Here is a 57,671-nt window from a genome sequence, read left to right on the forward strand (position 1 = left end):
ACTATCTCTTTTAATTGTTTTTTCGCTCACATTAAACTGTTTCCCAAGTTTTTGAGCGGTAGTTTGCAATGGGGTTACTGTCTCTTTACTGTCCAGATCCTGCTTGTCTTCAGTGCTATTATCTTCAAAAGGGACATTCTGACCTTTTTGCTCTTCTCGGCTATATTTCCCCTTCTCTTGCTTTTCGCGTAAATAGCGTAATCCCCGTAAATAAGCCACTTGCTCAGGGGATAAATTACGTCTACCTAGCTGATTATCAATCATAAAGAACTTCACTTGCTCAAGAGAAGGGAAATTCATTAGATGGACTTTAAAATCTATTTGGTGTTTCTGACAGATAGCGTATCTATTATGACCATCAATGAGAATATAAGCCGTAGTTGTCGTTCCTAAATCCGGCACATGCTCCCCTGTTGTCTCCCAGACAAGAAGTGCTTCTCGACAACCATTCTGTAATATGTTTTCCTCTAACTGCTTATACTCATCTGGTAACAGTGGGGGTATATAGGCCGCAAGCTCAGGTAAAACGACAATATGTTGTTTAATGTCCTCATGACGCAGCAAACTTTGATCTTTTATCATTGTTTTTGCATCCAAGCCTAACTGATATTTCTTTGCCATGAATAGGTCAATATAAAGGGAACGGTTTTGATTATACTACGCAACACGTTGCCCGGTTAATTCTAAAGCCAAATTTCGGTAATCGACTGCGCCATGAGAATCTTTTGCATAAGTAAAAATGTCCTGCTGTGCTATTTGAGATTCTTTTAGAGCTACATTTAACCGTATCTCCGAATTAAAAATCGTGAAATTAGTCAATACTCCTCCTCGAATGTAGTTGAGCATATCTCTATGTACATTCAATCGCCTATCGACTAAGGTCAAGACTATACCTTCTACCGTTAATTCATGATTGATACGATCTCGCACCTGCATAATGCGCTCAAACAAGTTATTAATCCCCTTCATAGCCGATGCCTCTGGCTGAAGTGTAATTAAGCACGAATTAGAAGCAACTAAAGCCGAATTGGTGAATATATTAAGTGCGGGAGGACAATCTATTAGAATATAATCATACTGTGAGCGTAATCCTGAAATTACATTCTTAAGCTGATTGACCCCTCCTACCGCCTGGACTAATTCCAAATCGGCATTGGCTAATTCTAAATCGCTCGGTGATAAATCGAAATTGTTACTGATTGATACAATCGGCAACGGTTCATTTTTTAATAATGAATGAACTACCTGCTTTTGTGGCTCCTCTACACCTAATACTTGAGAAAGATTGCCTTGTGAGTCTAAATCAATAAGCAATACCCGATTACCTAAAATTGACAGAGCCTTTCCAAGGTTTAACGTTGTTGTAGTTTTACCAACACCCCCTTTATGATTTGCTATTGAGATCACTTTTGCCTTACGGGCTGAAAAATCGACGTAACCATATTTTTTTAGAATAGGGTATAATGATCCTAAGTGTTTTGCATTAAGAACCCTCCCACCCGCTAAAGCCTTTGTAAGTGTAGTGGTCGGAATACCTGCTTCTTGTTCTATGACTGAAGCTGATAATGCTGGATTCTGATGAAAAAACGTAAGTACGTCTGAGTTCGTGATCATAAGCCCAATAGCTAATATTTGTCCTAATATTAGGACAAATATTAGCTATTGTCAAGTAATATGGGCTAAACCTATAATAGGGATGAATATTTACTAATAAATTTAATTTCTATTCCTTAATTAAGAGAAAAGCCCGTCTAATTGCGAGTAAAGTACCGTCACGGGAAATTTTATTTCTGTTTTTAACAGACAATAGAAGTTTGACTGTAATCTCCTTTTTTTAGAATTTTTTCAAAACAGCTCGCTATTAAATTAATTAGCTTAGCATTAATAATATTTATTCTATTACTAAATTAAAGACGCTGTAACTATCTGAAAATCAACTATTTGTAAGGGTTAATTGCGAGGAAACTACCGTTAATTATGAGGAAACTACCGTCTAACTACGAGGAAACTACCGTTAATTATGAGGAAACTACCGTCTAACTACGAGGAAACTACCGTTAACTATGAGGAAACTACCGTACTTACGAGGAAACTACCGTTAACTGCGAGAAAATAACCGTATTTACGAGGAAATTACCGTGAAAAGCCTTTTTTTTCTAAGGTTGTCAAACTACAGCATTATATAAAGTGGTGATTTAAAAGATATTGAATATCATATCTGTTCAGCAGTATAAAGTAACTATCTATTGCGAGTAGAAGTACGCCAATACTTATAAATAATCAATGAATTACGAGGAAACTACCGTTAAAAGATCGATTTCTTAACACCTTTAGGCGCAATTCAAATGAATAATAAATCTATTGCGAGTAAAGTACCGTCAAAATTATAGCTTGATCATGTCCTGAATTAAGTAAAGCCCCTTATTCTTTATTCAGATATTCAGTATCTCATAAAGTGACGGGCTTTTACTCGTAATTCATCAAAACAATGCTGCCAATACTTGGTAGTATTGTAAAAAATCCTCAACTTGAAGGATAGCTTGTAGGCTCAGGAGCTTTTTCTAGCTTTATAATAAGACTCATATTATATGTCCAAAAATACTAGGGCTGACGATTCTCAAACCGAATTGTTCAGCAACGATTCTGAGTTCCTAGAAGCAGATAGGAGGGCTATGACTCGCCAAATACGGCAAGATAATATGGTTGCCCAGCATAACGACTTAGTACGCGCTCGTTATGAGATGTCATTGCTAGAGTCTCGTTTGTTCGTTTGTCTGCTGGGAAGAATTGACAGAAAGGATAAAGATTTTGTACTGTGTCGTATTCCTGTCTCGGAACTATACCCGGATGAGAAAGTAGGAGGGAAGGCATATTCACAAGTGCGTGAAGCTGTTGTTCGATTAGCCAGCCGAGTTATTCATGTAGAAACCAGGGATGAGCAAGGCAAACGGGAGATTGTAAGTAACCCACTAATGGCGACTTGCCGTTACAAAGAAGGTTCAGGATACCTTATTGCTCAATTCAACAATTTCGTAAAACCGTATCTATTAGAACTTCAAGGTAATTTCACAGTTGCCGAAATTCAAACCCTGTTAGGGTTTCGGAGTTTTTATTCATACAGACTCTATTGGCTGCTCAAATCGTCTTCTTTTCACCATGATAAAATAAAGCTGGAATTAGCAGCACTTAAAAAAACGTTGAATCTCGAACAACGTTATCAGAATTTTGCCGACTTCAAACGCTTTGTTTTAGATATTGCTAAACATGAGCTGAGTATTACAGACATGGCCTTTGAATATGAACAGATTAAAGAGGGCAGGGCCGTAAGTTCACTACTTTTCTATTTGTTACGCCCAGCAGTTGTTTCACAAGATGAGATTAAACTTCCGGAAGGAACACAACAAACATTAACTGAAATAGGTATAAGCTTAAAATCCCTTAATGAAATAAAGTTGCGCTTTCAACAGGAGCAACTTACGGAAGGCTATTTACGATTTGTCATAAACTATTACCAAGAGGCAAAAAAGAACGGTCGGATTAAATCATCAGCGGGAGCTATTTATAAAGCTTTGATGACTGATCAACTTAGTCAAGAATTTAAAGCTTGGAAAGCTGAACAGCCTGTCTATCAATCACCTAAATCCACCACTAAAGCCCCGAATGTTGAAGTTATTGACTTGGACGTATTAAGAGAACAATTCAATACTTTACGCGCAAAAGGGCTTACTGATCATACTTCATTTGAAGAAAATTTAAACTGGATGTTAAGTCAAAAAGAGTATGATATGGACATCGTTGATGGAAAAGAAGTGTTGACATATACAGAGATTAAGTAAGAGTTGTCAATAAACATCAGACAGCACTGTTGAGAGCGGCTGTGGGGTGTAAAATTCTCCTGCCTTTGAGCCTGAACCAGCAGCAAACTGTCCAATTAGGTATTCGTAGGCATCACCTAACGTACACGCAGGCGGCTATATTCTGCATCGGTCAAGTGGACCCGGTTTAGGGCTTCAAACTTCTGCCGGAAATTAAGTTCCAACGAGTCACGGTCCCGTATTTCAGGTCGGTAAGTATATTTTAACTCGGCGAGCTTCTGAATAAAGCTATATTCTAATTGAGTTTCAGTGGTCATTTAAAATAGAGGACCAAAATTTGAAAGGTCATATGGCTGAAAGGCCTATCGCAGTTCTCAGACAAAGTTTTGAAATTAACTATAATAAGGTTTTATCCCTAAAAAAATGCACTCCAATCCAATCTACTTAAAAACAGACGGTTTATAAATGAACGGATTACGATTTGACAGATAGAGCAAAAAACAGATTATCAAAAATAATTGAGTTAGTTAAAGGAGGTATGAGTAAGCAACTCACTAATGAGATTGTATTTAGTTGATATATTTGAACTGCTGTTAACAATTCAAAGAATGGAGGATATTAAGGTACGGGTAGGGCAACAGATTAGAGAAGCTCGAAAAGTAAAAGGACTTACTTTGAAAGAAGCTGGTCAAATTGTTGGCGTTGCTGAATCGACCTTTAGTCTATATGAGAAAGGTAAACAAAACCTTACCCTTGATACCTTACAGAAGATTGCCGAAGCTTTTGGTGTTAAATTTGAAACAGCTTTTAAATAGTCGTATTTTTTTAAATAATAACTTTGTATATATACAAAGATTGACTATATTTGTTAAGTCAAAACATAATAAAAAGCCCCTAACGCTGACATCTTGGCGGAAGAAGCGAAGGGGCGAACGTCACACTTTACTGTACAGTCAAATGCAAACGATGCAAAATAACGCTGTTTCTAACAGCTATGCAAACCCCTATGAGCAAGTGATAAGCTTGCCGCTTGTTTCTACAGGTGTCTTTTACGCCCAGATCGAGACACTACGCAATATTTACCTGCTGACCAAAAACCCCTATATGGTCGCCCAGAATGGTCGCTTACTTGCTGACGAAGTCCGCACGCTATCGCTCCAACTTGAAACCCTGATTGAAGGGTTAGACCCTATGATTAGAGAGGTAATAGCGTCCCATTCAATATAGGCTGAATAAATTCTATGAATAGTAAATTCTTGGACAAGGCTGTTTCAGTAAGCAGTCTTGTTCGACTTATTCGCCGGATGGATGAGTACGAAAGCTGGAAACGGGCTGTATTTATACGAGATCGGTTCACCTGTCAGCAATGCGGGATACGAAATGGACGAAAGCGGGTAATTGAAGCCGATCACATTATAAGTATTGCCTTACTGGTTAAGGAAAACAAGGTAAATAGTGTAGAGTCGGCGCGAAATTGTAATGCTCTTTGGGATATAAACAATGGGCGAACCTTATGCCATACGTGCCACGAGCAAACCGAATCATATCCGACTCGCTTTACGCAAAAAAGATAAGATGAACTGAAACATTTAAGAAGAACTTAGCCTTAGCATGGTAATACCTAAGGCTAAGTTTTTGCTATTATTAGAAAAGCTTCATTAAGAAAAATCCTCCCAGCCATCGGGCTGTTCAGGACCGTCAGGTTGATCCGGTTTGCGGGGTTCACTGGGGGGAATAGAATTATTCGGTTTTGTATTGTCCCGCACAATTTGACGAACATCTTCCTTTATTTGCCGAAAATTGGCCCGTTTTTCCTCTTCGCTGACCGTCATGAATGGCTCAATAGATCTAGCTTTAGAGGTTGGCGCAATAAACTGGCTGACACATTCAGGCACGTTCCCTTCTGCAATTATGCCCGCAAACTGACCCGTTTGTAAGTCTCGAATCACCTGCAAAGGTAAACGCTCCCGTTGTTGAATCGAAGTGCTTATGTTTTGACTACTGGATGAAGATCTGCCACCTGTATTTCTGCCCGATGAGTAGCTTTCATATTCGACATCCTGTTTACCAAATAAAGTCGTTACCCGTTGTATAGTCTTGGGGTTAGTTGAACGGCCATAAAACTGATTGGATAAGTTACCCAGTAACATCTCCGATTGCTGTGGCCCTAATTGACCTTCCATTTGGGATATATCCTGAACGGCATAAACTGTGGCCACTTTACTAGCGCGTGCAGTGGCAGGTAACTCATGAAAATTAGGAATGAATAGGGTAGGGGCCTCATCCAAAATGATGATACTAGGCTCCCGGTCTGGTTTATTCATTCGTTTAGTAGCCGTTGCAATAATTAGGGAAATCAAAGGAGAGTATGTAGCTGGCAAGTCTGCATCATTTCCAACCACTAAAAAACTTGGCTTTTCGGGGTTGTTTAAATCGAAGGGTACCTCATCCCCACTCATAACCCAAAAAATCTCCGGTGTATTTAAAACGGCTAAGTAGCTCTGAACGGTCGTAAATATGCTAGCCAGTGTTTTTTCTGAATCCTGACTGCTTTTAATGGGAGCGATTAGACCCCGTACTTCTTCATCGGTACCCAGCAATTCGAGTAAGATCTTGGTTGGGGTTTCAATGATGAGGCTGCTGGCATGAGGGAGGGTACAAAATTGAGGGTATTTATTGCGTAAAAACCAGAGACTACCCGTCAATAGAGCTTCAGCAGTCTGTATCCAAATGTCTCGCTTTTGACTTGCCTTATAATCTAAATTACCAATCGTAGTTAAAGCGGCTTCACGGGCGTAGCTGGCATTGATTAGAATCTTATGACTAACGGGATTGATTCGGTGGCTGCGGGTCAAGTCCGTAAAATTCACGAAGTATGTTGTTACGCTACTGGCTTCATAAGCACCAGCGACTTCGTTAGCTAATGTTGGAAATTTCCGGTCATAGAGAATCCCTGTAAAATTAGCCCCTGCGGCTTGGTGGATAATCGGCTCAATGAGGCTTTTACTTTTGCCTGAGCCTGGACCTCCGCAAATGAAAATACCTCGAAAAATATTGTAAAGCTCAAGAATACCGCTCTGCGTATAAAATGTAAATCTGGGCTGAGTATCAAGAACCGGCTCTGGCTCAGCCTGCCAACGAAAAAGAGGCTTGCCGGTCTGAATCCAATAGCCATAAACACCGGTTAATAGGAGAGCCGCGTAAAACGAAACGGTTAAGTTATACCCCTTGGGAGTGATCGGTTTTAAAAGAAAGGAAACGATCATTCCACAAAACATCATGACAAAAAATAGTACGCCGAAGCGTAGCCAAAGTTTATTCCAAATTACGTGATTATTAAAGTGGGCTTTGCGGTCATAAAAAACCAACCGTAAAGCAAAATCTGCAATAAATCCTAAGCCTATTTTTTGCAATAACCCTAGAAAAATAGAAATTAATAATCCGACAATGCTACACGTAATAATGATATAAAAAACAGTACTCATGTTCAATTCGTTGAGGCTTTAAAAAATTAAAAAGTACAGTATTCTTAAAGAGATAAATCGCTTTTTGATGGGGGCAAAATAGGTTGCTGTTCGGCTTGTTTCTTTAGTTGATTTGATTGCTCATAAAATAAAAAATTAGGCTGCTGCTTAAGTGCTTCTAAACGCAAGGCGATACGTTCTTCCTGGCTGCCTTTCTGCAATATGTTCGCATAACGAAAGGTCTCGGTTAATGGTCGATCATAACCAAACTGCTGGTCAAACTGATGTTCCACTGCTTGCTTAAATGCTGAACGATCAAATCCACCCTGCACGGCTCCTTGACTAGTCGCCCTATGATTGGTAGCCGGACTTAATTTAAGCGGATGTTTTCGGTCAATCGCACCCGCTTCTTTTTGTTCTTTAAAGCGAGATAAATCTTCCGTTCGACTGACGATTATATGTACATGGGTTTGGGGGCCTTCTTTAGTTTCTCCCTCTGTTCGCTGCTGTTTTTGTACCGCTTTGTCGGTATGGGAAAATGTCCGCTCTTGCTCAATCTTGGCAAACCAAACGAGATTTGAACTTTTTATCCCCTTTCCAAATTGATTCGCGTATTGCTGCATAGCTTCTCGGGTAAAAGACGTCAACGGGTGAAGATCATTACCCATGTGATTCAATTCGGATTGGCTCGGACTCAAGATGACTTGATAATATTTATCATCCTGTTGTCCTAAGTTCTTCCGGTTCGCGTCGACGCTAGTGACTACTTGAGAAGCATCAATATTTCCCTTGTCATGGGTGAACCAGTTACCTTGGCCTTCTTTTTCCAGATATTGTACTAATCCAATACAGCTCCCTTTCCCTCCATTTGTTATCTTGGCTATCATATCAAGAAAAAAGGATAAATTAGTTTGTCTTCTTTATTAACTCTTCGTACACTGCCCGAAACCTCTCCGTTTGGAATTCAGGCTTTAGGGCTCCTCCGATTGTACGTATTTGTGACTGGCGCAAGGTCATGGGTAAGTCTTGACTAACGAGTTGCAGTAGTAATTTCAGGTCATCACTTATAGGACGAAGCAACTCATTTTCCTGCTGACGAATGAAAGCTACCAATCGTTTATCAAGCGCTTTAATAGCGTCGGTCGGGTTGTCTACTTTGGGGTTTCTAGGATCGGCTTTGGTAGCCTTAAAGTAAAAAATCATGGCTTCTAATAGCCCTTTTTTGGAAAGGCCGTAGCTATCTGCCATCCGTTCAAATTCTGCGAACAGATCTACCGAAATCAAAATTTGCTTGTCTTTTTCTTTACTTTTTTCCATAACATCAGTTGAATTATCAGTTTTTTTTAATTGATTGTCAGATGTTTATGTTGAATAATCAGTGAAGAACTGAGTTTTTCCGGGCTTTGGAAGCATATTTCTAAAAACATTTATTTTAGTAATTGGCTAAAAATCAAGGGCTTATTATTAATTAATAAATTTTAGTGAATTTAAATCTGTTGGAAATACTGTTCCCGCTCGCTCTTTAAGGAGGGAGAAGTCAATAGAGGTTATAAACGGTTTTAATTGTATTCAAGTATGCCGTTCAGGGCAAACCTTTGCTGTAGATTGGCGAAAGCATCCAACGTTTGGATGATGTCTTTCTCCTCATGTAAGGCAGTCACAATTAATCGGAGAATCATTACTCCTCTGGGAACAACCGGGTACACTACTGGGCTACAGAATATGCCATACCTATAACGCAGTTCTTTTAATAAAGCTGCCGCTTTTTCTTCAGAACAGGATAAATAGATAGGGGTTATGGGACTACAGGTATTGCCAATGTCGTACCCAATCGTTTTCAATCCTTCTTGTAGCAGACGAGTATTTTCCCAGAGCTTATTTCGTCTTTCAATCCCTTCGTCAGCGAGTAACTTTAATTTGAAAAGGACACTGGCTACCGTAAGTACGGGGAGGGTTCGGCCAAATGTTTGCGAACGTAAATTGTACTTAAAATAGTTGATAAACTCTTTTTGAGCGGCTACGAAACCCCCGGTGGTCGCTAGTGCTTTAGCAAATGTGCTAATATAAATATCGACTTGGGGCATCAAATTTCCAACAGATCCCTGCTCTCCAAATGTCATGAAACCGTGTGCATCATCTACTAATAGGGTAAAATCATAATTCTCTTTCAGACTTAGAATATCAGTTAGGTTTGCCTTATCTCCTCGCATACTGAATACGCCATCGACTAGTACAAGCACTTCACTTCCGGGCTTTACTTTAGATAAAAGCTTACTAAGTTGTTGTATGTCGTTGTGCCGATAGGAGAATTTTGGCCCTTGATGTAATCGTACACCATCAATCAAACTAGCGTGTACCTGTTGATCATAGATGATGGTATCCTGACGGTCCACTAAACTATCGACGACGGATAGGATTCCCTGATAGCCAAAATTGAGAAGTAGCGTTTCCTTGCCAATGAGTTGGCCTATTTGATACTCTAACTGTTCGTGGTAGATTGTATTTCCGGTCAAAAGTCTAGATCCAGCGGGATAGCCAGCGCCATACTTTTTGACTATTTCTATCTCCGCCTGTACAACTTTCTCGTCTGATTGTAATCCCAAATAATCATTAAAACTCCAAACAATGACCTCCTTACCGTTGAAGGCCATGCGACTTTTTAGTGGACCATCGAATTTTGGATAAATGTATTCACCTTGGTATTGGGAATAAGCACTAAGCCCATTTGTTTTATTTTTTATCTTTTTTAGCAAACTCATATAACGTTGATTAGATTTTTTCCAAAATGTAAATTTTTTTAGTATAACAGGATTATATTTTAGCAAAGCATTTTTGAGAAAAAATAATGTATATTGTTTTGAAAACTTTTTGTTAAATATGCTAGTGAGTTGACATATAAAAATATATTTTATTAGCAAAATAAGAATTATCTATTAGTGAAAACGAACGGATATAGTATTTATTTTTAAATTAATTAGATTTTTAATTTTAGTTTTTAAAACCTTTTAATTAAAAAGATAAATATTTAAATGAAATTACTTGATTGAATCGCAATATTCGCCTATATTTACTTTTAAAGTAAATAATTAGTTTTTAGTAAAATTCAAAGAAATGGCCAGAAAACCCATCAAACGCAGTGACGAGGCTCCTTTACATGCACTGCGTAGTGCTCTAAAAACGCAGGCTATTTTTCTAACTCCAGGAATTAATCAGATAAGTAACCTGCCTCCAACAGATCCTCAATTGGAATATTACTTCATTCCAGTACAATATATGAAGCAATATCAGGCTTACTACAGACCAGGTAAACCACTAAAAAACCTTAAGTTGATAAATTATGATAAGCCTGCTATATCTCTCTCATTCTTTTTTAAGCACAAGTATTCTATTGAGCGAGCGATCACCCATGCAGATATAGAGCAGCACATCAAGAATTACCGAGATGAGCTATTAAACCGATCTTTGATGGAACAGCTTAGCATAGCCCAAATTAAAGAATTACAGCAGACCGATGATCTCCTACGTAAAATTCGGCAGGAGCCCAATGTCTATCAAGGCTGCTTTTCTAATTACCACCATAAATATTACTACTGGTATTGTACTTACCGCTACTTTGATGATCTGGCTACCTTTAAAACTTCAACATCTAGTGAGCATTTACTTAAACACACTGAGCGAGTGGGCCATGAAGTTCATGAGAGGCTAAACATCATTTTCATTGATCCTGAGTACATTAATGAATCCGTGCCACATGATCACAAATTAATTGATCGGGAGCTAAAGAATTATCCTATTAAACTTAGGCTTGGTATAACTACCTTATATCTTCGAGAAGTTTAACGTATAATTATCGACAAACGTCAATTTAGAGCACTTTGGTCTTCTAGTACTAGTACTAGTACTAGTACTAGCATCAAATAAGGTTTTACTAAAACGGCCAGATGATAGTACCTTCACTATCTGTAGACAATAGAAAAACGAGGTTTAGGCGGTATAAATCGTTGTCTAAGTGGCTTTCCAGACAAATAATAGTTAGTTATCTAAAAACTTATAGTTCGTTTGAGAGGAGAAGGAAGTGAAGGGTAGCTTTTTTTAGATTCTACTTACCCTAACAAATAATAGTAGGTATTCCTAACAGATGATAGTCGATTCATTGAGTAAGCTTCCAATGTGTATTGGACAGCCTATTTACTCCTTATTAGTGGTATTTTAACAAAATAAATTAGAAAAGTTTAATTTATGGCGATAAATAGAAGTTGTGATATTCCATGTTGCCGTTAACAAATAGGGGTTACCCTAACAGATGATAGTCAAAAATGAAGATAAAGTCGTTTCTTAGCGATTTTACTTGAAAATACAAATTCGAATAATGCCTTGATAATCAATTATTAATATGTTCGGCAATGCGAAAACTCTCATCTGCTGCGAAGACGAGAACGGTAAGCACACCAACGTAGTGGTGTTTCCCATGGCTGAATACTGGCCCAAAAAAGGGGTCATTGAATTAACCATGTACCACGCGGTCATTCCCGTTTTTTTGTACTTAGGCAGTGGCTACGCCCAGTACGGTTACGAGGATGCTTTGATTCTAAGCAGTGAGTATGCCCAATTATTATTTACTAACTTGGCCCGGTTTCGCAACACAGGCATTTGGCGGGTAAATCTCTCGGAGCTTCGTCAACTCATCGGTGCCCAGGAGAAATCCTACAACAGTTATTCCGCCTTTCGAACGCGCGTGATTGATCTGTCGCTTCGGCAAATTAATGAGCACACCAATCTGCAGGTCAGCTACGAGCCCATCATGCAGGGCCGGGCCGTCATCGGTCTTGAGTTCAGCATTCAGTCCAAAGCAGCCCCCGAGGAACTGGAAAAGGAAACCAAAAAAGCCGAGATACGCCAGCGGCTGGACGAGCTGCTGCAAGGCGACATTGCCGATTTAATTTCGTACGCCGCCAAACAGCTCCAAACCTATTATCCATCCTTTACCTCACAGCAGCGAAAAGCTATTTTAACCAATAGCGAAAACCTCAAAGCTTTTATTCGGGCCGATTTATACGCCGAATACGGCTTTGCCGAAAAAGACGCCGAGGCCTACGTCGCCCAGAGTGTCTTTAACTATAAGCGGGGAAGATCGGGGGAAAATAGCCAATGATCATTGGGCCCACTAGAAATAGATGTACTATAGATGTACTGTCGAGCAACTAAGTACAAATTCAAAATTCAACAAACTGTACGTCGTCAAATGAAAGTGGACAAATAGGGTGAAAATGAGAAGAGACAATTTGTTAATCGCACCGGCAACCCGGTTGTTTCACCTAAATCACCTTGGTTATGTCCAATTCAACCAATAAATCTCCGTCTAGTCGTTTAAAGACGGCCCAAGCCACTTCCCCCGAGCGCAAACCAGCGCTATCCATCATCAAAGACATTCAGCCGGATGCCGGCGCGGGACAAACCCGGCGGCAATACTCCGCTGAAGAAAAAATACGTATTGTGTTAGAAGGATTGCAAGGCGAACAATCAGTAGCCGAGATATGTCGACGGGAAGGACTTAATACCAACATCTATTATCGCTGGATCGGACAGCCGAAGCGGCAAAGCAAAGAGTTTCTCGAAGCGGGCAAAAAGCGATTGGCAGGTGATACCACCCGAGAGGCTACCGCCCCCGAAGCACAATCGATCAAGTCCGAAAATGAGGCTCTCAAACAACTGGTGGCCGAGTTAATCCTGGAGAATCGGGTGTTATCCGCCACCGCGGCTTAAAGCCGACGACTAATCGCTACCATCACATGACTCAGTCTGAGAAAATGGCGGCCGCCGCGCGGAAATCATCACGCTGGTCGAGCAGTCATCTTTAAGTGTCAAAGCCACCCTTCGTGAGTTAGGTATCAATCGATCTACCTTTTATGAGTGGTACAAACGCTATTTAAGTGACGGCTTTGATGGCTTGGCTGATCCGACTTATCGTCGTACCAGTGGTTGGAACCAGTTACCACCCGCTGAAAAAGGGCGCGTTGTTGAACTAGCTTTCGACCAGCCTGATTTGTCTTGCCGGGAATTGGCCTGCTGTATTGTTGATAATGAAGGGTGCCGGGCCGCCGGAGCGGTTTGTCTCCGAGTCTACGGTTTATCGTATCCTGAAAAGTCGGGGCTTAATCACAACCCCAGATTATCGACTTATGGAAGCGGCTGATCAATTCTACAACCCCACTACGGCGCCCAACCAGCTCTGGCAGACCGACTTCACCGCACCGGCGGCCCGGGTATTTCAAAATCAAAGGCTGGGGTTGGTATTATCTCTCAACGGTGCTGGATGACTACCGCACCGGCGGCCCGGTCGCGCTATATTTTAGCGTGGGATCGGACCGCCGACGCGGCTCTGCCCCGGTATGCAGGCCACGGACGTGGAGAAAACCATGCAAGCGGCCCTGAAGGCCAGTAGTTTGACTGCCGATCAGCGACCACGTATGCTATCGGATAATGGTTCAGCTTACGTGTCTCGGCACTTAAAGGAGTATTTGAAAGGGGAAAGCATTGAGCATAATCGCAGTGCGCCGTTTCATCCCATGACTCAAGGTAAGATTGAGCGCTAACGGTACGCCGTCGCGGCATCGGTCAATGAAAAACTTGCTGCTACTGGAGCACTACTATAGTCCCGATGAATTGAGGGAGCGTCTAACTGAGTGGGTTGATTATTACAACCGCGCGGGCGGCCCCGCACCAACGTTATCATGACCGGGTCGCCGGAGAGATCGCTGTATAATGTACGACCCGCCGATGCGTACTGGGGTCGCCAAGATCAAATCTTAGCTGATCGGCAAAAAACTAAACAGTTATCGATGGCTCAACGGCGGAAAAGCGGCCCACCGCTGTGGTCATATTTTTCAGCGTGTACAAAGCGTTTAAAAGTATCTATTCTCTTTCCACTGCCCCGGCAGCCCGGCCGCATCTGTCCACTTTCGGTTGGCGATATACAGTGGCTATTTTCTCACTTCGGATCAACTCGAAACAATGAACGTTTCCCCCTTGCCCTTTGAAGTAACCAGTATACAAGTAAGAAACTAGGGATCTCGCTTAAAACCCGCCTTCATGAGACGAACGAGCTTTCGTGTGTCCGCTTCAATACTGGAACATTTCGAGAAACAGTATTTAGCCTAAAGTTCCTACTTTAGCTATCATAGAACAGATTATACAACAAAGTATGATACACTAATAATATCTTTATCCATCGTTGAGACAACTTCTTTACGCATGTTCGGGTCTAGCTTTAAGGTTTATCTTCGACTAAATCCTCACTTAGTATGCGCCTACCTCAACACCGCATTTCGTTTCTTTTAACTTGGGCCACCCTCCTCGCCGGAGCATGCAGTAGAGAGCCCGCACCAACCCCGCTCGATCCACAAGATTTACTGTTGGTCAAAAAAGTGACCGCTTCGTATCAGGGATCGGGCACCACTAAAATTCGATCGGATACCGCCACGGCTCCATCCATCCTCTATCAAAATGTGGTCTTTTATCCCCTCACCCGTAGTCAGGATATATATCGCTACGATACCCAACGCCGACTAACTTACATAGAGACGAGGAACCCAGACCGACCTGACTACACCTATGAGTGGGGTGATGTCTCCTATGAGTACACAAACAACCAACTCATTTACACTAACCGGCGTGTCTTTCCTCTATTTCCCACCCCCTTTGACCTGAACGCTCAGGGCTACGCGATCAACTACAATACCTATGATCAGGACGGTTATCTAGTCTTCCGGCAAGACGGGCCTAACGCCACCGTAAAACAGACCGTTGTCAATGGCAATATTGTCCAACGGATTGCTCAAAACCCGACCAGCCGTACTACTACTACATATGAGTACGATTTGACTAAGCTCGGCCTACCCAATCCTGAGAAGGTCCTGTGGGGTCGTCCTAGTCGCAATTTGTTGATGAAGACAACAGAGCTTTATGAATCCTTCAATGGGGTACCTTCCATCTGGCCGGATCGGCGGGTTACCATGTATCGGTATGAGTTTGATGGGTTGGGTCGGCCCAGCCAACAAACGGCGTTTGTGGAACTGAATTTGAGGCCTAATCCTGCCGTTGTGTGGCGAGAACTCCAGGTGAGTACATTGGATTACCAATAAGGGGTAATTCTATCCGCTATAGCGGCCTAATCGTTCTGGGGATAGTACTCGTATGCTACTGATAGAGTTTAACAGATAGTAAAATATCGAAGGCACATTCTCAGAATACTCTCTTTTAAAACGTCAATTCTCAAGCTTGAACATAGGTGTTCATTAACATTTGTGTACTTTTTTTGCTTTTAGGGGTATGAATACCTCAACTAACCCAGCCCAGAGCCTAGCACTCAATGAGTCGACAGGACGTGAGCAGCTCCAGTCGACCATCAACGACTATGTGGCCTTTCTTCGGCGACAGCCTGCCATTTGTGGCACCCCTGAACAGCAAGAAGCTCTAAGTAATCATGTTGCCCAGGGCTATCAGCTCATCAAACTCGTCAGTACCGAACGGCTTAAGATCACTCGTCAGCTTGACGAGCAGAAACAGGACTGGATGGAGCTGGAAAAAGAGCTGACCGCGCCCATTCACCAAGCGATGCAACCCCTAAAAGATGCTGTCGAGCATTACAATCGGGAGTTACTGCGGATTCGACAGCACCAACAGGAAGCGCTGAATGAGCAGGTCTCGATTAGCAACTATCCAGACTGGCTAACGCCGGAATTAGCCGTGCTGGCTTTACCGAAGGGTGTACAAATGAAATGGAGCTTTGAGATTATTGACCCCAACCAAGTACCGAATGGTTACTGGGTGATTGATGAAGCGGCCATCAAAGCCGATATCGCTAGTGGGGTTCGAGTGATCCCTGGCCTACGGATTTATGAAGAAGCGGTCACCACGTATCGCGCCCACAAAACCGGGCAAGTCTCATTTAAAGAGTCAAGTAAGTAAAGGTTGTATAAAGGTTATTTTTTGTAGCTGACTTGATCTTATAACTGCTTTCCAAAACGAGATAAGAAAGCGTTCGTTTGTAGCTCAGCCAAGCTTTTAACAGGTTGAAACTAACTGATTGTTCGACAATGATGTCTCCTAGCCGTTGTTTAATGTTCCTCCTTCTGACATCACTGCTCCGTCTAACTGAAACAGCTCTGTGTCAATCCGTGGGTAACAAAAAATTCGCTGTAAGAGGAGGATTAAGTGGCGGCCTGGATATGGCGCTTGCCATCAAGAAAGACAACATCAACCCCAGCCTAACCTATTACGAACTTACTAAGCTGACAACGAGCGAAGCCCTTTGGATTGGGTGGATAGCACGAATTAGTGCATTTTAAGGCAATAATCTGAGTTACTACACCGCTCCCGCGCGGCTGACTCGAATAAATAGGATTGATACGGTGTGCTTTGCTCGTCTGTCACAAACCACAGTAAATATAGGGCTCCGGGCGGAGTGGAATGTTGGGAGACTGCAATTGGGAGCTAGCGTAGACCTACTCGGTTTTACATTTTTAGGCCGCTCCCTTGTGGGTCGTGTCTATTCGTCTACTGGGCTTTTTAACCAGACAGACTCCCTTGGCCGAACCGTACAGAAACCCTTTCAAGGACCAGATGCTTTTCAGCAAACCTCCCCGACCCGGTTTAATCTCAAATTCCTGGGTGATTATGATCGAGGCATGTTAACCACTGAGCTATGCGCCCGTGTTTATCTAATGTCCAATGTAGGTTTGAAGTTAGGGTACCAGTGGCTAACCACGGAAATGTCGCTTGACAACCGGGATCAGATCTCGGCTAATAGTAGATTTCGAAACAGAGCTGGATTACCCCTATATCATCCTATCATTTCCGCTAAATCCCCGGCGATGTCCCTTCTGGCTGACGAAAGGTATTTGCATGGACAACTGAAGCCTTCTCTTACCTAGCCCAATAACCAAAAGAAACTACTACTTCTTCGTATGGTGTGGATACAAGTTAAAAGCAGACGGGTGGTGCTCATCTGCTTTTTTTTGGCCAATCAATGACTTGTCGTGCTTACCAGAATAGCCCGCTATTGCCCCCAAACATTTTCGATTCATCAATGGATAAGCTATTTCACATAGAATACAACAACCTATTGGTTCTCACAAGCGGTACGTTTATCTTTAATCTTGTTTTAACCTAATTACATTCACATGAAACCTCTTTACGGTTTTCTATTCTTTGCGTGCCTGAGTAGTAACCTTTCCTGGGCCCAAAACAACTATGTGCAACGGACAGCTAACGCAGCGGTTCCCGGTGGAAACAACACCCTAGTAGGACCCAGTGCGGGGAATCCGGCCATGACAGGTTTCTTTAACGTATTTCTTGGAAACAATGCCGGTACCAGTAACACGACGGGTGGAAATAACGTATTTATGGGCTTTGAAGCGGGCTTGGCTAATACGGTTGGTATGTATAATTCTTTTGTGGGCTACCAGGCAGGCACTAAAAATACAGATGGTTATCATAACTCATTTGTGGGCCACTTGGCAGGCTCCCAAAACACCACAGGTGGCTCAAATTCGTTTATGGGCAGTTACGCCGGTAGTAGCAATACCACCGGTAATTGGAATTCATTTTTTGGCATTTCGGCCGGTGTAGGTAACTACACGGGCAGTTACAATGCATTTTTTGGGGCTAGTACGGGCGTTAACAACACCTCAGGAAGTGACAACACGTTTATTGGCTACACGGCGGGCAATAAAAACAATGCGGCTAATTATAATACCTTCATTGGCTCAAGAGCAGGCCAACTTAATACCACGGGGGCGGGTAATACGTATGTAGGCTACAATGCGGGGTTCTTCGGTTCCACAGGTTCCTCGAATACGTTTGTGGGTAGTAACGCGGGGACAAACTCGACCGGCACGAATAATGTGTTTTTAGGCAATTTAACGGGTTATAATGGTAACTCAGGAAATAACAATGCCTTTGTTGGTACCACGGCAGGTTTCTCCAACGGATCAGTCAGCAACAATGTATTTGTAGGGTACGAGGCTGGATACAAGAATACGACAGCTAGTGCCAACGTATTCATTGGCTCGCAAACAGGTTATCATAACACCACTGGCATCGGCAATCTATTTATGGGTCAATTAGCTGGAGCCAACAGTAACGGAAGTTATAACTTGTTTATTGGTAATGGTTCGGGCTTGAGTAATACGACTGGCTTAGGAAATACGTTCATTGGCGATGGTTCGGGTTATGGCAATGTCACTGGGCAGAATAACACGTATATAGGACGAGCGGCTGGCTACGCTGGTAATATTTCTGGTGAGTATAACACCTTTATTGGGTTCGGGGCTGGGACTACATCGAGTACGTTAATTGTCAACCATTCAACGGCTATTGGCGTAAACGCTATTGCGACTGCCAGTAATGCCGTTATTTTGGGGCAGGCTGGCGCTGGAACCCGAGTTGGCATTGGCAACACAGCTCCTAACAATACCCTTGAAATCACCAAAGGCGTGGCCAACCAATCGGGCCTGCGGCTGACCAACCTCAACAATTACTCGCCCGCCACCGCCCTCAACCAGACCAAGTTTCTGTCGGTCAACGAGCAGGGCGATGTGGTCATGGCGAGTATGAACAATTCAGCCCGCGAAGGTGTAACGGAATCGCTCTGGCAACGGAAAGGTTCGTTCTTACAGAGCACCCAAAACGATGCCGTAATCATTGGCAGTAACGTAGCACGAACACCATCGGGTTACAAGCTGTTTGTGGAGGATGGGATTTTGACGGAGAAAGTAAAAGTGGCTGTGAAGAACACCTCAGATTGGAGCGACTACGTGTTTACATCCGGTTATACGCTCAAGCCACTATCTGAGGTAGAAAAATACATTCATGCTCATGCTCACCTTCCAGGCATTCCTTCGGCCAAAGAGATGGTGGAAAAGGGCAACGATCTGCATAAGACCGATGCAAAGTTGTTGGAAAAGATTGAAGAACTAACGCTGTACAGTATTCAGTTGGAAAAAAAAGCAAAGATTGAAAAGGTTAATCGTCAACAAGATCAGCAAAAAATTCAGCAGCTCGAAACGGAAATGACCGAACTCAAGGCGATGGTGAAACAACTATTAGAGAAGAAATAGCCAATAAATTTATCCCTCATTTGCCCAGACCGATGCCCACCCGCGTCGGTCTGTTGCTTTTAAGACGTTCAGTCAAATTTAATACCGCCCACCAGTGGTATGGAATTAGCCACCTCTCCCAGTCGTCTTAGGGTCAATTTAGGCGCTCTATAGTGTATTACAAACTCATCCATACCTACGTTTTTTATACATTGATTTGTGACCGGACCGCCGAAGCAGACGGCAATTTGAGAATCGAGTAGATAACTTGGTACCATCATCGCTAAGACAGTACTAACTGCTCAGAAATAGGGCATTTTAAGGAACACCTTACTTATAGCAATTACATGGCATGCGATACTGGCCAACTAATCAGCCAGTTCCTTGTTCATCAGTATGTCGGTTTGGGCGTCATCACCAAATTGGAAGATGTGTTTGTCGAAGGCGACAAAGCCATTCTTTTCATAGAAGCGGATTGCTTTCGGATTTTCTTCCCACACACCCAGCCATAGGCAAGTTTTGTTTTGCTGCCGAGCAATCGTCAAGGCCCGCTCATAAAGCAGTTGTCCCACCTTGTTGCCGTGATAGGCGTTCTTGACGTAAATGCGCTCGATCTCTAAGGCCGTTTCGCCTTGTGGTTCAGTTTGTGCCTGGCCGGTATTGATTTTCAGACACCCAACGGGCGCTTCGCCCGCCCAGGCAATGAAGAATTCAGAATGAGGGTTGCTCAGCTCCGCCGAAACGTTGGCATCACTAAAATTCTCCCGCAGATATTTTTGCATATCCGCTTCGGTATTGGCCGCTGCGAACGTCTCAAAAAAGGTTTCTCGTCCGATCTGCTGCACCGTGACCAGGTCGCTCCCTTCGGCTTTACGAATTGTGATTGGTTCCGTGTTCATCTATAGGTTCACTTTGAAGAAAGTTTCATTAGCAACAGCCCAGCTACAATCAGCCCGGCAGCGATCAGGCGAGCCGCGTTGACGGGTTCGCCAAATACCCAGACACCCACCCAAAATGCACCTACCGCACCAATGCCCGTCCAGACGGTGTAAGCGGTGCCTAGAGGAAGGGTACGCATAGCCAGGGCCAACAGGGCAAAACTGGCGATCAGGGCAACAGCGGTAATCAGGGAGGGAACAAGCCGGGTGAAACCCGCTGATTGTTTCATGAAGTAGGCCCACAAAATTTCCAGCAGGCCCGCTAAAAACAAATAAATCCAGGACATGGCATTGACCGTGATTAGGTCGGGCCGTCCCGGATCGTTTCCCACGGTGGGGGAGGTCGTCCTCCTGATCGATAGGCCACCCATATAGGTGGCTTATCATTGGGCAAAGATAATGTTTCTCCGGCTGAGCAGCCGGAATAGAGCGGCAAGATGTATCGAATTTGTTTTTGCCGTTGCCACAAAGGTAACTTCAAACCGGGCTACTTAAATAGTCCAGTTTTGGTATAATCAACAGTCCGGTTTCTATCATTGTTGGGCAATCCGATTTACTCGTCACTAATATGGATTATGCGAAATGAATTGTTTCTACCCTTAAACAGCTTCTTCGGTTCGAGAGACATACTGTAAATGGGTCTGCTCCCATTCGGCAAACCAGGCATAATATTGCTCTTCGTTGGACTACGCTAAACACCATCTTCCAATGATGTAATCCTGAAGTGGCGATATGTTCCGGGCGAATTGGTAAAATATCAGTTCTTTGTTGATTGAAGCTTCCATGAGTCGAAGTACGCACTTTTATCCATTGCTGAACCCTCTTTTATAGATTCTCCTAAAACGCTCATTTTAACTAGAATTAGAAGCTGCCCATCCTAAGTCTCACAATCGCCGTTGCGCCGGGCAGCCGGAGCCGTTTTAAACGGATAGTTTTCGCCCCATTGCAACAAGAGCCCCCTTCTTCATCGTGCATAGAGTAGACAACTTTTCTTAGCTCCATCTTGTGGATTTAAACCACAGTGAGCATCTTATAGGCTACACTAACCTTTAGGCCTCATGAAGAAACTAGGGCTATTCATTCTCATTAGTTTTTGTACCAGTGGGTATGCCCAAACCCAAAAAATTAGCATCGACGGCACGCAGATAGCGATACGAACTTCAGGATTAGAAACCAGACAGCAAGCCCAACCCATCCTCGTCTTTGAGAGTGGCTTTGGTACACCCATGGGACATTGGGATCCAATCCTTAATGACGTCAGCAAGCTAGCACCTGTAGTCGCTTATGACCGGCCAGGGGTGGGTGATTCGGAGCCTGACCAACAGATGCCTACCGTCAAGAATATCGCCGATAAACTCCGCCGAATCTTGCAAGCCTTACATCTCAAGCCACCCTATATACTGGTGGGGCACTCCCTGGGGGGCGCTTATGTACGAGGATTTGCGGTCTACTATCCCCAGGAACTGGCGGGACTCGTCATTATTGACCCAGCCGACTTCACGGAGATGATTGCGCATCATGGCCAATATATGCTGGATGTTGGCATGAGCCAGGCTCAGGTGGATAGCGCGCTGACCCAGCGCCGAACCCAGCCCTTTAAAGCCAATCCTAACATGCCTCCTTCACTCCGGGAAGAACTACGGGTTTTGTTTGAGTTAAGACGATCTGAGTGGGCTGAGTTCCGGGATAAGCCCCTGCCTACTATACCCGTCAGCTTCATCACCAGTGGTCGCTTTGAGTCGTTTCCAACTGCTAAACCCATTGACGAAGCGTTGTTTCATGCCAAGACGAACCATCGGATTGAACGTTGGATACAGTTTGTCAACACCGTACCTAAGGGTCGTTTTTTTTATAGTGCTTCTGCTGGTCACTTTGTTCATCGGGATGACCCTGGTTTAGTCATTTCGGCTATCAGGTTGGCGATACAGGATGCACGAATCAACAAACTAGGAGTCGGTAAATAGCTTATGCAGGACGAAGATTCTTGTCGTTTGCCGCTTCTTTAAACGCCCAATTTAAGAAGCAAACACGTGAAAGCTACATCGTCTTATTGAGGAGCCTTGTAGGAGATCATGCCCCCAATGGCCGGCACACTAGCTTGACTAGGTACTAACTGGTTATATCCAGCTGGAATAAAATGCGGCTAGTGGGTTTACCTGTATCAGTACGATAGCAGTTCAAATAGCTGGGCCATCATTGAGCCTCAATTCGTTGGATTTACGCAAAGACTATCAACTAATCCATACGTTAAATAAATAACTAATTAATTAGTTATCTTTGAAAACCTGTCTTTGCTCGCTAAATCCTATCCCTTCATTATGCAATCGACTTATCTGAAAAGAACTTGGTTGTTGATTACACTACTAATGCTAGTAGCCGCTAATATCTTACTGGCCCAAACCCCGCCACCCCTATCATCCCAGTATTTAGCCCAGAAGCCACCCGGTTTAGTTCCAATCGTTTTTGCCCCGAAGCTAGTTTCACAAATCGATTACTATGAATACGGATCAGTCTTCTCCAAAGACGGTCGGGAGCTTTTCTATGCAGTAATCAGCAACGCAAAGCCGCAGATCCGATCTATCCGGTTTGAAAACAATGTTTGGACAAGCCCCATCACCCTGCTGGCCAGCGATCAATATGAATATAATGATCCGTTTTTGTCACCGGATGGAAATCGGTTGTACTTTATTTCGGATCAAGCAACCGGTGGATATGGCCCTAAAAAGGATTTTGATATTTGGTACATCGAGCGAAAAAAAGGAGGCTGGTCGACGGTGCCGATTAATGTTGGCCCAGCCATAAATACGCCAAAGAACGAATATTACATGTCGTTTACTAAAGAAGGTACCATGTACTTTTCCTCCAATGGTGGTACCAGCCCGTCTTCGGATAAGAATTATGACATCCGGTTTTCCTCCTATGTGAAGGGCGCCTTTCAGACTTCCCGCAAACTACCCAGTGCCGTAAACTCCGTATACTATGAGGCCGATGTATTTGTCTCACCCGATCAGGACTATATCATTTTCTGTGCTGAGCGGCCGAGCGGGAACGGTAGTGGGGATTTATACATCAGCTTCAAAAGTAAAACGGGCCAATGGCAACAGGGCAAGAATATGGGCGCTGGGATCAATACGAGTGGCGATGAGTTTTGCCCCTTTGTGACAGCAGACGGGAAGTACTTTTTCTTTTCAAGAGAGGGTGATATTTATTGGGTATCAGCATCGGTTATTGAATCGTTGAGGTAAAGCAGGCTAACTTGGTAAAAGGGATAACTGTAACTTCAACACTTGCCCTCAGAATCAATTTTAGGAGGGTTTTAAGAGAATCTTCCATTTATAGTGTCAGTTAGTCTACACTTTTAAAATATGCCCAGTGGTACCGATCACCGTGGCTCTATCTGGTTCCAAGGCTGTTTACAAAAGTGTATGTTCAGGACAATCCAGGCGGAGGAGGTCGGCTTCCAGAGGTATGTTTAACAGACCACAATAGTGAATCTGGCCATCGTATTGGTAATGCATGCAGGTCTTACACATGCGTTGGATCGTGATCAAACTGCGTTGATGTAAACCATAGATAAGCGAAAATATACTTTCATAAAGGGCTGTTTTATGTACTCCGTCTAACTGGCCAACTAACTGGCTCAGCACGCCCGCAAAGCCACTCGTCTGATCGACAATTCGTTGCCCTGCCAGCGTTAGTTGTAAGCTATGACTACGGCTATCCGTCGGATCATCGATTCGCATCACCAACTCTTTCTGGGCCAGCACTTTCACCGCATCACTGATCGTTGGCTTGGTCAGGTTAAACTCGGCGGCCAGATACCCTATTTTACCCTTGTCTGACCCATGAGAGGCCAGGAAAAGAAGCAGCTGAATCTGAATTGGACTTAATCCTGTTTCACGGCTCTGCTGCCAGAGCAACGTCCGGAAAACTTCTCCCAGCCGTTCCAGACCCACCACAATCTTGGCATCGACCGACCTATTTTGTTGATCCAGGTTAAAAACAGAGTCATTCATTTAACAATCGCAGGTTTCACAAAAAGGAGCGTAGCCCTCATAGCCAGGCGAAAAATGCCCACTAGCGCTTACCAACCGGGTTAAGGGAATTTGCTCCCCAGAAGAAAGACGGACTATCGGATCTTCCCCGTCTGTTTCCAGGCTTGCTACGAGCGCATTTATGGCTATGAGCTCGTGAAGCTCGGTAAAATATTGGACTTTTACGTACAGGCGATTGCTTATCAATCCATCCAGATACGTACGATACGCCGTTAGATCGTTCATCGCCAGTAGTGGTTAGCGGCTGCAATCGTAGCGAACTCCGTGGCAACGGTTTGCCCAATAGCGATCAGCATCAGGGCGTCATTGGCATATACGTCCCGGAGTTGCTGGCGTTTTTGTTCATCGGGCTGGGTAGCCTTAATAATGAGTCTGGCCATTTTTATGGCTAATTGCCGGCCTTCCTCAGGGTTGGCTGTTAGGAGGCTGTTATTGGGGATCAAGCTGATGGTATCCATTAAAGTAGGGGTTCGTTTAGTTATTAATTGGAGAAAAAAGGTGTATAGGCCAGAAGAGCGTCGCTTCTTACGTATAAGTCCGCTACGTTGTCACGCCATCGGAAACCACCACTTGGCAACGTAGCGGACCATGTTATTTTTTAACAGTATAGGGCAGGGTTAATTTGCCAGATAAGACTGAATACACGGCATACACGCCCAGCGTTGGTTTGGCTGACGATGACTCATGGTTAGCGTGTGAGCCTCCCATACTCATTTCCATGTAACAGCTGACGGCGTCAAAGTTGAAATCCTTTCGGTTATTTATTCGGTATAGAGGCACTCCCATCCGAATCGATTGTCCCCGCGTCACCACATTGTAGCCCGGCGAGTCAAAATACATCGGTACACCCGGTGCCGTTTTCGGCAATGTAACGGCTTTGTCTTCTTTTTTAAACTCCTTTACACTCAAACCACCCGGCACCCGACTGTCCTTAGTCAGCACGACCCAATGCGGGTGCCAGACTACGCCATCGTTGTCGAAAATACCGTCGTTGTTCTCGTCCCATAGGGGGGTATCATCCATGTCAGGGTGTGAGGTAAGACCCATCGCCACGATACCCTCGGTGTTCGAAAAGCCTACGTCGGTTGGTTTGAGCGTCGTCGGAAACACGTAGGCTAAAACGGGTGCACCGTTCATACTACCGATGGGTTTAGGGACCGTGCGCCCAGCATTTCCTTTAACCTTTATGTCAAAGATCAGCATGTCCAGTGTATTGTCATACGTAATACTGGCTGCCTGAATAGTGAAGTCGGCGTTGTTGTAGGCCGCAGCCGGCGAGTGGGTTTGGGCGGTAGCGACCGAAGTGACTAGTCCAAGGGCGAACAACGTAGTGTTTAGTGATTTGTACATGGTATGAGGTAATTAATAAAATCGAGAGTTTTATTCAGGAAAATGCAGCGACTGGCATTTAGCAACCCTGCATTTCGATGATGGAAAAGCCTTTATCACGAATGGAAGAGGTTGTGGCCTCAGTCGCCTGCTCAATGTGACAGAAGTGGCATTCTTTGGTTGTCAGCGGTTGGCCACCCTGCCCTTAGTGGCTAGATAGTCCTGACCATACTGATGAATCGTGTCTACATCAGTCAGTGTGGTTGGCACCAGAATATCAAAGTGCATCAGTACCCCGTCTGTGCGAGTAACGTAGGTATCATAAACTGAAACTTGCATGTTGAATGAGTTAAAATCCGACGCAAGTATAGTTAGGACTCCTAACTAAATATAAAACGGGGATATACTTATTCTCAATAGGGTATTGATAAAATCTATCTGTTAATCACACATATGCCAATGCGGTTTGTAAAGCGCTAATTCCCTGCTCCATTTCGTCGCTTGTTAGCGACGCAAAGCCAAGCCGTAAGGCATTCAATGATTGACTATGGAATGAAAATCGATTGGTATCAATGGTGCTAACACCTCGGATGGCCAACTGATGTTGGAGCTGTAGTAAATCAACCGGTTGTCGAAAAGGAACCCAGTAAGCCAGGCCACCCTCAGGCGGCTGAACGATTACCTGATCACCCAAATAGTGATGGAGTAAATCGCCCATCGCCTGGTGACGCCCCCGATAAATGGTCAGGGCGCGCCGGGCGTGTTTTTGGATTTCGCCCGTTTCCATCAACCCCGCCACCGCCTGTTCGAGTACAATATCACCCTGCCTGTCAATAATCGAGCGCAACTGAGCCATGGACTCAATTAAAGCTGGTGGTCCTGTCATAAAGCCGATCCGGACGGCAGGGGCAATTAGTTTACTCAGCGAGCCAATGTAAACGGTTGACTCGTTTGCTTCGTAGCTGGCCAGTGGGAGTGGACTCTTGACGCCGTAATGAAAATCGTGGTCGTAATCATCCTCAATGAGCGTAAAACCGTACCGTTCACGGAGTTCCAGTATGGCCAATCGCCGGTCTGCTTTCAGGGTTACGGTCGTAGGAAATTGATGCTGGGGCGTCACCAATAATGCCTTAACTCGTTGCTGTTGACAGATGGATTCAACCTGCTCAACCACTATACCAGCCTTGTCAACGGGTACTGGCATCAACCTGGCTCCGGCTTGCCGAAAGGCGTCCCAGGCGGGGGCGTAACCTGGATTTTCCACCAGTACTACGTCACCCGGCTGTATGAGTTTCATCGCGGTCAGGTAAAGGGCCATTTGGCTACCTCGGGTAATCAAAATCGCATCAGCAGCCACGCGAATTCCCCGATGCAGCCCAAGCATAGTCGAAATAGCTTGCCGGAGCCGCTCATCACCTTGCATGCTGCCGTAGCCCATTAATCGCCAGCGTGCTTTCTGATTGAAAATTCGGCGGTATGCCTGAGCCAATTGATCAAGCGGAGCCAATCGGACGTCCGGAATGCCATCCGTAAAAACGACGCTTGGTGCGGTTCCCAGTGATGGTGAACGAGTTGGCAAGTCCGAGGTAAGAAGCGACGGTAGGTGCTGAGCTACCTGCTCTGCTTTGTTCGGTGATACAGGAGACTGGGGCAGTTCAGCTGAAACGAACGTACCGCTCTTATCGTGGCTAACAATCCATCCTTCTGAAAGAAGCTGCTCATAGGCCATGACAACCGTTTTCCGGTTAACGCTCAGCTGATCGGCCAGGCTACGACTCCCCGGTAAAGCGTTACCAGGGAGTAACCTTCCCCGGTGTATTTCTTCGCGCAGATAATCGGCAATCTGCAGGTAAATCGGCTGAGCCCCCTTCCAATCCAGGGATAGGTTCAACGTCCACGGTCGTAACTGGCCCATGTGTATTTAGAAAAACTGGATGACAAAGATGGACCAAAGGTACGGCAATTTTGCATTGTCATTTCAGGAAACGATGACGAGTCAATTAAATCAAGAACGCATATGGAAACTCAGCAAGCTCCCGCCAAGGACGCGACTTTCTCGTCCGGCGATTTTCACAAAACCTACGCACGCCCCCAGTTTCAGCGCCCCGACAAGCTGGTTCACCGCAATGTCGAACAGGCCGGTGGGCATAGTCAGTTTTCGACTGAACGGAAGCACCCGGTATTTTTTGTCGATCTGCCCACCAAGAACGTTAGCATGACCATTGGCGGTTTATTGCCTGATCAATTGACCAATCAGCATCGGCACACCTACGAAACAGTGCTTTACGTGCTGGAAGGGCAGGGGTGGACGGAGATTGAGGGCGAACGGATAGAGTGGCAGGCCGGTGATGCCGTCTACATCCCTTCCTGGGCCTGGCACCGTCATCAGAATACAAGCGCCACAGAATCAGCCCGGTATCTGGCCTGTGAAAACGCCCCTCAATTACAGAATCTGGGTGTCGCCCTGCGCGAAGAAGAAGGACGCGATTTATAAAACCCGGCTGGGACGCTCTAGTCCCAGCCTTTTCCACCACTACTATGACAAACGTACTCTTTCACGGCGTTATCGCCTACCCCATTACTCCCTTTGATCAGGAAGGTAAAGTCGATGTCGATTTATTTAAATCGCTGGTTGAACGGCTGATTGTTACCGGCTCACATGGAATTGCCCCGCTGGGTAGTACCGGCGTGCTGCCCTACCTGACCGACGAAGAAAAAGAATCGCTAACCGAAGCAACGATTCAGCAGGTTAAAGGCCGCGTGCCAGTCCTGGTAGGCGTGTCCAATCTGACGACCGAACGTACCGTTTACCACGCCCGGTTTGCCGAGCGGGCTGGTGCGACCGCTGTTATGATCATTCCTATGAGTTACTGGCGACTGACCGATGACGAGATCGTAGCCCATTACGATACAGTAGCTAAAGCCATTTCCATTCCGATCATGGCCTACAACAATCCGGCTACCGGTGGCGTGGATATGTCACCAGCGCTTTTGAAGCGACTGCTACGTATCCCCAACGTGACGATGATTAAGGAAAGTACCGGGGACATACAGCGCATGCACTACCTGCGTCGGCAGTTAGGCGAGGACGTAGCGTTCTTCAACGGCTCCAATCCGCTCGCGTTGGCTGCCTTTGCCGCCGGGGCACGGGGTTGGTGCACAGCCGCCCCCAACCTGATTCCGGAGTTGACGATCAAGCTCTACGACGCCTTTCAGGGTGGATTGTGGAACGCTGCTCAGCAGACATTCTATCAACAGTTCGACGTGCTTCAATTCATTGTGCAAAAGGGCCTGCCCCGCGCCATTCAGGCAGGTCTGGAGCTGCAAGGAATCAACGGAGGGGAGCTGCGTGCTCCCTTAGCGAAACTCACGGTTGACGAAAAGGCTCAGTTAAATGCCATTTTATCGGCTTGCGCCTAAATGAATAGCTGCGTTAGACTTTCTTGGTCTAACGCAGCTGATTTTCACATTAATCCCGAAAAGCGATGAACGACATCAAACCGAATGTAACGGGGTATATCGAAATAATTCTGCGGTTGGCAGGAGCCACCTTTCTGGTCCCCATAATCCTCTATACTGAATGGATAGTATTTATTCCCGTGCCTTTTTACGTACTGGTAACTGTTATGAGTGGTTACGATCCATTGGCGGCATTTCTTGTGAACCGTTTTATCCGGAAAGCTCGTCAGACCACTCATGTCCGATACAGGAAGATAACCAAGGTAGCTACCCCGTCAAATACGCATAATTCGCGGATGCGCTATGCACACAAATGAGCTCATTGGTGCGGACGTGATTCGCCGGAATCTGAGCTATATCCGGGAGCGGATTAAGTTGGCCTGCGAGCGAATTGGCCGCTCACCGGATACTGTTCAATTGCTACTGGCTACTAAAACCGTTCCTATCGAAACGATTCAGATAGCGCTCGAAGCAGGTGAACGATTGCTGGGCGAGAACAAGGTACAGGAAGCGCTCGGTAAGCAGGAAGCCCTCGCTGCCTATGGGACTGAATGGCATATGATTGGCCATCTGCAACGTAACAAGATCAAGCATACTCTCCGGTTTGCGCAAACGATCGAATCTGTTGACCGGCTGTCACTAGCCCAACAACTTCAACAACGCCTGGAGTACGAAGATCGGACATTACCGATTTATATTCAGGTCAATACCTCCTATGAGCCAAGCAAGTTTGGAGTACCCCCTGAAGACGCCCTTACTTTGATACGAGCTGTTCATCAGCTTGACCGACTACAGATACGGGGTCTGATGACCATTGGCGTATTTTCCGCTGAGGCCGAGCAGGTACGCCCCTGCTTTCGGCTCCTACGACAAATTCAACAGCAGGCTCTGGAACTGGCTTTGCCCGGAGCAGACTTTTCAACGCTCTCGATGGGTATGTCAGGTGATTTTGAAACGGCGATTGAAGAAGGCGCTACGTTGGTTCGGGTTGGAACAGCTGTATTTGGTCAACGCTTATATCCGGATTCGTACTATTGGAACGAGACGTAACGACACTAGCTGTTGACCAATTATCCCGCCCCACTTACCGAAACAGGCAATCATCAAACCGCTTTTCGTCCATTCTTCCATGACCATCGTTCAACTTGAATACATCGTGGCAGTAGACACCTACCGAAGTTTTAACAAAGCTGCCAGTAGCTGTTTTGTCACGCAGCCTACCCTGAGTTTACAAATTCAAAAACTGGAAGACCTGCTCGGAGTCAAATTATTCGACCGAAATCAGCAGCCGGTAACGCCTACAAAGATTGGTGCCGAGATTATTGAACGGGCACGACTACTGCTGAATGATTATAAGAAGATCAAAGAGATCGCTCAGGATGAGCACCATGACGTAGCAGGCGAACTGGCGATCGGTGTGATTACTACGGTAGCTCCGTACCTTATGCCTCATTTGCTAAACCGCTTCCGAATCAAATACCCCGGCATTAGGCTGATGATTTGGGAAGAAACAACTGAGCAGATCGTTCACAAACTCAAACTGGGTCTCATCGATTGCGGCATCGTTTCCACGCCACTGAACGAAAACCAGTTCCTGGAGACAACGCTGTATTCAGAAAAGTTTGTAGCGTATGTAGGCGATAAGAGCCGATTGGTCAAAAATAAATTGATTAACCCAGCGGACATTCACCCAACGGATCTGTGGCTATTAGAGGAAGGACATTGTATGCGGGAACAGATTCTGGATATTTGTCAAAAAAGGGAGACCAACGGCTTTCAACATTACGCCTATCATACGGGTAGCCTGGAGACACTGAGACGAATGGTTGACGAAAACGGTGGAGCTACCATCCTGCCCGAACTCATGCTACGTTGTCTCAGCAATGAGCGACAAAAAAACGTTCGTTATTTTAACGCACCTGAGCCTGTCCGCTACATTGGGTTAATTACGGCAAAAAATCCAATCAAACGCCGATTAATTGACCAGTTAAAGCGTGAAACTAGTGAATTTGTTAAGGTTGCTGGCAAGGGCTCCTTAACGTCTTAATAGGCAAAACGCATCGGAGGTCTCCTTCATAAAGGAAATTTGTAGTTTTTTTATTTAACCGATCCCAAGCCTTAGTAAGGCTTGGGATCGGTTATCAATTACAGATTTGGATGCGTAAAACTGTTCACCTCATCCATGGTTAAGCCAAGTGCATGGGCCACGCCCGCTCCATAGGCCGGGTCAGCCAGATAACAGTTACGGATATGCCGTATCTGGATGAATCGTTGAGCATCACCAACGGCTGCCGCAGTATTTTTGAATAGGATTTGCTTCTGCTCCGGATTCATCTTGCGAAAAAGAGTACCGGGTTGAGAAAAGTAGTCATCATCGTCTTCCCGATAATTAAAAGCATAGGCGTCACCTGATAGCTTCAGCGAAGGTTCTTTATATTCCGTTTGTTCCTGCCATTGACCAAAACTGTTAGGCTGATACGAAATCGTAGAGCCATAATTGCCGTCAGTACGCATGGCGCCATCCCGATGAAAAGCATGGTAGGGGCATTTGGGGGCGTTGACCGGGATATGCGCATGATTCACACCCAGGCGGTAACGCTGCGCGTCGCCGTACGAAAACAGGCGGCCCTGTAGCATCTTATCCGGCGAATAGCCGATTCCAGGAACGATGTTGGCCGGATTGAAAGCCGCTTGCTCGACCTCCGCGAAATAATTTGCCGGATTTCGGTTCAGCTCCAATTCACCAACCGGGATTAGTGGATAGTCCGCATGGGGCCAGACTTTGGTTAGATCGAAGGGATGAATTGGATACGTACTGGCGTCGGCCTCGGGCATAATCTGAACCAAAAATTGCCATTTCGGGTAATTGCCCTGCTCGATGCTTTCGTACAAATCACGCTGGTGAGTTTCCCGGTCATGGCCTATCAACTGGGCCGCTTCTTCATTGGTCAGATTCTCGATGCCCTGCCGGCTTTTGACGTGAAATTTCACCCAGAAGCGTTCATTGTTGGCGTTGATGAAACTATACGTATGGCTACCGAAACCATGCATGTGGCGATACGTTCTGGGTATGCCGCGTTCGCTCATCAGAATGGTCACCTGATGTAAGGATTCGGGCAACAGCGTCCAGAAATCCCAGTTGTTGTCTGCACTACGCAGGTTAGTCCTTGGGTCACGCTTAACGACGTGATTCAGGTCCGGAAACTTCATCGGGTCACGGAAAAAGAAAACCGGGGTATTATTACCGACCATATCCCAGTTGCCTTGTTGCGTATAGAATTTAAGGGCGAATCCACGGATATCCCGTTCAGCATCGGCGGCACCTCGTTCGCCCGCCACCGTTGAAAAACGTACGAATAGGTCTGTTTTTTTTCCGATCTGCGAAAACAAATCTGCTTTCGTATAGGCCGTCACATCATGGGTAACAGTAAACGTGCCATAGGCGCCCGACCCCTTGGCATGCATTCGTCGTTCAGGAATAACTTCCCGGTCGAAGTGGGCCATTTTTTCCAGGAACCAAAAATCCTGCAGTAGTACTGGACCGCGTGGTCCGGCCGTCATTACATTTTGATTGTCGGCAACTGGAGTACCAGTTGCCGTAGTGAGTTTTTTGGGAGTTTCCATTTACCAAACCTTTACTTAGCGGTATTGCTTCTCAAAAGTGGCAACTGGAACTTTATCGAAAAAATTGATAATTTTAATATGCCTATAGTCAAAATCTATCAAAACGAGAAACTATATAGCTATTACATTCGCCAAGTCAATGGGGCCTGGCTGAGAGTGGACTTGCTGGTGAACTTCATGTATTTCTTCAGATTGAAGGCAACGGCCGCCATCAACATCACCTTGTGAGCGCCAGCTTTGCCTCGTACATTGATCTTTCGTAAGCCATTGTACTCTACTAAACTGCCTAAGACCGGTTCGACCGTCTGTTGACGAAGCCGCTTCATCCGCTTGCCCCGCCGACTTTGCTGGCGATCCAAGGCTCGACGATAGAAGGGATCATGGCCGTGCGGGTAATCTGTCGGCATTTACTGTTAGGGGTACACGTGGGTTTAAGTGGGCACTATTGGCAGTCCTGATAAGCAGCTCGGTAGATTTTCAGCAACCGCCATCGGCCTGCGAATCAAAATTCTTAAAGGGCAGTAGCCGACCAGCAGCACAGCTGAACTGGTCAGCTACTGGGTCATAGGGGAAGCCGTCAATCTGTGGCTTATACTTGCCGAACACGGGTATCCAGCCGGTGATGTTCCACCCCTCCAGTAAGGCGTAGTTGCTGCCGTTTGAGTAGCCCGTATCGGCCAGTATTTCTTCTAAACGCAGTTGATTATGGGCCAACCGCTGCCGAAGCTTTAGGGCAATGTCAGGTAGGGACTGGCTGTCCCGGCCATCAGCAAAATCGGCCTGTACATGGCTGATAATCCCTTCGGCGGTGTCAACTGCCAGGCTACAATTGTAGTTGAGTTTACGGGCTTTGCCTGGCTTGATGGAGATGCGCGCATCGGGGCCGGTAGGGCTATAATGGGTTTTGTGGTCCGCCGCTGCGGTTGCTCAGCAGTTGGGCTTTTTCATTGCTGGCTCCTAGGGTGGTTGGCGCACTTTACAAATTTTGCTGGCGCTTGACTAGTCTCCTCAGCTGATGATCAGCAGCCGTGATCACCGAGGCTGCCTGACGGGGGCTGAGTTTGGGAGTCGCGTCTACTGGTCCATTTTGATCTTCAGTTTGGGATAGTAACCTGGGTCCAGGTCGCTGGGGCTGTTTTTATAAGAGCGTTTCCATCGACGCGTTCGCTTTGACAGGAGCCGAGTCGATAGCGACCCGCCGACCGGCTACCATATTATTAGCTACGCATAGGCTGAATACTTTGTCGAATAGTAACTCGAAAAGTGTTTCTGGGTAAAGTTGGCGGGTCCGGCTCAGGGTGGAATGCCAGGGAAGCGGCTCATCGATGTTATAACCCAGGAAATACAACATATCCATGCGCAGGGCGCAATGCTCGATCAGCTTTCTGTCAGAGGTTGTTTAGGATTTTGTTTCACGGATTTTTCTGGACATCAGCCGAATCATTGTCCAGTATATAATCGCTTCAGCATGAGACTCTTTGACCTCATAGTCTTTAGCTAGACGACGATGAAAGGCCCACCAGCCAAATGTCCGCTCGACAATCCATCGCTTGGGTAATAACTGGAAGCCTTTCACCCCCAGTACACCGCAAACCACATTGACCGTCAGTTGATAAGTCGATTTAACCGTGGCCAAGAAATTGACGCCATCGAAGCCCTGATCAGCTAGAATTGTTTTAAGCCGAGCGAATCGTTGACCTAAGGCTGTAAAGAGCAACAAAGCACCGGCTCGCTCCCCCACGTTGGCCGATGTTACCCGTAGGGCCACTACCAAACCTAGTACATCCACGATGATGAAGCCTTTTCGACCCGTGAGCTTTTTATTCCCATCATAGCCTTTCAAAGTGGTGACAGACATGGTCTTAACGGATTGGCTATCAATGAGTCCTAAACTAGGTGAAGCCTCTCGACCTGCTTGCAGACGAACTTTAGTGACAAGTTTGTCATGAATTTGCTGAACTAGACCCTGTTTAGACCATCGGCAGAAGTAATAGTAAACTAGCCGCCAATCGGGTAAATCGTTGGGCATGAGTCGCCAAGAGATACCCTCTTTGACTACGTACAAAATGGCATTAATAATGGCTCGGACAGAGTGTTTTCGTTTGCGTTGCCAGATTTTGGCGGGCATCAAAATTTTGATAGCTTGCCATTGTGAGTTGGTCAGATCGGTCGAATAGAGCATCAGGGTAGTTTGAGAGTTCGCACCCTAAAACTACTTGACCAACTCTCTTTTCCGTGAAACATTAGACAACCTCTCAGACATAATATTCTCTAGATAGCCAATGAGCATGAATTTGAACCGGGCCGCCGGAGCGGAAGACCACTGGATCAATCGAGGGATTGCCTGTTGAGCCATAGCAGTCTTTGGTGTGTTCATAGAGGAACGTCAGATCAAGCGTCTCCTTCAGCCGACGGTAGAAATTATTCTTCGGAATGCGGCTGGAAAGTTGGAAATGGGTGATGAGTTTTTCGTGGTCGCATTTTCTGCTTTGCATAGTTGAAGATACAAAAACTCAACCCATTCATCTATTTAGGCACAGGCAGAGTTGTGCAACAGCCACGCACCAATATTGAAACAGATACATGAATGCTCGTTCGTATCAAGTAGGAGCATTTTCTGAGACGACGATTTAGTAAACATATTGTTCCTTGGTAAATAGAGGTTCTAATACATCACGGTGAGTTTCCCCCCATTTCGCCGTTGACTCGATGACGGGTATCAAGGTTTTGCCTAATCGGGTGAGCTTATACTCTACCTTCAGTGGTTTTTGATCAAATGTAGTTTTAGACAAGATACCATGCTCGACTAACTGGCTCAATTGCGTATCTAATAATCGGCGGGACGCCTTTGGTATTTTACGTCGCAATTCACCGGGACGATTAATACCTGAATGGATGCACCAAATCAGTTTGATCTTCCATTTCCCGTTCAACACTTCCATGAACAGGTGAAGGCCACATTCCACTTCAATAGCTAGTTTCCGTTCATACATACCACAAAGATAAACTATTTAGGTACGGCTGAATTTAGCCCTACTTGACTAGGCTATATTCCCTATTGACCTTTGTGGGATGGAATACAAATTATTTGGAACACAGACGGGATTACCGGCTAGTGAGTTAATTATGGGTGGTTCCCAATTGGGTGATCGTCGGAGCTATGGTACATCTTCCCAAGACGCATTGCAGATACTTTCTGCTTATGCCGATGCAGGAGGAAACTTTATCGACTTATCGGATCTATATCAATTTGGCGAAGCGGAAGAGATTGTTGGCCGGTTTACTGAACATAAGCGTTGTGATTTTATTCTCTGTACCAAGTATACCCTAAATAGCCAGCAAAATGCATCAGTGGCTAATTCGGGGAACCATCGTAAGGCTATGCGACAAGCTGTAGAAGATAGCTTGAAACGACTCAAAACGGATTTTATAGACATTTATGTTCCGCATTTTGATGACGGATATACGCCGATAGAGGAAATCGCTCGTGGCCTGGAAGATCTGGTAAAAGCCGGTAAAGTTTTATACACCGGATTAGCCAATTTCTCAGCTTGGAAAGCAGCTTCTATTGCTACTACTATACCCCTGACAGCTATCCAATTTGAGTACAACCTTGCCCAACGAACAGTGGAGCGCGAACTAAAGCCAATGGCAGAACATTTTGGGTTAGGTATGATGGGCTATTCACCTTTAGCTGGGGGACTACTCACTGGAAAATACCGACAAGGTACCACTGGACGGTTGACACAATCAGCAGGTAGCGCCTATCAGGAAGACGAGAAAATAAGGGGAATACTAGATGAACTAGAGTTAATCGCTTCCGAACTTGATGCTATCTCAGGGCAGATTGCTTTAAGATGGGTAATGAGCAAAGGGGTCTTCCCAATTATTGGAGCAAGAACGCCCTCCCAACTTGAAACGAGTTTGAAAACATTAGAACTAAGATTGACTACCAGCCAAGTAGAGCGATTAGATGCCGTCAGTGCAGTGGCAATGGGCTACCCTCACGAACTACTCCTTACAGTGCAGAAAAAATATTAATTAGCCAGCAACCGCCATTGACTTACTAAAATCACAACAAATGACAACGACTGATACTGAAGCAACCATCAACGACTGGGTGCGGGCAAAGGCTTACACAAAGGAATATCTAGAGGCCATGCCCGAAGAAGGGTACGCTTTAAAACCGACACCTGATATCCGCTCATTTGCCGAACAAATGCTTCACCTAACCGATTTAAACTATGCCTTGGCATCGGCTGCAAGTGGTGAACAAAGTTTGTACGAATTGGGCGAACTAGAGAAAATGACCCAAGATAAATCAAAGGAAAATATTACCAGAATTGTGCTAGACGGGTATGATTTTGTGTATAGAGCAGTCAAAAAGATGGTTTCTGCGCAACTATCTGAATCTGTTAAGGTGTTTGGCCGCTATGAAATGAGCCGAGTAGCAGCCTTAGCCAAGGGATTTGAACATCAAACTCATCATCGGGGGCAAACGACTATTTATCTCCGACTAGCTGGTGTTATCCCTCCAAAGGAAAAGTTGTTTTAATCGAATAATGGAAGGTCTTATCGTTGAAGAAATGCCCGAATTATAGGTACTCAAATCACACTTTGTCTCAAGCGGGTGCGATTTGTGAGATTAGACTTATTACTTTTCTAGGCAAATATTGATTAGCTTTTTGTCCAATAAAAGATAGTAAGTCCAATGTAGTTTATTAGCCGTTATCAGACAGATTTTGCTAAAGTAGCTCGAAGTGATTACTTGGACTTGTCCAGGAACACTGTATGGTTCAGTAAACCCGAAAGTGTGTCTGTTTTCCTATAACCTTATTGCCTTCTTTTGCGGTATGAATCCCCAACATACTACCACTTTTAGTGTCGCTCGGCTTTAAAGGGACGCATCATACTGTTATGATAATCCGTAGTAACGGACCATTAAAACCTCACTGATGCTGTAAGTCGTCATTAATACGACGCTCATTAATTACCTCTAAGGCCTAGAAAGCAAGAATACTTCGGTTACTAACTCAACTAACCCAATGCCGAGTGAGTATTTACAAAGCGCGATTCGCCAGTTTGAGTATTATAAATGGCTAGGCGGAAAAACATTGGCTCAACTGCCTGGTAAGGCTCTGTTCTGGCAATAAAACCCCGAAAGCAACAGCATAGCCATGCTGGTGAAGCATCTTTGGGGCAATATGCTGAGCTGTTGGACGGACTTTCTCTCGACCGATGGGAAAAAAGCTGGCGCGACCGGGAGGTTGAGTTTACCAACGATATTCAGTCCAGAGCTGTATTACTCCAGAAATGGGATGAGGGTTGGGGCGTTCTCTCAGAGACCCTCAAATCACTACAGGAAGAAGACCTGAGTAAAACCATTTATATTCGTAATCAAGGACATTCGGTGCTGGACGCCATCAATCGGCAGTCAGCCCATTATCCCTATCACATTGGCAAGTTGGTATTTCTGGGGAAAATGCTGGCCCAAATCTGGACGTCACTTTCCATACCCAAAGGTGGGTCTGAGCAATATAACGCTCAGAAATTTACACAGCCCAAATGTAAAGCACATTTTACTGATGAATACCTAATGTCGGATATGCCGGTTGAGAAGAACGGATTAGCAACAGACTCAATCCTATGACCCAAGAACAAGCGCTTCACTTTGCCGAAGAATGGATCGGCGCCTTCAATGCTCACGATCTAGCCGCCATTCTGGCGCACTATGCGGATGAGCTGGAATTTTATTCGCCTTTTATTCCATTACTAAAATTCAATGAAACAGGGTGTATCACCAACAAACGTGATCTGGAACACTATTTTGGAATAGGCCTGAGCACCTATCCCGACCTGCATTTTAGCCTGCATCATGTTTTTGTAGGTATCAACTCGCTGGTTATTGAATATACTTCAGTAAATGGCCGACTGGCCAGCGAAGTCTTTCAATTGAACCAGCATGGTCAGGCCGAGAAAGTGTTTTGTCACTACACCTGAATAACCTACATGGCGTTCTTTAAGTCGCAGCTTTACATACAATCCTTTCTCTAATGAGCGATAATGAATTGTTAACTCATGTCGTCAAAGCCTTAGCCTATCGGTTCACTAAAGCAGCCGATGGCTCAGCCGCTGACTTTGGCATGTATCAAGTAAGTCTTCACAGCCGAAGTCCGAATGAAATTTTGAATCACATGAATGATCTGGTTATCAAAACGATAACGATGGTTCAGGAGGGCCATTTTACTTGTCCACCACCAGAGGCATTGGATTTTGAGGGTGAACGGAATCCCTTACTGGATGGGTTTGAAGAATTGCAAAAAATGGTTAACTCCTCGGGACTGGAGGCTGCTGTCCGTAAACGATTACTGCAAGGTACAATCTTAGATATAGCTACCCATATTGGACAGCTAGTGATGCTCAATGGTTTGAATGGGAATAAAATTCAGAAGGAAAATTATTATGAAGCCACTATAATTTAATGGGTAAATTCCGGTTGTTGGCCTACCCTGAACCTTTTCGTTGACGATTTCAGGTATTAGCCGGTAAACTCTACCCTTGGTTTATGTGCCGAGGCAGTTACCTTAACTCTCCAAAGTAAGTAAAGTACCTGCTAACCTGTGTGTTCATCACGACTTTACCAAAATTACTGAATCATCACCCCCAATATTGAAACAGATACATGAAGGCTTGTTCGTCTCATATGGGAGCATTATTTGAGATGCAACTACGCGCGACGAGCCTGATACGTTTTGTACAGGTAGGCAAATTGATCATTTTAAAGCACTTTAAAACCGCTACGTTAGTCTGGTTAAACCCGTGCAGCTGTGGCTAATTTATCTACTGTACAACGAGTCAACAGACAGCGCCACATGGGGATAACAAGCTCACCTTCTAGAAGTTGAAGGTGTCTGCTACGTTTTCATTTTTGAGGGAGCGTACCCAAAATGCTCCTGAAACAATTTAGCAAAGTACGACTGCGAACTATACCCGAGTTCATAGGCCACCTGCGCTACGTTGTACTCACCAGACTGCAAGAGCGCAGCGGCCCGCTCGAGTCGAACCCGGTGAATAAATCGATTCGGGCTGAGCGATGTAAGCGCGGTCATTTTGCGGTGCAACTGGGTGCGGCTCATACCGGCTTGTTCGGCCAGCCAGCCTACATCCATCCGGTCCGCTTCGTCTAGGTTAGTGAGAATGTACTGGTGCAGGCAGTTTAGGAAGCGTTCCTCCCGGTCAGGCTCCCCAGGAGCCTGATGCACCGCTGTTGAAAGAGCCATCTGAGCCCTGAAGCGCTGTTGCCATTGCTGGCGGGCACGGAGCGCATTGGCCAACCGTAGGTTTAGTTCGGCTAAGTTGAAAGGCTTGCTTATGTAGTGATCCGCTCCGGCCTGTAAACCCATAAGCCGACTTTCGGGCGAGGAACGGGCCATGAGCAGCACGATGGGGATGTGGCTGGTTCGTTCGTCGGCTTTCAGGGAGAGGGTGAGCTCAAAACCGTCCATACCGGGCATCATCACATCACTGACGATCAGATCTGGAATCTCCGCTATGGCCTGCTCCATCCCGTCCCGACCCGTTGGAGCCGTAGCAATCCGGTATTGCTTAGACAAGTACGTAGCCATCTGCATTTGAAGCTCGGCATTATCCTCTACCAACAGTACGAACGGCTTCTCGCCGTCCGGATTAGTAGTTCTCTTCTCCGTTGGCTGACGACTTCTGGAAGCGCTATGGGGTGGGGCATTTCGGCTTTGCGATAGCGCTGACTCCGGCTGACCAACTTGGTCTGCATAGGTGGACGGATTGTCGTCTTTTGAATCGAGTGTAGTGTCTATTTCGTTTCGTGGATAGCGGGCTGGAGACGTGATGGGTAGTTCAACGGTAAAAACGCTACCGTTTCCTTCTTCACTCTCAACGGTTACGCGTCCCCCAAGCCAGTGAGCCACCTCCTTTACCAACGCCAGGCCAATACCCGTTCCCGAATAGGCGCGGGTGGAGCCCGAATCGACCTGATAAAAGCGATCAAATAATATGGGTAAGCCGATGCTTCGGGATGCCAATGCCCGTGTCGGCTACCCGCAACACGAAACGATTGGGTGCTACGACACGTCCCGAAACTATCACCCGCCCACCTTCAGCGGTAAACTTGAGTGCATTCGATAACAGGTTATAGCCGATCATTTCCCATTTATTGTCGTCAAAGCTATACACCAATTCGTCCGTGTCGATATCGCCTTCCCAGTTCAGGGTTATGCCTCGCTGCCTGGCCGGCCCGTCAAACTGGGTAACCACCTACCGCATAAACACGACCGGATCGCCAAGGTGGGAATTGACCTCCAGCTTCCCTGCATCCAACCGCGACATATCAAGCGTTTCGATGATCAGTCGAAGCAATTGGTGAGCATGCCGTTGAATGGTTATCGGTCTGTTGTTGTTGGGTGGGTGCCAGGGACGAAGAAACAAGCTGCTCCGTTGCGTTGAGGATGATGGTTAAGGGCGTGCGAAACTCATGAGTGACGTTGGCGAAGAAATCACTCTTCAGGGTGTCCATCTGTTGGAGGGTTTCGGCTTCGAACGCCCGGCGAGCCAGTTCCTGTCAAAGCATACGTCGGCGGTTCTAGCTTCTAACTATATAGAAACCCGTACCGCTCAAACTCAGAATTACAAGGCTTAAAAACCAAGCTGTGCGCCAGAATGGTGCCTCCACCTGAATCTGAATGCGGGCAAACTGGGGCTCCCAGCCACCCGTGGGTTTGGCCCGATTGAGCATAAATGAATACCTACCGGCCCCAAGCCGGTAGGTAGCCTGGCCGTATGTATCGTTGTAAACAGCCCACTGCGCGTCGTGGCCATCGAGTTTATAGCGGTAGGTTGACGGGGCGACTTCGACCTGGGGCAAAAAACGTATCGTCATGAAATCGCCCTCTTTCAGGAAAAGAGAAGCCTGTCCCAACGTATCACGCTGATAACGCTCTTCGCGGGGTAACTGATTTTCTACTACGTGGATACCGTTGACCGATACGTCGAGGATGTTCAGCGGAGGCACTTGCCGCAACCGGCTCAGATCATACGCATAGAGCTGATGACCCGCATTGACCCAAAGCCGGTTGTTGCCCAGCGGCTGCCCCTGGCTGATCCAGATGCCAATAACTTTTTCGGCTGGATAGGCAAACTCCAGCCGTTGCAGTTGGTTTTGGCGGTTTAGTCGGAAAACCAGGGGGCCAACGGAAAAATAAGCGTTCTGCTCACGGTCGAAGATAATCTTGTAAGTACACAACAGACTCGTTGGGGTGGGCAGTGGCAAGTCAATTTGCCGTATCAATCCCGAAGTCGGGTTAAAGACAACCAATTTGTTGTACAATCCCAGCAGGAGCTCTCCGGTTGATCGGACGGTCAAGGCGGTGATGGGATTACCGGCATGTATACGAAGACGCCCATTTTTGTCAAGATAGCGACGAACCTGGTGACTGGACGGATCGATCGAGTACAGCCCCGTGGAAGCACCTGCCCAAATCGTTCCGTCGGGGCTTTGATTAATGCTGTTCACTTCCGTTTTGTCGAGAGCAACTGGCTCAACGAAAAGCGTTTGAGGGTCGACGTGCAGCAGGCCTGTCTTTGTCCGGCCGATCCAGAGGTGGTCCTGCCGGTCGACAAACAGCGTTCGAATGCCGTCTTTGGCCAAAAGCTCCCGAACCAGCCGGGTCGTGTCAGAGATAAACTGAATACGTTGGGTCTGTGGGTCAAAAAAGGCCAGCTTACTTTCATCGTTTCCGTACGCGTAGCGTAACCAAACCCGACCCCGGCTATCGGGGGCTACCCGGTTAAAATAGTCATCCTGCGAGTGATCCTTCGCATGATACACGCTCAACTGTCGTCCATCGTAGCGAACAAGACCATTAGGCGAGCTGAGCCACAGATTACCCCATATATCCTGAGCCAGGAACGCACTGAACAGATTAACGCCGGGCGGTTGTTTAAGCGTCCGTTCTGCCGGGGGCAGCATCAATTGCTGGGCTATCAGGGGCGGCTCCGTCAACAGGTTGCTAACGAGCAGAAGACTGAGAAGAAATAATCGAAATTGGGGGTACCATGAGGCTGGGATGACCACCTCGAAGGTACCAAAAAAGAGTAAAAGTTGGCTGATTTGGTATGATTCTGGCCAAAATGGAACAATCCTAGTAGTCTTTGCCCTGCTCTATCCCCTAGGTTTGCCCCTTATTTAACTAATACTCCATTACGTATGAAATCATTTTTACATTGTGGGTTGCTTATCAGGTCGATGGCGCTGCCCCTGCTTTGTTTGATGCTGCTAACGGCTCTGCGGCCAGTAAGTGCATGGGCTCAGTGTCCAACCGGTAATGTCATCTTAGCTACGCAGGCAGACGTTGATGCATTTCCACCAGGATGCGTCAATCTTCTTGGGGGGTTAGAGATTAAAGATAGAGATGGGTTGGGCATTACGAACTTAAACTCGTTAAGTCTTATTCAGTCTATCAATGGTAATTTAGAGATCCGATTAAGTCTGGGCTTAACCAGTGTTGATGGATTGAATAGCCTCACCAACATCTCCGGAAGCCTGACCATCGACGGCTGTAGTCAGATCAGAAATCTGTTCGCCCTGAGCAAGCTGACCAGCATCGGCGGGAATTTACGAATCTCAGATAATGGCTCGCTACTAAGTCTGGATGGGCTAAATAACCTGATAAACATCTTTGGGAATGTGAGCCTGTTTGACAATAACGACCTGGGAACGCTGGGCGGGCTGAACAAAATAACCCACCTCACCAGAATATTTATTGACGGTAACTCAAGGTTAGTTGATCTCCAGGGACTGAATAATCTGACCACCGTCTCCCAAGCTTTAGTTATTCGTAATAACGGTAGTCTGACTAATCTGACCGCCCTCAACAAGCTGACCAGCATTGGCGATTTATTCATTTATAAAAATGCTCGATTAAGCCAATGTGCAATCACGGCATTCTGTCAGTATCTTGCCCAGCCACCCGGGTCAGTCGAAATATACGAGAATGCGCCAGGCTGTAACTCGGTAGCGGATGTCCAGGCGGATTGTAGTCCGCTAACCATCACCCCGCCTCCCAGCAGTTCCACCGTCTGCGCTGGAGCGACCGTTACGATCAGCGTAAATACGGTGGGTAATGTGCGCAACTTCCAATGGTATCGCAACGGACAAGTTATCACTGGCCAAACCTCTAGCACACTCTTGCTGACTAATGTACAGCCTGACAATACCGGTGCGTATGTAGTCGTCGCCAGTAACACGGTTAGTACGCTACCATCAACGGCCGTCAACCTAACGGTTAACCCTGCACCCAGCGTCAGTATCAACCCCTCAGGGACGGTCATCTGCCCAGGCCAGACCACTACGCTGACAGCTACTGGCGCCAGTTCGTACCAGTGGCGGGGACCGGACGATTTTACCAGCACCAACGCTATCGTCAGCATCTCTACGCCGGGTACTTACACAGTGACGGGCACCACAAGCCCGGGCTGTTCGGCTATGACCTTGGCAAGTGTAACGGTCAATGCCCAGCCCGGCGTCAGTATCAGCCCGGGCTCGCTAACTTTGACGTGTTCCAGGCCGACCGCGACACTCACCGCTAGTGAAGTGGCTTCCGGGGCACCGCTCGTCTATCAGTGGTGGGGGCCCGAGGGCTTTGTCAGTACCGCCAGCAGCATAAGCGTGAGCACCCCAGGCACCTACTCCCTGGTCGGCACTACACCCTCCGGCTGCTCGGGCTCAGCCACGGCTACTGTCGAGCAAAATGTGACCTTGCCCCCGCCTACCCTACGCACCGCCAACGGCCTCTCAACACTGACTGTTTCCCAGTACTCGGGTACGGTAAATCTGCTTATTGAGAACTGTAGCGGCATAGCCACCTGGAGCGGCTCTAACGGCGCCAGCGGCACAGCAACGACCATCTTAGTGCCCACTACCCAGACAGACACCCTAATCTACTCAGCCACCTGTCAATTAGGAGTTTGCAGCAGCACCCCTGTCTCGGCGACGATTACTGTGCAGGCCCAGCCGCTTAAGCTGCTAGTTGAACGCTATGAGTGCGCCAGCCGCCGACTCACCCTGCGCACTACCGGAGGCAACGGCCAGCCGGTTGAGTACCACATCAACAGTGTATCAAACGGCTGGGAGAGTGTGAGTGATGGCTTTATTCTAGAAAACAAGCATCTTGGTCGAGAGCTAAAGCTGCGGGCTCGCCAACGCAATCCTAGCGGAGGCTGGACGGAGAGTGAGATCAGTTTCACGCCCAAGGCCTGCGGGGCTCGTCAAGCAGTGGAGCAACTAGAGCCAACCCTTTGCGTCAGGGTGCTAGTTAATCCACTAGCGGACTCGTTTGTAAATGTGGAGATCGAGGGGGTGGAAGGTGAGGAGGTTCAGGTTGAGCTAGTGGATCAGCAAGGGAACCGTATATCAGCCCAGCAGTTTGAGCAGTCATTAGCTCATCAGCCGGTTCGTCTGGCGGCAGGTAGTGGGTCAGGTCTGTTGTTGTTGCGGGTTCGAACGGTCCGTCAGTCGCAGACGGTACGGATTCTTAAGGCTCACTAGGCTGATTGATGAGGAATACAGGTTGTCTCACTAAGTTGAACGTTAACAAGTGGGACAACCTGATTTTCTGATGGGCTAAACAGGCGCTGACTTACCCTTTATTGCTAATAATTTACATCAACCATATCGCCCAAATTATTCCGCAAATACATGATAACTCCTTCGTCCCATAAAGGATCGAGGCTGTTGCACATCTATTTTGAACTATGGTTTGTCCTCAATCTGGTTGCTATTTGGTTCAGAAATCGACCGAAATACCCCGAATTGTCTTAATATCATCCTTTTCTAATCACGGAAGTGAGTTGTGCACCAGCCACGCTCCTTTTAAGAGATGTTCATTCACCCCTCCCCATCGGCCGAGTATCTACTTCGAGGCAAGGGGGAGCCGCTACGGGATAAGCAGCAATCGATCAATTTAACGACAGCTGAGCAGTTGAAAGAATTTAAGACGGTAATAAATCAAGATCTCGATAGACGGATTGCAGAACTGGAGGGGTAATTCAGTCAATAGCCAACTCCAGCATCTTTATTATTGCTATGAGAAACTAACTTCCTACGCCTACCAGCGGTGCAAGCTCTCTGCTATCAATGAAATCGATGGCGGGTACCTGCTCACCAACGGCAAGTACAAGACCGAATTAATTAAAAAGTAGTTGCTCCAAAATCTCGGGAAGAAACGTAATGTAGAATCCGGACTTTTTCTGTACAAAGGCAGGTTAACCAAGTAACTTGGAGAAACCTAATTAGGGTTACATCATTAGTGCTACACTTTCAATTCAATCGAACGCCTGGTTGCGCATTAGAAATCATATCGACCGCCTGCTGAGTTAGTTTTAGGGCTGCTCTGTTTTCCTTCCGTAAGTTGATCAACTTCAGATATCGCTCATCATGGCGCGTATCCAGATCACCATAACTACGTTGCAACAGTAGAGCTTCCTGGTCTGGTAATTGCAGGTTTAGCCGATACTAACCAGGTAACAACTTCGCTCAATATGACGCCGATCAATTTTGTTCGGGTCACTCAGCAAAGCTACCAACCGCCGACAGACCACTTCGCGGGTAACCTGGCCTTTTAGCGAAACCCATTTGGGGCCGTTTGGCGTTTTATCTGCCCAATACGGTCGACTCTCAGTCAAAGCATCTTAGCGAAGGCAGATACAAACATGCCGTATTGAACCCGGATTTAGGGCTTTTTCTATCCGATGCGACGAGAGTGTTAAAGAATGCAACGAAAGTGTTAGCGCAATCATGAAAATTTGTTGTATTTGCCATTCCATTTAGCGCTACATCATGTTAATAAAACCTAATTCTCTGGAAACATATGAATTAGGTAGCCAGATGATTACGCTAATCTTTAACACTACCCATAAATAGCTGGTGAGCTCAGCTCATTACGCGTCTTTGAGTCGCTTTCGAAAATAGTTAAACACTAGTAAAAACAAGTACCTAAAGCCCCCCCTTACCAGCTACATTTTTAATCAGTTTCATTATGAGAAATCACATTTACTCACGAATCTTTCTTGTTTTCTCATTTCTTCTGGCCTTATCCAGGACGTTTACGCACGCTCAGGCCTTAACCTGGCAGAGCGTGAGTACGGCTAATCCAAGCAATCCAGGTACGTGCCGTATTACAGGGTCTGCCACAGACGCATCCGGCAATTTGTTCCTGGTCGGCATCTTTTCGTATTCGGTTAATTTACCTACTACTACAGGCAATATTACCCTCACAGGTAGTTCCAATGGGACCGCAACCATGTTTGTTGGAAAGTGGAGTCCTACCACTGGCAGATGGGTTTGGGCTACAAGTTCAGCCGTTGCACAGGGGTTCGCCATTGCCGTGAGCGGGTCAAACGTATACGTTACCGGAAATTTTGGGTCAGGGTCCGCTACAATAGCAGGCCAAGTCTTAACAACAACCAATGTCGAAAATGATACCGATATATTCGTAGCGAAATACATTGACAACGGCACTTCGTTCAGCAATGGCTGGGCTGTGAAAGCAGGGTCGGCAGCCGTTAATAGTTCCGATGCAGGCCAGTCTATTGCCGTTAATGGGACTAACTTATACGTAACGGGTAGATTTGAAAGCACGGCTTCTATTGCTGGGGTGACATTAAACTCCAATGGTGGCAATGATGTATTTCTGGCTAAATATGTTGACAACGGCTCGTCTGCTTCTGGCCGGTGGGCGACCAGCGCAGGTGGGGGGCAGGGAGACATAGGCAACGCAGTCGCTGTGAATGGGTCAAACGTATATGTGGGTGGCCAGTTTTATAATGCAATAACCCTGAGTGGCACAACACTAAACTCGTCGGGCACCGATGATATTGACCTTTTTCTGGCTAAGTACATCGACAATGGCACTACGTTCGCCAATGGCTGGGCCGTAAAGGGAGGAGCCTCGGGTTCAAATAAGGCTGATATACTGTCTAGTATCGACGTAAACGGCGCTGATGTTTTTTTTACGGGTGGCTTCACATCAGGTGCATCGATAGCCGGCACTACCCTTACCAGTCCGTATACAGCTAGTTTCAATGTATACGTAGCGAAATATACAGATAATGGTGGAACAGCTACGGCACGTTGGGCAAGAGGGGTTTCAGCGGCCAGCAGTATCAGCAGTGGAAATGCGGTAGCCGTAAATGGAACTGCGGTTTATGTAGGGGGCTATTTTTCTGGCAACGTAACGATTGCCGGCACCGCACTGACGGCTAATGGTTCATCCAATGATGCTTTTCTGGCGTATTTTACAGATAACGGCAGCACCGCTACCGATGGAGGGGCTTTATCAGGGGGCAGTACCAATACCGACCAGGGAGCGGCCGTTAGTGTTATTGGAAATGCGGTTTATCTGAGTGGTGCCACACGGAACGGAGCCGTATTTGGTTCAAATACTGTTAGTTCGACGGGTCCTTCTACCGTTCCGTTTATTGCAGTGGCGCAGGGGCCATCAACTGGGCCCATTATCAGCAACTTTGCGTCAGCACCTGCTCCGGCATGTGCCGGTAGTCCCGTTACCTTTACGGCCACTCTTGGCAACGTAACGGGAACCTATGCCTATACATTAGCCAGTAGTAGTGGGTCCCCATCTTCAGGAACAGCATCCAGCACAAACTTTAGTCAGAATTTAACTCTCACGGGTTCCGGTTCGCAGACAGTCACACTGTCCATTTTAGCCAATGGCCAGACCGCGTCAGCAACGACGACCGTTGCTCAACCCTCGCCCATTATGAGCGCTACCGCCGTCACCAACGTAGCCTGCAATGGAGGCAGTAACGGGGTAGCTTCTGTGATCGCATCAGGCGGGGCAGGTGGTTATACCTACAAATGGAGTACTGGAAGCACTCTGCAGACCATTACGGGCTTAATGGCAGGAGTCTACTCGTACACCATTACTGACGCCAACAGCTGTACCTTCTCCCGAGCCGTTGTCGTCACCCAACCCTCGGCGCTGGTCAGCTCTACCGCTGTTACCAACTTGGCTTGCAATGGAGGCAGTAACGGGGTAGCTTCAGTGGCTGGATCAGGCGGGGCAGGTGGCTACTCCTACAAATGGAGTACGGGAAGCTCTCAGCAGACCATTACGGGCTTGTCGGCAGGGGTCTACTCGTTCACCATCACTGACGCCAACAGTTGTAACAAAACCGGAACAGCGACCATCTCTCAACCCTCGGCCATCGTCAGTACGACCGCCGTCACCAACGTAGCTTGCAATGGGGGCAGTAATGGGATGGCTAGCGTAAGCGTATCCGGGGGGGCCGGGGGCTATACCTATAGCTGGTCTCCTTCGGGGGGCACAAACGCCACCGCGACGGGGCTATCGGCAGGCTCCTATACCATTACCGTCACCGATGCCAACAACTGTTACCACTACCGGACGATCACGGTCACCGAGCCACCAGCCCTCGCCGCCACTACGTCCGTAACGGCCATTACCTGTCAGGGAGCCAATAATGGCCGGGCCCGGGTGAACGTATCCGGTGGTGCAGGGGGCTATAGCTACAGTTGGTCTCCCTCGGGGGGGACCGGAGCGCTGGCAACCAACCTATCCCCCAACTCGTACACGGTTTCCGTCTCGGATGCCAACAACTGCCTCCTCACCCGAATCGTCTCCCTGACTCAGCCGGCGGCTCTGGCCGCCACCCTATCCCAAACCAACATCACCTGTAACGGCAGCGCGAGTGGAGGGGCCAGCGTGAGCGTAACGGGTGGTACACCGGATTATACCTACAGCTGGGCGCCTTCGGGAGGGAGCGGGGCCACCGCCACAGGGCTATCGGCGGGTTCGTATACCGTAACCATCTCCGATGCCAACGGCTGCCCTTCGATCACCCAAACCGTTTCCCTCACGCAGCCCTCAGCCCTGACCCTAACCGGCTCGCAGACCAACGTAACGACCTACGGCGGAAGTGATGGCGTGGCTCGGGTCGACGTATCGGGTGGCGTACTAAGTTATAATTATACGTATCACTGGGGACCCGGCACCCTTACCGGTGAAAGTACGTCCAGCGTATCCGGCTTGAGCGCCGGTGTCTATTCGGTTACGGTCACCGATGCCAATACCTGCTCCAAGACGCAAAGTTTTACCCTTACCCAGCCAGCCGCTCTGACCATCACAGGGTTTGGGGCAAACCCGGGTACGGTATGCGCTGGCAGTCCTGTTACATTTACGGCGACGATTGGCAACGCAACAGAACCCTATGCTTATACCCTGACGACTCCTGGTGGCAGCAACGTCACGGGCACGGCGTCGGGTACGGCGTTTAGTCAACTCCTAACCGCTTCCGCAACCGGCAGTCAATCTTTCTCACTCATCGTGAGCGCCAACAATCAGCTAAGAATGGCGACGACGAGCGTACTGGTCAACGATTTACCGATGCTCACCCTCAACAGCAGTAGTGTCTGCGCAGGCGAGCTGGTGAGTCTATCCGCCACCAGCGGATTGAGTAGCTACACGTTTACCGGAGCCAGTGGACCTATCGCCGGTTCGGGTAACACCCGGACTATAGCAGGGCTACCGGCCAATACGTATAGTTTCACCGTAACCGCTACGAATGCCCAGGGCTGTTCCAACTCAGCGACCACCGCTGTAACGGTAAACCCGCTGCCCAATGCCCAGTTGACGGCTGCCCCCTCGACCACGCTCACCTGTACCAACACGAGTTTGACACTAACGGCAACGGGCGGGACGAGCTACAGTTTCACCGGGCCAGGCATAGCCAGTCAGGATGCGACTACGGGAACGGCAGTCGTCAACGCCAGTGGCTCGTATTCGGTCCTGGTGACTAATACGATCACCGGCTGTCGAAGCGCCACCACGATTACCATTGAGCAGAATATCGCCCTGCCAACGGTCAGCATCAGCCCCACCAATGCTACGTTGACGTGTGCGAATCCAGCCGTGAGTTTATCGGCCGTTGGCACGGGCAGCTACCGCTGGAGTACGGGAGCTACTACGGCCACGATTTCGGTCAGCACGGCCGCTACGTATTCGGTGACGATAACGGGCGCCAACGGCTGTTCGAATACCGCCACTTCCAGCGTGAGTGCCGACCAAACCCCGCCTTCACTCACGGTTAGCCCATCGACGGGCACGACGTTGACCTGCGCCACCCCGGTGGTGAGTTTATCGGCGGCTGGTGAGGGCTCATTGCGTTGGAGTACGGGTGAGACCACGCCGGTTATTTCTGTGAGTACCGCCAATACGTATTCGGTTACGTTGACGGGAACGAATGGCTGTTCGAGTACGGGTAGTGTCAGCGTCATACAGGATCAGAACCCACCTTCGGCCGCCATTGCTCCGACCAGCGCTACGCTGACCTGCACGAGCCCCATACTAAGTCTATCGGCCATGGGCACGGGTACGTATCGCTGGAGCACCGGCGAAACCACCTCCATCATCTCGGCCAGCGCGGCTGGTCCCTATTCGCTGACCGTAACGGGCACCAATGGCTGTTCCACGTCGGCCACCACGACCCTATCGCTGGATACGACTCCCCCTCCGCTGAGCCTCTCCCCGATCAGTGCTACGTTGACCTGCACTACGCCAGTGGTAAGTTTAAGCGCGTTGGGGAATGGTTCACTCCGTTGGAATACAGGTGCCACTACGGCTTCCATCAGTGCTACGTCGGCCGGCACGTATTCGGTTACCCTGACGGGTAGCAATGGCTGTTCGAGTACGGCATCCAGTAGTGTGGCGGTCGATCAGACGCCACCGGCGCTGCTGATTTTACCAGCGAGTGCTACGGTAACCTGTACCAATCCGGTAGTCAGTCTGTCCGCTATTGGTACGGGAAGTTATCGCTGGAGCACGGGGGCTACTACGTCGGCTATCTCAGTCAGTACGGCTACTACGTATTCGGTAACGCTCACCGGCGCCAACGGCTGTTCGAGTACGACCGCGGCCAGTGTGAGTGCCGATCAACTTGCGCCATCGGTGAGCATCAATCCGGCCATCGGAACGCCGGCTAGTACTACGTTGACCTGCAGCACACCAGTCGTGAGTTTGACGGCAGTGGGTAGCGGCAGCTATCGCTGGAGTACCGGCGCTACTACGGCCAGTATTTCGGTGAGTGTAGCGGGTCCGTATTCGGTAACGCTTACCGGCGCCAACGGCTGTTCGAGTAGCGCCAGCGTGAGTGTGAGCGCAGACCAGACCCCACCTTCGCTCTCGATCACCCCCTCGAGCGCTACCTTAACCTGCGCTAGTCCAGTGGTAAGCTTGAGTGCGGTAGGCAATGGTACGTATCGCTGGAGCACCGGCGCTACTACGGCCAGCCTATCGGTCAGTGTGGCCGCTACGTATTCAGTAACCCTTACCGGGGCGAACGGCTGTACGACGGTGGCCACTGTCATCGTCAGTGAAGACAAAACTCCTCCCCTGGTGAGTATCTCGCCAGCGAGTGCTACGCTAACCTGCACCACCCCCGTGGTGAGTCTGAGCGCTCTAGGCAGTGGTACGTATCGCTGGAACACGGGTGCCACCACGGCCAGTATTTCGGTCAGTGCAGCGGGTCCGTATTCGGTTACGTTAACCGGGGCGAACGGCTGCACGGCAACGACCAGTGCCGCTGTGATTTACCAGAACTGCGGCCCGACGGTGGCTAATATTATTCCGTCACAATCGGCTACGGTAGGGAGTGCCTACAGTTATACCATTCCGGCCACTACGTTCACCGATGCCGAAACGCCCAATAGCCTGACTCTGTCGGTGAGTGGCTTACCGGCCGGGTTGAGCTTTGTGTCGCCCAACACCATCACGGGTACACCCTCCACAACGGTGGGCTCACCCTTCACCGTGACCGTGGTGGCTACCGATCCGGGTGGCTTATCGGTTGCGACGACCTTTACGCTGACGGTGCAACCGCGTAGTTTCGCCATTACCGGGGTGACCATGCTGGACTGTAATCACATTAGTTACTTTGAACGACGCATCAATTTCACGGTCAGCTTTGAGGGCACGAATGGTCAACCCATCAGTCTATCGGTCGTCAACGAGGCTACGGCTGTCGCCATCAATGAGCCCTATCAGTTGAACCTGTTCACCGACAACCCGGTGATTGTCTTCAAGGCTCGCCAGCAGGGCACGCCGGGCGAAGCCAGCTTTAGCTACAACTGGCTGGCGTTCTGCGCCAATGGCAATCCGCGGGTGGAGAACGCCATACCGCCCCAGTCGGCGACAGTAGGGCAGGCGTTTAGCTATACCATTCCGGCCAACACCTTCACCGACGCTGAAACACCCAACTCGCTGAGCTTGTCGGTGGTGGGTTTGCCAGCGGGTCTGAGTTTTGTGGCACCAGCTACCATCGCCGGAACGGTGTCGGCCTCGGCCAGTGCGTTCTACAGTGTGACGGTAATCGCTACCGATCCGGCTGGTGGTTCAATTTCGACGATTCTTCCCCTAAGTGTGGTGAACTCAGGTGGCTGCGGGAGTATGTTCACCCTGAAAGTAGGCGACTGGAACGATCCCGCCACCTGGTCTTGTGGCCGAATACCGGTACTCACCGATGCTGTTACGCTCAACCATGCGGTGAGTTTACCCCCTACCTATCAGGCACTAGCCCTGCGGGTGATATACAGTACTACAGGCAGGTTGCTGTTTGGTGCTAGCAGTCGGCTAAAGCTAGGCGGGAATTAACGTCTGAAATAAGGAGTCAGTAACTGTAGCAACGGTTCCTACAGTTACTGCCCCCAACTAAAACTATAAGCACGTTAACCTCCTGCCTTCGGTCAATTCTTATGAAACCAACGCCCTATTTAAAAACTCATCAACCCCATAGTCAGCCCCAGGTGAGTTGGGCGCTGGCCGAAGGCAACTACACCCATGTGCATTTTCACAACGGGGGGTACTACCTGTCGGCCATCACCCTGGGCACTATTTGCCAGCGTTTTCCCTACCTGGTGCGGCTGAGCAAGCAGCTGGCGGTTGATCCTGGGTTGATTGTGGGCCGGCATCGCAACGAGACCCGACAACTGGTGGTGGAGTTCGGGGTGGGCGGTACTAAGCAGGAGGTCGTGATTCCGCGTCGGCGGGTTCGTGAGGTTAAGCAACTCTTACGCGGGCTTGATGTCTGGTGATTTGATTATGTATACTAGGGTTATGAACAGTTAGGCCAGTACGAGGTGGTCCTCTCAGCCGAGTATTATAATCATGTGCGCTGGTTGAATTAAAGCGAAAGAACGCAACGTCTATACGAAACGCTGGCTCTACTGGGGCTGGCGTTTTTGCTTTACCGTTCGCTCAAAAGATTGATTAAAATCTAGGCAAACCTTCGCTTTATCTGCTGACATTGAGTCAATTGCCAAACGTTTATTCATCTACTAAACTATTTCCTTACGATGAAACACTTCTTTTCCACTTTCCTGCTACTGGTTCTGCCTACCCTGCTGCTGGCCCAGGGCAACTATGTAGCTAATAGTAGCAATAACTCCAACACGAATTCTTATGGCACCTTTAACACGCTGGTAGGGCCAGGGGCCGCTGGGGCAGCTACGCTGACAGGAGATCGAAACGTAGCTGTTGGCTACAATGCAGGCGTGGTGCTCACCTCAGGGTATAGGAATAGTTTTGTGGGCGTAGATGCAGGGCGCAACACGAATACGGGTTACCTAAATACATTTATTGGTGCTGAAGCGGGATTGAGTTTGACCAGCGGGCCTAACAATACGTTTGTAGGCGCTGGTGCCGGGCGATCTATGACGGTTAGCGGGGCTAACGTGTTTATTGGGTCACGAGCCGGGACTAGTCTAGCCACGGGCGCATCGAATACGATGGTGGGCTATCAAGCCGGTGCTTATGCCAGTGGAGGAAGTTTGAATATTTTCATGGGTACTTCGGCTGGCTCGTACAATAAATCGGGGAGCTATAATATCTTCCTGGGAATACAAGCTGGCCATGGTAACGATTCAGGCGGCTATAACGCCTATATAGGCAATACAGCCGGATACAATAATTCGACTGGAGAGGCCAACGTGTTTGTGGGTAATATGACTGGGTATAGCAATACGAGTGGTGCCAACAATGTGTTTCTAGGCACCCGTGCGGGCTATTACAACCGCACCGCTAGTAATAACGTCTTTATTGGTTACCAAGCAGGTTTCTATAACACCACGGGCATTGGCAACCTATTTATGGGCAACGCAGCCGGAAGTCAAAGTAACGGGTCTTACAATCTGTTCATCGGCAATGGCTCAGGCGGCAATACCACCACTGGTCTGGGCAACACCTTTATTGGCGATGGAGCCGGACTGGGCAACGCTACTGGTCAGAACAACACTTACATCGGCCGGGCAGCCAACTACTCGGGTAACGGGGCAGGCAATTATAACACGTTTATCGGCTTTGGAGCAGGTACGAACGGGCCTACAGTCAACAACTCCACCGCCATCGGCGTCAACGCCATCGTCACCGTTAGCAATGCGGTGGTTTTAGGCGCACCCGGGGCTAAAGTGGGTATCGGCAACTCGGCTCCCAACAACACCCTGGAGATCACAAAGGGCACGGCCAACCAGTCGGGTCTGCGGTTTACCAACCTCAACAATTCCTCGCCCGCCACCGCCCTCAATCAAACCAAGTTTTTATCAGTCAACGAGCAGGGTGATGTGGTACTAGCTAGTATGAACGGCTCAGCACGTGAAGGCGTGAGTGAATCACTGTGGCAGCGCAAAGGCTCGCTTCTGCAAAGTACCCAAAACGACGCAGTGATCATTGGCAGTAACGTAGCACGAACGCCATCGGGTTATAAACTGTTTGTGGAGGATGGTATTCTGACCGAGAAAGTCAAAGTAGCGGTCAAGAACACGAGTGACTGGAGCGATTACGTATTTAAGCCAAATTACTTACTCAAGCCATTGTCTGAGGTTGAACAGTACATTCAGAAGCATGAGCACCTACCGGGCATTCCATCAGCCAGAGAAGTGGTTGAAAAAGGCGTCGACGTAGCGAAGATGGATGCTAAACTGCTGGAGAAGATTGAAGAACTGACGCTGTACAGCATTGAGCAACAGAAGACCATCAAGCAGCAGCAGTCCCAGATTGATGAATTGAAAGCCCTCATGAAACAGGTTCTGGAGAAGAAGTAAATTCCAAATAATTGCCGCATCACAGCCGCCTGGAGTTATTCCGGCGGCTTTTTTCTTTTTCACCACCGTTAAGTAAAATCACAGATACAAATGAAGTTAGTCTATCAATAACTCACGTACTTTCCCTCACAACCCGAGGAAACGCTCAATGGTAGTGCTTTCTTCATATGGTGTGGATAAAAGCTGAAAAGCAGACGGGTAGTGCTCGTCTGCTTTTTATGTTATAACTATATAAGTAAGTACCAAAGGGGCTAGTTCCTCGGAATTTGAGTGAGAGATTTAGTTGCTTAGAGGAAATAATAAATCAAGTGTCTCTTAAAAAAAGCGTTTTTGGAGAATAACTGAATCAATTGTTATGGCTTGATCATTTAATCTTCCACCCTATTACTAAGCAAGTAAATCTATTATAAGAACGCTTCAGTTAATTTATAGCAGCTTCGTATCTCAAGACAACACGGGGATGGAATTTCGATTCTCGTCCAGAGCCACAAACGTAAATGAACCGTGAATGGCCCGATGTCGTTCTAGCGCATACATTTCCTCCACGTAAATTTCTACTCCGATCCGAATACTAGTATTCCCCACGTGTTCGACTTTTCCAACCAATTCAATAATGGTGCCCGCAGGAATTGGCTGAGTAAAGTTGATTTTATCGGACGAAACCGTCACCATGCGCTTGCGAGAAAATCGAGTGGCTGTAATAAAAGCAACTTCGTCCATTAGTTGCATAGCAGTTCCACCAAACAACGTATCGTAATGATTGGTCGTATTAGGAAAAACGGCCTTAAAAATGCGGGTCTCAGCCAACGCTATCCGCTCAGCAAGGGAATCAGGTTGGTGATTAATGTCCATTCAGAATTCGGGTGATGGCCTTCTACACTCGAAGCGTCGCTGGCAACGCGGGCAGCTAATCGATTCATGTTTGGTAACGCATTTTGTTCCATTCCTTTCATTAGACATAAACGGTATCGTCTTCTGCTACATGGTGAAAGTAAAATAAGGTAAAAATCTGCTCGGCTAATGAAGCCTACTGTTCAGCCTGACTAGCTGATCACAGTTGGTTGTCATTCATCACTTGATAGTCTATCACTGACTGTCTAACCCCTTTCTCCTTTAACATCTGACCAATTTCATCCGCCATATAGATCGACGCTTCAATCTCAGCTTTGCGAATGGCCACACTTTCAATATTGAACCCGAAAGGAATAGACCGCTCCAGGCAGTAGGTCGTCAAGCTAGCAGCAATATCGAGGCATATCTTCACCGATTTGTCAAGAATATCGTCCGATGTTTTCAGTTCTTCCTGCAATTCATCTGGTACGTGAATGCCTAGCCACTCCATAAAATGCAGGGTTTTGGCCGATCCACAGGCGGTAAGTGTAAAAATGAGCGTTGGCGGTTTTACGCGCTGCCTGTTACATCGGTGTGCCAGGTCTGCGATAACCTGCTGAGCATAGTCAAGATTAAAAACGCATTGAGAAATAAAGTACGATACCCCACAGCTCATCTTGTCCAACATCCGGACATCCTCATCATGGAGTACTTGATGCCGTTCCGGGATGGTAACCGCACCGATAACGGAGGTATCCCGGTGTTTGCTCCACAGGTGGTAGGCTTCGGTAAGGCTCGTTTTGATGGGAGAATCCGGTGCGGGTACACCCACAAAAATGGGATAGAACTGGTGGCTATGTAGTTCTTCCAACCAATCCGATAGCTCGCCCGCAGAGA

Annotated in this window: 48 protein-coding genes and 5 pseudogenes (2 of these 53 running past the window's edge); 27 read left to right on the top strand and 26 right to left on the bottom strand. The window is 47.3% G+C overall.

Annotated elements, in window-relative coordinates; genetic code table 11:
• Positions 1-621, bottom strand: the 5' portion of a protein-coding gene (locus ACYVF1_RS29335; RefSeq protein WP_461085748.1) for a ParB N-terminal domain-containing protein. 342 nt of this gene lie to the left of the window's left edge; only the first 621 of its 963 coding nucleotides appear in the window; the start codon lies at positions 619-621; its stop codon lies beyond the left edge, outside the window.
• A 36-nt stretch (positions 622-657) separates the two neighbouring features.
• The gene (locus ACYVF1_RS29340) at positions 658-1,614 is read right to left on the bottom strand and encodes a ParA family protein (protein ID WP_461085750.1); all 957 of its coding nucleotides are present in this window, start codon (positions 1,612-1,614) and stop codon (positions 658-660) included.
• 974 nt (positions 1,615-2,588) lie between these two features.
• Between ACYVF1_RS29340 and ACYVF1_RS29345 the strand changes: the two genes are divergently transcribed.
• Entirely contained in the window at positions 2,589-3,836 is a 1,248-nt protein-coding gene (locus ACYVF1_RS29345) for a replication initiation protein (protein WP_461085752.1), read from the top strand.
• 12 nt (positions 3,837-3,848) lie between these two features.
• Here the strand turns inward: ACYVF1_RS29345 and ACYVF1_RS29350 are convergent.
• A pseudogene (locus tag ACYVF1_RS29350) lies at positions 3,849-3,956 on the bottom strand (N-6 DNA methylase); the annotation flags it as partial.
• A gap of 416 nt (positions 3,957-4,372) precedes the next feature.
• Between ACYVF1_RS29350 and ACYVF1_RS29355 the strand changes: the two are divergent.
• The 3 genes from ACYVF1_RS29355 to ACYVF1_RS29365 all read left to right on the top strand — a co-directional run bounded on the left by ACYVF1_RS29355 (position 4,373) and on the right by ACYVF1_RS29365 (position 5,389).
• On the top strand, positions 4,373-4,630 hold the full coding sequence (locus tag ACYVF1_RS29355) for a helix-turn-helix domain-containing protein (RefSeq protein WP_461085754.1): 258 nt from the start codon (positions 4,373-4,375) through the stop codon (positions 4,628-4,630).
• Positions 4,631-4,772: 142 nt separating this feature from the next.
• Positions 4,773-5,042, top strand: a complete 270-nt coding sequence (locus tag ACYVF1_RS29360) for a hypothetical protein (protein ID WP_461085756.1) — start codon at positions 4,773-4,775, stop codon at positions 5,040-5,042.
• A 14-nt stretch (positions 5,043-5,056) separates the two neighbouring features.
• The gene (locus ACYVF1_RS29365; protein WP_461085758.1) at positions 5,057-5,389 is read left to right on the top strand and encodes an HNH endonuclease; all 333 of its coding nucleotides are present in this window, start codon (positions 5,057-5,059) and stop codon (positions 5,387-5,389) included.
• An 84-nt stretch (positions 5,390-5,473) separates the two neighbouring features.
• On the opposite strand, the gene ACYVF1_RS29370 is transcribed toward ACYVF1_RS29365, so the two are convergent.
• From ACYVF1_RS29370 to ACYVF1_RS29385, 4 genes are all read right to left on the bottom strand, one after another.
• Complete coding sequence (locus tag ACYVF1_RS29370) at positions 5,474-7,300, bottom strand: type IV secretory system conjugative DNA transfer family protein (protein WP_461085760.1); 1,827 nt, start codon at positions 7,298-7,300, stop codon at positions 5,474-5,476.
• Between the two features lie 44 nt (positions 7,301-7,344).
• Positions 7,345-8,166 (bottom strand): DUF5712 family protein, encoded by an 822-nt coding sequence (locus ACYVF1_RS29375; protein WP_461085762.1) that lies wholly within the window; start codon positions 8,164-8,166, stop codon positions 7,345-7,347.
• Between the two features lie 19 nt (positions 8,167-8,185).
• Positions 8,186-8,596, bottom strand: a complete 411-nt coding sequence (locus ACYVF1_RS29380; RefSeq protein ID WP_461085764.1) for a BfmA/BtgA family mobilization protein — start codon at positions 8,594-8,596, stop codon at positions 8,186-8,188.
• 242 nt (positions 8,597-8,838) lie between these two features.
• Positions 8,839-10,104: an aminotransferase class I/II-fold pyridoxal phosphate-dependent enzyme gene (locus ACYVF1_RS29385; RefSeq protein ID WP_461085766.1), complete on the bottom strand. Its 1,266-nt coding sequence runs from the start codon at positions 10,102-10,104 to the stop codon at positions 8,839-8,841.
• 286 nt (positions 10,105-10,390) lie between these two features.
• On the opposite strand from ACYVF1_RS29385, the gene ACYVF1_RS29390 reads away from it, so the two are divergent.
• The 7 genes and pseudogenes from ACYVF1_RS29390 to ACYVF1_RS29420 all read left to right on the top strand — a co-directional run bounded on the left by ACYVF1_RS29390 (position 10,391) and on the right by ACYVF1_RS29420 (position 19,398).
• Complete coding sequence (locus ACYVF1_RS29390; protein ID WP_461085768.1) at positions 10,391-11,119, top strand: hypothetical protein; 729 nt, start codon at positions 10,391-10,393, stop codon at positions 11,117-11,119.
• Positions 11,120-11,672: 553 nt separating this feature from the next.
• Positions 11,673-12,431, top strand: coding sequence for a RepB family plasmid replication initiator protein (locus tag ACYVF1_RS29395; RefSeq protein ID WP_461085771.1), 759 nt, complete (start codon positions 11,673-11,675; stop codon positions 12,429-12,431).
• A 179-nt stretch (positions 12,432-12,610) separates the two neighbouring features.
• Positions 12,611-14,133 (top strand): annotated as a pseudogene (locus ACYVF1_RS29400) (IS3 family transposase); the annotation flags it as partial.
• Positions 14,134-14,580: 447 nt separating this feature from the next.
• Complete coding sequence (locus ACYVF1_RS29405) at positions 14,581-15,420, top strand: hypothetical protein (RefSeq protein ID WP_461085773.1); 840 nt, start codon at positions 14,581-14,583, stop codon at positions 15,418-15,420.
• A gap of 187 nt (positions 15,421-15,607) precedes the next feature.
• Positions 15,608-16,246, top strand: coding sequence for an exonuclease SbcCD subunit D C-terminal domain-containing protein (locus ACYVF1_RS29410; RefSeq protein ID WP_461085775.1), 639 nt, complete (start codon positions 15,608-15,610; stop codon positions 16,244-16,246).
• Positions 16,247-16,398: 152 nt separating this feature from the next.
• Positions 16,399-16,626 (top strand): hypothetical protein, encoded by a 228-nt coding sequence (locus ACYVF1_RS29415; RefSeq protein ID WP_461085777.1) that lies wholly within the window; start codon positions 16,399-16,401, stop codon positions 16,624-16,626.
• Positions 16,627-17,460: 834 nt separating this feature from the next.
• A complete protein-coding gene (locus tag ACYVF1_RS29420; RefSeq protein ID WP_461085779.1) occupies positions 17,461-19,398 on the top strand; it encodes an autotransporter outer membrane beta-barrel domain-containing protein in 1,938 nt (645 codons plus the stop codon).
• Between the two features lie 347 nt (positions 19,399-19,745).
• Here the strand turns inward: ACYVF1_RS29420 and ACYVF1_RS29425 are convergent, their stop codons facing one another.
• Positions 19,746-20,276 (bottom strand): GNAT family N-acetyltransferase, encoded by a 531-nt coding sequence (locus ACYVF1_RS29425; RefSeq protein ID WP_461085781.1) that lies wholly within the window; start codon positions 20,274-20,276, stop codon positions 19,746-19,748.
• Between the two features lie 8 nt (positions 20,277-20,284).
• Positions 20,285-20,602: a DMT family transporter gene (locus ACYVF1_RS29430; RefSeq protein ID WP_461085783.1), complete on the bottom strand. Its 318-nt coding sequence runs from the start codon at positions 20,600-20,602 to the stop codon at positions 20,285-20,287.
• Positions 20,603-21,373: 771 nt separating this feature from the next.
• On the opposite strand from ACYVF1_RS29430, the gene ACYVF1_RS29435 reads away from it, so the two are divergent.
• Together ACYVF1_RS29435 and ACYVF1_RS29440 are read left to right on the top strand one after the other, a co-directional pair.
• On the top strand, positions 21,374-22,279 hold the full coding sequence (locus ACYVF1_RS29435) for an alpha/beta fold hydrolase (RefSeq protein ID WP_461085784.1): 906 nt from the start codon (positions 21,374-21,376) through the stop codon (positions 22,277-22,279).
• Between the two features lie 402 nt (positions 22,280-22,681).
• Positions 22,682-23,560, top strand: a complete 879-nt coding sequence (locus tag ACYVF1_RS29440; protein WP_461085786.1) for a hypothetical protein — start codon at positions 22,682-22,684, stop codon at positions 23,558-23,560.
• 168 nt (positions 23,561-23,728) lie between these two features.
• Here the strand turns inward: ACYVF1_RS29440 and ACYVF1_RS29445 are convergent, their stop codons facing one another.
• The 6 genes and pseudogenes from ACYVF1_RS29445 to pdxR all read right to left on the bottom strand — a co-directional run bounded on the left by ACYVF1_RS29445 (position 23,729) and on the right by pdxR (position 27,614).
• Positions 23,729-24,331 carry a MarR family winged helix-turn-helix transcriptional regulator gene (locus ACYVF1_RS29445; protein ID WP_461085788.1) on the bottom strand — a complete coding sequence of 201 codons (603 nt, stop codon included), beginning with the start codon at positions 24,329-24,331 and terminating at the stop codon, positions 23,729-23,731.
• Entirely contained in the window at positions 24,332-24,595 is a 264-nt protein-coding gene (locus ACYVF1_RS29450; RefSeq protein ID WP_461085790.1) for a hypothetical protein, read from the bottom strand. It lies immediately after the preceding gene.
• Positions 24,592-24,828, bottom strand: a complete 237-nt coding sequence (locus ACYVF1_RS29455) for a hexameric tyrosine-coordinated heme protein (protein WP_461085792.1) — start codon at positions 24,826-24,828, stop codon at positions 24,592-24,594. Before ACYVF1_RS29455 ends, ACYVF1_RS29450 begins: the two co-directional genes overlap by 4 nt.
• Positions 24,829-24,961: 133 nt before the next feature.
• On the bottom strand, positions 24,962-25,720 hold the full coding sequence (locus tag ACYVF1_RS29460; RefSeq protein WP_461085794.1) for a hypothetical protein: 759 nt from the start codon (positions 25,718-25,720) through the stop codon (positions 24,962-24,964).
• Positions 25,721-25,778: 58 nt separating this feature from the next.
• Positions 25,779-26,038 (bottom strand): annotated as a pseudogene (locus ACYVF1_RS29465) (DUF2024 family protein).
• Positions 26,039-26,144: 106 nt separating this feature from the next.
• Complete coding sequence (gene pdxR / locus ACYVF1_RS29470; RefSeq protein ID WP_461085796.1) at positions 26,145-27,614, bottom strand: MocR-like pyridoxine biosynthesis transcription factor PdxR; 1,470 nt, start codon at positions 27,612-27,614, stop codon at positions 26,145-26,147.
• A 102-nt stretch (positions 27,615-27,716) separates the two neighbouring features.
• On the opposite strand from pdxR, the gene ACYVF1_RS29475 reads away from it, so the two are divergent.
• The 5 genes from ACYVF1_RS29475 to ACYVF1_RS29495 all read left to right on the top strand — a co-directional run bounded on the left by ACYVF1_RS29475 (position 27,717) and on the right by ACYVF1_RS29495 (position 31,205).
• Complete coding sequence (locus tag ACYVF1_RS29475; RefSeq protein ID WP_461085798.1) at positions 27,717-28,193, top strand: cupin domain-containing protein; 477 nt, start codon at positions 27,717-27,719, stop codon at positions 28,191-28,193.
• Positions 28,194-28,237: 44 nt separating this feature from the next.
• Positions 28,238-29,119: a dihydrodipicolinate synthase family protein gene (locus ACYVF1_RS29480; protein ID WP_461085800.1), complete on the top strand. Its 882-nt coding sequence runs from the start codon at positions 28,238-28,240 to the stop codon at positions 29,117-29,119.
• A gap of 65 nt (positions 29,120-29,184) precedes the next feature.
• Positions 29,185-29,475: a hypothetical protein gene (locus tag ACYVF1_RS29485; protein WP_461085802.1), complete on the top strand. Its 291-nt coding sequence runs from the start codon at positions 29,185-29,187 to the stop codon at positions 29,473-29,475.
• Positions 29,462-30,208, top strand: a complete 747-nt coding sequence (locus ACYVF1_RS29490) for a YggS family pyridoxal phosphate-dependent enzyme (protein WP_461085804.1) — start codon at positions 29,462-29,464, stop codon at positions 30,206-30,208. The genes ACYVF1_RS29485 and ACYVF1_RS29490 overlap by 14 nt, the downstream gene beginning before the upstream one ends.
• A 79-nt stretch (positions 30,209-30,287) precedes the next feature.
• A complete protein-coding gene (locus ACYVF1_RS29495) occupies positions 30,288-31,205 on the top strand; it encodes a LysR substrate-binding domain-containing protein (RefSeq protein ID WP_461085806.1) in 918 nt (305 codons plus the stop codon).
• Between the two features lie 98 nt (positions 31,206-31,303).
• Here the strand turns inward: ACYVF1_RS29495 and ACYVF1_RS29500 are convergent, their stop codons facing one another.
• From ACYVF1_RS29500 to ACYVF1_RS29520, 5 genes and pseudogenes are all read right to left on the bottom strand, one after another.
• Positions 31,304-32,782 carry a catalase gene (locus ACYVF1_RS29500; RefSeq protein WP_461085808.1) on the bottom strand — a complete coding sequence of 493 codons (1,479 nt, stop codon included), beginning with the start codon at positions 32,780-32,782 and terminating at the stop codon, positions 31,304-31,306.
• A 143-nt stretch (positions 32,783-32,925) separates the two neighbouring features.
• Positions 32,926-34,178, bottom strand: a pseudogene (locus ACYVF1_RS29505) (transposase); the annotation flags it as partial.
• 3 nt (positions 34,179-34,181) lie between these two features.
• Entirely contained in the window at positions 34,182-34,964 is a 783-nt protein-coding gene (locus ACYVF1_RS29510; RefSeq protein WP_461085810.1) for an IS5 family transposase, read from the bottom strand.
• A gap of 73 nt (positions 34,965-35,037) precedes the next feature.
• A complete protein-coding gene (locus tag ACYVF1_RS29515) occupies positions 35,038-35,277 on the bottom strand; it encodes a transposase (protein WP_461085812.1) in 240 nt (79 codons plus the stop codon).
• 135 nt (positions 35,278-35,412) lie between these two features.
• Positions 35,413-35,775 (bottom strand): winged helix-turn-helix transcriptional regulator, encoded by a 363-nt coding sequence (locus ACYVF1_RS29520; protein ID WP_461085814.1) that lies wholly within the window; start codon positions 35,773-35,775, stop codon positions 35,413-35,415.
• A 79-nt stretch (positions 35,776-35,854) separates the two neighbouring features.
• On the opposite strand from ACYVF1_RS29520, the gene ACYVF1_RS29525 reads away from it, so the two are divergent.
• The 5 genes and pseudogenes from ACYVF1_RS29525 (at position 35,855) to ACYVF1_RS29545 (ending at position 39,264) form a co-directional block, all read left to right on the top strand.
• Positions 35,855-36,823 carry an aldo/keto reductase gene (locus tag ACYVF1_RS29525; RefSeq protein WP_461085816.1) on the top strand — a complete coding sequence of 323 codons (969 nt, stop codon included), beginning with the start codon at positions 35,855-35,857 and terminating at the stop codon, positions 36,821-36,823.
• A gap of 40 nt (positions 36,824-36,863) precedes the next feature.
• On the top strand, positions 36,864-37,337 hold the full coding sequence (locus ACYVF1_RS29530) for a DinB family protein (RefSeq protein WP_461085818.1): 474 nt from the start codon (positions 36,864-36,866) through the stop codon (positions 37,335-37,337).
• Positions 37,338-37,986: 649 nt separating this feature from the next.
• Positions 37,987-38,432 (top strand): annotated as a pseudogene (locus ACYVF1_RS29535) (DUF1572 family protein).
• Positions 38,429-38,782: a nuclear transport factor 2 family protein gene (locus ACYVF1_RS29540; RefSeq protein ID WP_461085820.1), complete on the top strand. Its 354-nt coding sequence runs from the start codon at positions 38,429-38,431 to the stop codon at positions 38,780-38,782. The pseudogene ACYVF1_RS29535 and the gene ACYVF1_RS29540 overlap by 4 nt, the downstream one beginning before the upstream one ends.
• A 53-nt stretch (positions 38,783-38,835) precedes the next feature.
• Positions 38,836-39,264, top strand: coding sequence for a hypothetical protein (locus ACYVF1_RS29545; protein WP_461085822.1), 429 nt, complete (start codon positions 38,836-38,838; stop codon positions 39,262-39,264).
• 432 nt (positions 39,265-39,696) lie between these two features.
• Here the strand turns inward: ACYVF1_RS29545 and ACYVF1_RS29550 are convergent, their stop codons facing one another.
• From ACYVF1_RS29550 to ACYVF1_RS29565, 4 genes are all read right to left on the bottom strand, one after another.
• Complete coding sequence (locus ACYVF1_RS29550; RefSeq protein WP_461085824.1) at positions 39,697-40,842, bottom strand: response regulator transcription factor; 1,146 nt, start codon at positions 40,840-40,842, stop codon at positions 39,697-39,699.
• Positions 40,805-41,074: a sensor histidine kinase gene (locus tag ACYVF1_RS29555; RefSeq protein ID WP_461085826.1), complete on the bottom strand. Its 270-nt coding sequence runs from the start codon at positions 41,072-41,074 to the stop codon at positions 40,805-40,807. The genes ACYVF1_RS29550 and ACYVF1_RS29555 overlap by 38 nt, the downstream gene beginning before the upstream one ends.
• 73 nt (positions 41,075-41,147) lie before the next feature.
• Positions 41,148-41,333, bottom strand: coding sequence for a histidine kinase dimerization/phospho-acceptor domain-containing protein (locus ACYVF1_RS29560; protein WP_461085828.1), 186 nt, complete (start codon positions 41,331-41,333; stop codon positions 41,148-41,150).
• A gap of 66 nt (positions 41,334-41,399) precedes the next feature.
• Positions 41,400-42,818 carry a ligand-binding sensor domain-containing protein gene (locus ACYVF1_RS29565; protein WP_461085830.1) on the bottom strand — a complete coding sequence of 473 codons (1,419 nt, stop codon included), beginning with the start codon at positions 42,816-42,818 and terminating at the stop codon, positions 41,400-41,402.
• Between the two features lie 204 nt (positions 42,819-43,022).
• On the opposite strand from ACYVF1_RS29565, the gene ACYVF1_RS29570 reads away from it, so the two are divergent.
• The 4 genes from ACYVF1_RS29570 to ACYVF1_RS29585 all read left to right on the top strand — a co-directional run bounded on the left by ACYVF1_RS29570 (position 43,023) and on the right by ACYVF1_RS29585 (position 55,943).
• Positions 43,023-45,362, top strand: a complete 2,340-nt coding sequence (locus ACYVF1_RS29570; protein ID WP_461085832.1) for an immunoglobulin domain-containing protein — start codon at positions 43,023-43,025, stop codon at positions 45,360-45,362.
• Between the two features lie 1,489 nt (positions 45,363-46,851).
• Positions 46,852-53,499 (top strand): putative Ig domain-containing protein, encoded by a 6,648-nt coding sequence (locus ACYVF1_RS29575; protein ID WP_461085834.1) that lies wholly within the window; start codon positions 46,852-46,854, stop codon positions 53,497-53,499.
• Between the two features lie 101 nt (positions 53,500-53,600).
• The gene (locus ACYVF1_RS29580; protein WP_461085836.1) at positions 53,601-53,939 is read left to right on the top strand and encodes a LytTR family transcriptional regulator DNA-binding domain-containing protein; all 339 of its coding nucleotides are present in this window, start codon (positions 53,601-53,603) and stop codon (positions 53,937-53,939) included.
• Between the two features lie 261 nt (positions 53,940-54,200).
• Positions 54,201-55,943: an autotransporter outer membrane beta-barrel domain-containing protein gene (locus ACYVF1_RS29585; protein ID WP_461085838.1), complete on the top strand. Its 1,743-nt coding sequence runs from the start codon at positions 54,201-54,203 to the stop codon at positions 55,941-55,943.
• Between the two features lie 444 nt (positions 55,944-56,387).
• Here ACYVF1_RS29585 and ACYVF1_RS29590 read toward each other — a convergent pair whose 3' ends face one another.
• On the bottom strand, positions 56,388-56,795 hold the full coding sequence (locus ACYVF1_RS29590) for an acyl-CoA thioesterase (protein ID WP_461085840.1): 408 nt from the start codon (positions 56,793-56,795) through the stop codon (positions 56,388-56,390).
• A 199-nt stretch (positions 56,796-56,994) separates the two neighbouring features.
• Positions 56,995-57,671, bottom strand: partial view of a methylenetetrahydrofolate reductase gene (locus tag ACYVF1_RS29595; protein ID WP_461085842.1) — the 3' portion only. Its footprint extends 295 nt past the window's final position; 677 of the gene's 972 nt are visible here — the last part of the coding sequence; its start codon lies off the right edge, out of view; the stop codon is at positions 56,995-56,997.

It is taken from the genome of Spirosoma flavus, from assembly GCF_054778555.1.

Bases quoted from the DNA above. Each gene is read 5' to 3' on its own strand.
- ACYVF1_RS29575 (WP_461085834.1), top strand. From the start codon at position 46,852: ATGAGAAATCACATTTACTCACGAATCTTTCTTGTTTTCTCATTTCTT.
- ACYVF1_RS29425 (WP_461085781.1), bottom strand. From the start codon at position 20,276: ATGAACACGGAACCAATCACAATTCGTAAAGCCGAAGGGAGCGACCTG.
- pdxR (WP_461085796.1), bottom strand. From the start codon at position 27,614: ATGGGCCAGTTACGACCGTGGACGTTGAACCTATCCCTGGATTGGAAG.
- ACYVF1_RS29590 (WP_461085840.1), bottom strand. From the start codon at position 56,795: ATGGACATTAATCACCAACCTGATTCCCTTGCTGAGCGGATAGCGTTG.
- ACYVF1_RS29415 (WP_461085777.1), top strand. From the start codon at position 16,399: ATGTTCCTCCTTCTGACATCACTGCTCCGTCTAACTGAAACAGCTCTG.
- ACYVF1_RS29365 (WP_461085758.1), top strand. From the start codon at position 5,057: ATGAATAGTAAATTCTTGGACAAGGCTGTTTCAGTAAGCAGTCTTGTT.
- ACYVF1_RS29490 (WP_461085804.1), top strand. From the start codon at position 29,462: ATGCACACAAATGAGCTCATTGGTGCGGACGTGATTCGCCGGAATCTG.
- ACYVF1_RS29445 (WP_461085788.1), bottom strand. From the start codon at position 24,331: ATGAATGACTCTGTTTTTAACCTGGATCAACAAAATAGGTCGGTCGAT.
- ACYVF1_RS29515 (WP_461085812.1), bottom strand. From the start codon at position 35,277: ATGCAAAGCAGAAAATGCGACCACGAAAAACTCATCACCCATTTCCAA.
- ACYVF1_RS29560 (WP_461085828.1), bottom strand. From the start codon at position 41,333: ATGGACACCCTGAAGAGTGATTTCTTCGCCAACGTCACTCATGAGTTT.
- ACYVF1_RS29500 (WP_461085808.1), bottom strand. From the start codon at position 32,782: ATGGAAACTCCCAAAAAACTCACTACGGCAACTGGTACTCCAGTTGCC.
- ACYVF1_RS29390 (WP_461085768.1), top strand. From the start codon at position 10,391: ATGGCCAGAAAACCCATCAAACGCAGTGACGAGGCTCCTTTACATGCA.
- ACYVF1_RS29380 (WP_461085764.1), bottom strand. From the start codon at position 8,596: ATGGAAAAAAGTAAAGAAAAAGACAAGCAAATTTTGATTTCGGTAGAT.
- ACYVF1_RS29370 (WP_461085760.1), bottom strand. From the start codon at position 7,300: ATGAGTACTGTTTTTTATATCATTATTACGTGTAGCATTGTCGGATTA.
- ACYVF1_RS29345 (WP_461085752.1), top strand. From the start codon at position 2,589: ATGTCCAAAAATACTAGGGCTGACGATTCTCAAACCGAATTGTTCAGC.
- ACYVF1_RS29485 (WP_461085802.1), top strand. From the start codon at position 29,185: ATGAACGACATCAAACCGAATGTAACGGGGTATATCGAAATAATTCTG.
- ACYVF1_RS29520 (WP_461085814.1), bottom strand. From the start codon at position 35,775: ATGTATGAACGGAAACTAGCTATTGAAGTGGAATGTGGCCTTCACCTG.
- ACYVF1_RS29375 (WP_461085762.1), bottom strand. From the start codon at position 8,166: ATGATAGCCAAGATAACAAATGGAGGGAAAGGGAGCTGTATTGGATTA.
- ACYVF1_RS29525 (WP_461085816.1), top strand. From the start codon at position 35,855: ATGGAATACAAATTATTTGGAACACAGACGGGATTACCGGCTAGTGAG.
- ACYVF1_RS29540 (WP_461085820.1), top strand. From the start codon at position 38,429: ATGACCCAAGAACAAGCGCTTCACTTTGCCGAAGAATGGATCGGCGCC.
- ACYVF1_RS29585 (WP_461085838.1), top strand. From the start codon at position 54,201: ATGAAACACTTCTTTTCCACTTTCCTGCTACTGGTTCTGCCTACCCTG.
- ACYVF1_RS29420 (WP_461085779.1), top strand. From the start codon at position 17,461: ATGAAACCTCTTTACGGTTTTCTATTCTTTGCGTGCCTGAGTAGTAAC.
- ACYVF1_RS29455 (WP_461085792.1), bottom strand. From the start codon at position 24,828: ATGGATACCATCAGCTTGATCCCCAATAACAGCCTCCTAACAGCCAAC.
- ACYVF1_RS29405 (WP_461085773.1), top strand. From the start codon at position 14,581: ATGCGCCTACCTCAACACCGCATTTCGTTTCTTTTAACTTGGGCCACC.
- ACYVF1_RS29395 (WP_461085771.1), top strand. From the start codon at position 11,673: ATGTTCGGCAATGCGAAAACTCTCATCTGCTGCGAAGACGAGAACGGT.
- ACYVF1_RS29435 (WP_461085784.1), top strand. From the start codon at position 21,374: ATGAAGAAACTAGGGCTATTCATTCTCATTAGTTTTTGTACCAGTGGG.
- ACYVF1_RS29495 (WP_461085806.1), top strand. From the start codon at position 30,288: ATGACCATCGTTCAACTTGAATACATCGTGGCAGTAGACACCTACCGA.
- ACYVF1_RS29440 (WP_461085786.1), top strand. From the start codon at position 22,682: ATGCTAGTAGCCGCTAATATCTTACTGGCCCAAACCCCGCCACCCCTA.
- ACYVF1_RS29545 (WP_461085822.1), top strand. From the start codon at position 38,836: ATGAGCGATAATGAATTGTTAACTCATGTCGTCAAAGCCTTAGCCTAT.
- ACYVF1_RS29360 (WP_461085756.1), top strand. From the start codon at position 4,773: ATGCAAACGATGCAAAATAACGCTGTTTCTAACAGCTATGCAAACCCC.
- ACYVF1_RS29530 (WP_461085818.1), top strand. From the start codon at position 36,864: ATGACAACGACTGATACTGAAGCAACCATCAACGACTGGGTGCGGGCA.
- ACYVF1_RS29430 (WP_461085783.1), bottom strand. From the start codon at position 20,602: ATGTCCTGGATTTATTTGTTTTTAGCGGGCCTGCTGGAAATTTTGTGG.
- ACYVF1_RS29480 (WP_461085800.1), top strand. From the start codon at position 28,238: ATGACAAACGTACTCTTTCACGGCGTTATCGCCTACCCCATTACTCCC.
- ACYVF1_RS29570 (WP_461085832.1), top strand. From the start codon at position 43,023: ATGAAATCATTTTTACATTGTGGGTTGCTTATCAGGTCGATGGCGCTG.
- ACYVF1_RS29410 (WP_461085775.1), top strand. From the start codon at position 15,608: ATGAATACCTCAACTAACCCAGCCCAGAGCCTAGCACTCAATGAGTCG.
- ACYVF1_RS29450 (WP_461085790.1), bottom strand. From the start codon at position 24,595: ATGAACGATCTAACGGCGTATCGTACGTATCTGGATGGATTGATAAGC.
- ACYVF1_RS29475 (WP_461085798.1), top strand. From the start codon at position 27,717: ATGGAAACTCAGCAAGCTCCCGCCAAGGACGCGACTTTCTCGTCCGGC.
- ACYVF1_RS29340 (WP_461085750.1), bottom strand. From the start codon at position 1,614: ATGATCACGAACTCAGACGTACTTACGTTTTTTCATCAGAATCCAGCA.
- ACYVF1_RS29510 (WP_461085810.1), bottom strand. From the start codon at position 34,964: ATGCTCTATTCGACCGATCTGACCAACTCACAATGGCAAGCTATCAAA.
- ACYVF1_RS29355 (WP_461085754.1), top strand. From the start codon at position 4,373: ATGAGATTGTATTTAGTTGATATATTTGAACTGCTGTTAACAATTCAA.
- ACYVF1_RS29460 (WP_461085794.1), bottom strand. From the start codon at position 25,720: ATGTACAAATCACTAAACACTACGTTGTTCGCCCTTGGACTAGTCACT.
- ACYVF1_RS29580 (WP_461085836.1), top strand. From the start codon at position 53,601: ATGAAACCAACGCCCTATTTAAAAACTCATCAACCCCATAGTCAGCCC.